58 protein-coding genes (1 of these 58 running past the window's edge) are annotated in these 57,671 nt (G+C 45.6%); 21 read left to right on the top strand and 37 right to left on the bottom strand.

Going from position 1 to position 57,671, the window contains the following annotated elements:
• From rsmG to ACQEXU_RS17665, 12 genes are all read right to left on the bottom strand, one after another.
• Positions 1–493 carry the 5' portion of a 16S rRNA (guanine(527)-N(7))-methyltransferase RsmG gene (gene rsmG, locus ACQEXU_RS17720; protein WP_427011780.1) on the bottom strand. It extends 140 nt beyond the left edge of the window, so the window shows 493 of its 633 coding nt (coding positions 1–493); it begins with the start codon at positions 491–493; its stop codon lies off the left edge, out of view.
• Entirely contained in the window at positions 494–2,389 is a 1,896-nt protein-coding gene (gene mnmG, locus ACQEXU_RS17715; protein WP_427011779.1) for a tRNA uridine-5-carboxymethylaminomethyl(34) synthesis enzyme MnmG, read from the bottom strand.
• 465 nt (positions 2,390–2,854) lie between these two features.
• Positions 2,855–3,289, bottom strand: coding sequence for an FMN-binding protein MioC (gene mioC / locus ACQEXU_RS17710; RefSeq protein WP_367987696.1), 435 nt, complete (start codon positions 3,287–3,289; stop codon positions 2,855–2,857).
• Between the two features lie 102 nt (positions 3,290–3,391).
• A complete protein-coding gene (mnmE, locus tag ACQEXU_RS17705; protein ID WP_427011778.1) occupies positions 3,392–4,753 on the bottom strand; it encodes a tRNA uridine-5-carboxymethylaminomethyl(34) synthesis GTPase MnmE in 1,362 nt (453 codons plus the stop codon).
• A 119-nt stretch (positions 4,754–4,872) separates the two neighbouring features.
• Positions 4,873–6,492: a membrane protein insertase YidC gene (gene yidC / locus ACQEXU_RS17700; protein ID WP_427011777.1), complete on the bottom strand. Its 1,620-nt coding sequence runs from the start codon at positions 6,490–6,492 to the stop codon at positions 4,873–4,875.
• 2 nt (positions 6,493–6,494) lie between these two features.
• Positions 6,495–6,752 carry a membrane protein insertion efficiency factor YidD gene (gene yidD / locus ACQEXU_RS17695; RefSeq protein ID WP_367987699.1) on the bottom strand — a complete coding sequence of 86 codons (258 nt, stop codon included), beginning with the start codon at positions 6,750–6,752 and terminating at the stop codon, positions 6,495–6,497.
• Complete coding sequence (gene rnpA / locus ACQEXU_RS17690; protein WP_367987701.1) at positions 6,719–7,042, bottom strand: ribonuclease P protein component; 324 nt, start codon at positions 7,040–7,042, stop codon at positions 6,719–6,721. Before rnpA ends, yidD begins: the two co-directional genes overlap by 34 nt.
• A gap of 46 nt (positions 7,043–7,088) precedes the next feature.
• Positions 7,089–7,223 carry a 50S ribosomal protein L34 gene (gene rpmH, locus ACQEXU_RS17685; RefSeq protein WP_006880025.1) on the bottom strand — a complete coding sequence of 45 codons (135 nt, stop codon included), beginning with the start codon at positions 7,221–7,223 and terminating at the stop codon, positions 7,089–7,091.
• A gap of 228 nt (positions 7,224–7,451) precedes the next feature.
• Entirely contained in the window at positions 7,452–8,189 is a 738-nt protein-coding gene (locus ACQEXU_RS17680; protein WP_367987703.1) for an amino acid ABC transporter ATP-binding protein, read from the bottom strand.
• A complete protein-coding gene (locus tag ACQEXU_RS17675) occupies positions 8,186–8,857 on the bottom strand; it encodes an amino acid ABC transporter permease (RefSeq protein ID WP_427011776.1) in 672 nt (223 codons plus the stop codon). The genes ACQEXU_RS17680 and ACQEXU_RS17675 overlap by 4 nt, the downstream gene beginning before the upstream one ends.
• 73 nt (positions 8,858–8,930) lie before the next feature.
• A complete protein-coding gene (locus ACQEXU_RS17670) occupies positions 8,931–9,677 on the bottom strand; it encodes an amino acid ABC transporter substrate-binding protein (protein WP_367987705.1) in 747 nt (248 codons plus the stop codon).
• A 281-nt stretch (positions 9,678–9,958) separates the two neighbouring features.
• A complete protein-coding gene (locus tag ACQEXU_RS17665) occupies positions 9,959–10,090 on the bottom strand; it encodes a hypothetical protein (RefSeq protein ID WP_427011793.1) in 132 nt (43 codons plus the stop codon).
• Between ACQEXU_RS17665 and dnaA the strand changes: the two genes are divergently transcribed.
• From dnaA to ACQEXU_RS17640, 5 genes are all read left to right on the top strand, one after another.
• A complete protein-coding gene (gene dnaA, locus ACQEXU_RS17660) occupies positions 10,062–11,468 on the top strand; it encodes a chromosomal replication initiator protein DnaA (RefSeq protein WP_367987706.1) in 1,407 nt (468 codons plus the stop codon). The two genes, ACQEXU_RS17665 and dnaA, sit on opposite strands and share 29 nt — an antisense overlap.
• A 70-nt stretch (positions 11,469–11,538) precedes the next feature.
• Complete coding sequence (dnaN, locus tag ACQEXU_RS17655; protein ID WP_427011775.1) at positions 11,539–12,639, top strand: DNA polymerase III subunit beta; 1,101 nt, start codon at positions 11,539–11,541, stop codon at positions 12,637–12,639.
• A gap of 1 nt (position 12,640) precedes the next feature.
• Positions 12,641–13,720, top strand: a complete 1,080-nt coding sequence (recF, locus tag ACQEXU_RS17650) for a DNA replication/repair protein RecF (protein ID WP_367987709.1) — start codon at positions 12,641–12,643, stop codon at positions 13,718–13,720.
• A gap of 14 nt (positions 13,721–13,734) precedes the next feature.
• Positions 13,735–16,152, top strand: a complete 2,418-nt coding sequence (gene gyrB, locus ACQEXU_RS17645; RefSeq protein WP_427011774.1) for a DNA topoisomerase (ATP-hydrolyzing) subunit B — start codon at positions 13,735–13,737, stop codon at positions 16,150–16,152.
• Between the two features lie 480 nt (positions 16,153–16,632).
• Entirely contained in the window at positions 16,633–17,067 is a 435-nt protein-coding gene (locus ACQEXU_RS17640) for an Hsp20 family protein (RefSeq protein ID WP_427011773.1), read from the top strand.
• A gap of 233 nt (positions 17,068–17,300) precedes the next feature.
• Here the strand turns inward: ACQEXU_RS17640 and ACQEXU_RS17635 are convergent, their stop codons facing one another.
• The 3 genes from ACQEXU_RS17635 to glyQ all read right to left on the bottom strand — a co-directional run bounded on the left by ACQEXU_RS17635 (position 17,301) and on the right by glyQ (position 21,771).
• The gene (locus ACQEXU_RS17635; RefSeq protein ID WP_427011772.1) at positions 17,301–18,554 is read right to left on the bottom strand and encodes a valine--pyruvate transaminase; all 1,254 of its coding nucleotides are present in this window, start codon (positions 18,552–18,554) and stop codon (positions 17,301–17,303) included.
• Between the two features lie 188 nt (positions 18,555–18,742).
• Positions 18,743–20,848 carry a glycine--tRNA ligase subunit beta gene (glyS, locus tag ACQEXU_RS17630; RefSeq protein WP_427011771.1) on the bottom strand — a complete coding sequence of 702 codons (2,106 nt, stop codon included), beginning with the start codon at positions 20,846–20,848 and terminating at the stop codon, positions 18,743–18,745.
• A 2-nt stretch (positions 20,849–20,850) separates the two neighbouring features.
• Positions 20,851–21,771 (bottom strand): glycine--tRNA ligase subunit alpha, encoded by a 921-nt coding sequence (gene glyQ, locus ACQEXU_RS17625; protein WP_038141346.1) that lies wholly within the window; start codon positions 21,769–21,771, stop codon positions 20,851–20,853.
• Positions 21,772–22,250: 479 nt separating this feature from the next.
• Between glyQ and ACQEXU_RS17620 the strand changes: the two genes are divergently transcribed.
• Positions 22,251–22,805: a TMEM165/GDT1 family protein gene (locus tag ACQEXU_RS17620; protein WP_427011791.1), complete on the top strand. Its 555-nt coding sequence runs from the start codon at positions 22,251–22,253 to the stop codon at positions 22,803–22,805.
• Between the two features lie 143 nt (positions 22,806–22,948).
• Entirely contained in the window at positions 22,949–23,209 is a 261-nt protein-coding gene (locus tag ACQEXU_RS17615; protein ID WP_367987714.1) for a hypothetical protein, read from the top strand.
• A 51-nt stretch (positions 23,210–23,260) separates the two neighbouring features.
• Here ACQEXU_RS17615 and tusA read toward each other — a convergent pair whose 3' ends face one another.
• Positions 23,261–23,509, bottom strand: a complete 249-nt coding sequence (gene tusA, locus ACQEXU_RS17610; RefSeq protein ID WP_367987715.1) for a sulfurtransferase TusA — start codon at positions 23,507–23,509, stop codon at positions 23,261–23,263.
• A 151-nt stretch (positions 23,510–23,660) separates the two neighbouring features.
• Here tusA and ACQEXU_RS17605 point away from each other — a divergent pair, with 151 nt between their 5' ends.
• Complete coding sequence (locus ACQEXU_RS17605) at positions 23,661–23,849, top strand: hypothetical protein (RefSeq protein ID WP_367987716.1); 189 nt, start codon at positions 23,661–23,663, stop codon at positions 23,847–23,849.
• Between the two features lie 163 nt (positions 23,850–24,012).
• A complete protein-coding gene (locus tag ACQEXU_RS17600; protein WP_427011770.1) occupies positions 24,013–24,954 on the top strand; it encodes a LysR family transcriptional regulator in 942 nt (313 codons plus the stop codon).
• Positions 24,955–25,027: 73 nt separating this feature from the next.
• Here the strand turns inward: ACQEXU_RS17600 and ACQEXU_RS17595 are convergent, their stop codons facing one another.
• The 7 genes from ACQEXU_RS17595 to ACQEXU_RS17565 all read right to left on the bottom strand — a co-directional run bounded on the left by ACQEXU_RS17595 (position 25,028) and on the right by ACQEXU_RS17565 (position 33,550).
• A complete protein-coding gene (locus ACQEXU_RS17595; protein WP_427011769.1) occupies positions 25,028–26,008 on the bottom strand; it encodes an MDR family oxidoreductase in 981 nt (326 codons plus the stop codon).
• 165 nt (positions 26,009–26,173) lie between these two features.
• Positions 26,174–27,703 (bottom strand): threonine ammonia-lyase, biosynthetic, encoded by a 1,530-nt coding sequence (ilvA, locus tag ACQEXU_RS17590; RefSeq protein ID WP_427011768.1) that lies wholly within the window; start codon positions 27,701–27,703, stop codon positions 26,174–26,176.
• Positions 27,704–27,706: 3 nt separating this feature from the next.
• On the bottom strand, positions 27,707–29,548 hold the full coding sequence (gene ilvD, locus ACQEXU_RS17585; RefSeq protein WP_427011767.1) for a dihydroxy-acid dehydratase: 1,842 nt from the start codon (positions 29,546–29,548) through the stop codon (positions 27,707–27,709).
• Between the two features lie 12 nt (positions 29,549–29,560).
• Entirely contained in the window at positions 29,561–30,508 is a 948-nt protein-coding gene (gene ilvE, locus ACQEXU_RS17580) for a branched-chain-amino-acid transaminase (protein WP_427011766.1), read from the bottom strand.
• Between the two features lie 12 nt (positions 30,509–30,520).
• Entirely contained in the window at positions 30,521–30,805 is a 285-nt protein-coding gene (gene ilvM / locus ACQEXU_RS17575) for an acetolactate synthase 2 small subunit (protein WP_427011765.1), read from the bottom strand.
• A gap of 1 nt (position 30,806) precedes the next feature.
• Positions 30,807–32,453 (bottom strand): acetolactate synthase 2 catalytic subunit, encoded by a 1,647-nt coding sequence (ilvG, locus tag ACQEXU_RS17570; RefSeq protein ID WP_427011764.1) that lies wholly within the window; start codon positions 32,451–32,453, stop codon positions 30,807–30,809.
• A gap of 701 nt (positions 32,454–33,154) precedes the next feature.
• Positions 33,155–33,550 carry a hypothetical protein gene (locus ACQEXU_RS17565; RefSeq protein WP_427011763.1) on the bottom strand — a complete coding sequence of 132 codons (396 nt, stop codon included), beginning with the start codon at positions 33,548–33,550 and terminating at the stop codon, positions 33,155–33,157.
• A 441-nt stretch (positions 33,551–33,991) separates the two neighbouring features.
• Between ACQEXU_RS17565 and ACQEXU_RS17560 the strand changes: the two genes are divergently transcribed.
• Both ACQEXU_RS17560 and ACQEXU_RS17555 read left to right on the top strand, forming a co-directional pair.
• Positions 33,992–35,515: a YifB family Mg chelatase-like AAA ATPase gene (locus ACQEXU_RS17560; protein WP_427011762.1), complete on the top strand. Its 1,524-nt coding sequence runs from the start codon at positions 33,992–33,994 to the stop codon at positions 35,513–35,515.
• Between the two features lie 177 nt (positions 35,516–35,692).
• Positions 35,693–36,574 carry an acyltransferase gene (locus tag ACQEXU_RS17555; protein WP_427011761.1) on the top strand — a complete coding sequence of 294 codons (882 nt, stop codon included), beginning with the start codon at positions 35,693–35,695 and terminating at the stop codon, positions 36,572–36,574.
• Positions 36,575–36,605: 31 nt separating this feature from the next.
• Here the strand turns inward: ACQEXU_RS17555 and ACQEXU_RS17550 are convergent, their stop codons facing one another.
• The 5 genes from ACQEXU_RS17550 to ACQEXU_RS17530 all read right to left on the bottom strand — a co-directional run bounded on the left by ACQEXU_RS17550 (position 36,606) and on the right by ACQEXU_RS17530 (position 40,615).
• Entirely contained in the window at positions 36,606–37,208 is a 603-nt protein-coding gene (locus ACQEXU_RS17550; protein WP_427011760.1) for a thiol:disulfide interchange protein DsbA/DsbL, read from the bottom strand.
• A 54-nt stretch (positions 37,209–37,262) separates the two neighbouring features.
• A complete protein-coding gene (locus ACQEXU_RS17545; protein ID WP_427011790.1) occupies positions 37,263–38,249 on the bottom strand; it encodes a serine/threonine protein kinase in 987 nt (328 codons plus the stop codon).
• Positions 38,250–38,306: 57 nt separating this feature from the next.
• The gene (gene ccoG / locus ACQEXU_RS17540; protein ID WP_427011759.1) at positions 38,307–39,725 is read right to left on the bottom strand and encodes a cytochrome c oxidase accessory protein CcoG; all 1,419 of its coding nucleotides are present in this window, start codon (positions 39,723–39,725) and stop codon (positions 38,307–38,309) included.
• Positions 39,726–39,977: 252 nt separating this feature from the next.
• A complete protein-coding gene (locus ACQEXU_RS17535; RefSeq protein WP_367987731.1) occupies positions 39,978–40,244 on the bottom strand; it encodes a YihD family protein in 267 nt (88 codons plus the stop codon).
• 95 nt (positions 40,245–40,339) lie between these two features.
• Entirely contained in the window at positions 40,340–40,615 is a 276-nt protein-coding gene (locus ACQEXU_RS17530) for a hypothetical protein (protein WP_427011792.1), read from the bottom strand.
• Between the two features lie 212 nt (positions 40,616–40,827).
• Here ACQEXU_RS17530 and ACQEXU_RS17525 point away from each other — a divergent pair, with 212 nt between their 5' ends.
• Both ACQEXU_RS17525 and trhA read left to right on the top strand, forming a co-directional pair.
• Positions 40,828–41,622, top strand: a complete 795-nt coding sequence (locus ACQEXU_RS17525) for a sporulation protein (protein ID WP_367987732.1) — start codon at positions 40,828–40,830, stop codon at positions 41,620–41,622.
• Positions 41,623–41,714: 92 nt separating this feature from the next.
• Positions 41,715–42,368 (top strand): PAQR family membrane homeostasis protein TrhA, encoded by a 654-nt coding sequence (gene trhA / locus ACQEXU_RS17520; protein ID WP_427011758.1) that lies wholly within the window; start codon positions 41,715–41,717, stop codon positions 42,366–42,368.
• Here the strand turns inward: trhA and ACQEXU_RS17515 are convergent.
• From ACQEXU_RS17515 to def, 6 genes are all read right to left on the bottom strand, one after another.
• Positions 42,365–42,916 carry a DUF3157 family protein gene (locus ACQEXU_RS17515; protein WP_427011757.1) on the bottom strand — a complete coding sequence of 184 codons (552 nt, stop codon included), beginning with the start codon at positions 42,914–42,916 and terminating at the stop codon, positions 42,365–42,367. The two genes, trhA and ACQEXU_RS17515, sit on opposite strands and share 4 nt — an antisense overlap.
• 11 nt (positions 42,917–42,927) lie before the next feature.
• Positions 42,928–44,373, bottom strand: a complete 1,446-nt coding sequence (locus ACQEXU_RS17510; RefSeq protein ID WP_367987735.1) for a TrkH family potassium uptake protein — start codon at positions 44,371–44,373, stop codon at positions 42,928–42,930.
• Between the two features lie 17 nt (positions 44,374–44,390).
• Positions 44,391–45,767 carry a Trk system potassium transporter TrkA gene (gene trkA, locus ACQEXU_RS17505; RefSeq protein WP_367987736.1) on the bottom strand — a complete coding sequence of 459 codons (1,377 nt, stop codon included), beginning with the start codon at positions 45,765–45,767 and terminating at the stop codon, positions 44,391–44,393.
• A gap of 78 nt (positions 45,768–45,845) precedes the next feature.
• Positions 45,846–47,123: a 16S rRNA (cytosine(967)-C(5))-methyltransferase RsmB gene (rsmB, locus tag ACQEXU_RS17500; RefSeq protein WP_427011756.1), complete on the bottom strand. Its 1,278-nt coding sequence runs from the start codon at positions 47,121–47,123 to the stop codon at positions 45,846–45,848.
• 60 nt (positions 47,124–47,183) lie between these two features.
• Positions 47,184–48,146 carry a methionyl-tRNA formyltransferase gene (gene fmt / locus ACQEXU_RS17495; RefSeq protein ID WP_427011755.1) on the bottom strand — a complete coding sequence of 321 codons (963 nt, stop codon included), beginning with the start codon at positions 48,144–48,146 and terminating at the stop codon, positions 47,184–47,186.
• A 26-nt stretch (positions 48,147–48,172) separates the two neighbouring features.
• On the bottom strand, positions 48,173–48,694 hold the full coding sequence (def, locus tag ACQEXU_RS17490; protein WP_427011754.1) for a peptide deformylase: 522 nt from the start codon (positions 48,692–48,694) through the stop codon (positions 48,173–48,175).
• Between the two features lie 182 nt (positions 48,695–48,876).
• Here def and ACQEXU_RS17485 point away from each other — a divergent pair, with 182 nt between their 5' ends.
• Genes ACQEXU_RS17485 through ACQEXU_RS17470 form a run of 4 tightly spaced genes read left to right on the top strand, consistent with a single transcriptional unit; the run spans position 48,877 to position 52,163 of the window.
• Positions 48,877–49,980 carry a LysM peptidoglycan-binding domain-containing protein gene (locus tag ACQEXU_RS17485; RefSeq protein WP_427011753.1) on the top strand — a complete coding sequence of 368 codons (1,104 nt, stop codon included), beginning with the start codon at positions 48,877–48,879 and terminating at the stop codon, positions 49,978–49,980.
• Between the two features lie 4 nt (positions 49,981–49,984).
• Positions 49,985–51,106, top strand: coding sequence for a DNA-processing protein DprA (dprA, locus tag ACQEXU_RS17480; RefSeq protein ID WP_427011789.1), 1,122 nt, complete (start codon positions 49,985–49,987; stop codon positions 51,104–51,106).
• Positions 51,103–51,579 (top strand): DUF494 family protein, encoded by a 477-nt coding sequence (locus ACQEXU_RS17475; protein WP_427011752.1) that lies wholly within the window; start codon positions 51,103–51,105, stop codon positions 51,577–51,579. Before dprA ends, ACQEXU_RS17475 begins: the two co-directional genes overlap by 4 nt.
• Positions 51,580–51,593: 14 nt before the next feature.
• Positions 51,594–52,163 (top strand): topoisomerase DNA-binding C4 zinc finger domain-containing protein, encoded by a 570-nt coding sequence (locus tag ACQEXU_RS17470; RefSeq protein ID WP_427011751.1) that lies wholly within the window; start codon positions 51,594–51,596, stop codon positions 52,161–52,163.
• A 69-nt stretch (positions 52,164–52,232) separates the two neighbouring features.
• Here the strand turns inward: ACQEXU_RS17470 and ACQEXU_RS17465 are convergent, their stop codons facing one another.
• Both ACQEXU_RS17465 and purE read right to left on the bottom strand, forming a co-directional pair.
• Positions 52,233–53,366, bottom strand: a complete 1,134-nt coding sequence (locus ACQEXU_RS17465; RefSeq protein WP_427011750.1) for a 5-(carboxyamino)imidazole ribonucleotide synthase — start codon at positions 53,364–53,366, stop codon at positions 52,233–52,235.
• Between the two features lie 4 nt (positions 53,367–53,370).
• On the bottom strand, positions 53,371–53,856 hold the full coding sequence (gene purE / locus ACQEXU_RS17460; RefSeq protein ID WP_367987743.1) for a 5-(carboxyamino)imidazole ribonucleotide mutase: 486 nt from the start codon (positions 53,854–53,856) through the stop codon (positions 53,371–53,373).
• A gap of 201 nt (positions 53,857–54,057) precedes the next feature.
• On the opposite strand from purE, the gene ACQEXU_RS17455 reads away from it, so the two are divergent.
• The 4 genes from ACQEXU_RS17455 to ACQEXU_RS17440 all read left to right on the top strand — a co-directional run bounded on the left by ACQEXU_RS17455 (position 54,058) and on the right by ACQEXU_RS17440 (position 56,738).
• Complete coding sequence (locus ACQEXU_RS17455; protein ID WP_367987744.1) at positions 54,058–54,615, top strand: L-threonylcarbamoyladenylate synthase; 558 nt, start codon at positions 54,058–54,060, stop codon at positions 54,613–54,615.
• Positions 54,616–54,641: 26 nt separating this feature from the next.
• On the top strand, positions 54,642–55,559 hold the full coding sequence (gene hemF / locus ACQEXU_RS17450) for an oxygen-dependent coproporphyrinogen oxidase (RefSeq protein ID WP_427011749.1): 918 nt from the start codon (positions 54,642–54,644) through the stop codon (positions 55,557–55,559).
• A gap of 77 nt (positions 55,560–55,636) precedes the next feature.
• Positions 55,637–56,470 (top strand): shikimate dehydrogenase, encoded by an 834-nt coding sequence (gene aroE, locus ACQEXU_RS17445; RefSeq protein ID WP_427011748.1) that lies wholly within the window; start codon positions 55,637–55,639, stop codon positions 56,468–56,470.
• A 1-nt stretch (position 56,471) separates the two neighbouring features.
• Positions 56,472–56,738 carry a DUF1488 domain-containing protein gene (locus tag ACQEXU_RS17440; protein WP_427011747.1) on the top strand — a complete coding sequence of 89 codons (267 nt, stop codon included), beginning with the start codon at positions 56,472–56,474 and terminating at the stop codon, positions 56,736–56,738.
• Here ACQEXU_RS17440 and ACQEXU_RS17435 read toward each other — a convergent pair.
• A complete protein-coding gene (locus ACQEXU_RS17435; protein WP_427011746.1) occupies positions 56,731–57,279 on the bottom strand; it encodes a gamma carbonic anhydrase family protein in 549 nt (182 codons plus the stop codon). The genes ACQEXU_RS17440 and ACQEXU_RS17435 overlap by 8 nt on opposite strands.
• Positions 57,280–57,671 lie beyond the last annotated feature (392 nt).

Raw genomic sequence — 57,671 nt, 5'->3', positions numbered from 1 at the left:
AAAGACCAGACTGTTCCTTTGGCAAATGATGGCACCAATTCACCATATCTACCATAGATGCAAACGCGCGACTTAGTACACCATCAAATTTGTCTTGAGGCTGATACTCTTCGACTCGACTTTGAATCGGGATCACATTTTCAATATTCAATTCATGCAGAACTTGTTTAATAAATCGAATACGTTTGCCCAAACTATCAAGTAAGACGAACTGTTTTTCAGGATTCATGATCGCAAGGGGAATCCCAGGTAAACCAGGACCAGTCCCTACATCGATAAAACGTTGCCCATCAAGATGTGTGCTAACAATAATACTATCAAGAATATGCTTAACTAACATTTCCTGCGGATCGCGCACCGAGGTCAGGTTATAAGCTTTGTTCCACTTATCCAGCAGTTCAACGTACCCTACCAATTTTTCACGTTGCACCTGTGAGACCTCAAGGCCTGTTTGAACAAGAAGTGAGTCAAGTTTGGCTTTTAGTGCACTCATTTATGCTTCCTCACCCTTTTTTAGCATACCTTGCTTTTTGAGGTATACGAGCAAAATGGATATTGCAGCTGGTGTCACCCCTGAAATTCGAGAAGCGATACCAATGGTTTCTGGCTTGGCATTGTTTAGCTTGAGCACCACCTCATTGGATAACCCCTTCACATCACTGTAATCAAGCTCAAGCGGTAATTTGGTGTTCTCATGGCGCAGAGACTTTTCAATCTCATCTTGTTGACGCTTGATATAACCTTCATATTTCACTTGGATTTCAACTTGTTCAGTTGCTTGAGGATCATCTAAGGCTGGCGCAAAAGTATCTAACTGAGTCAGTAGATCGTATGTCATTTCTGGACGACGAAGAAGATCTTCACCGCTTGCTTCACGCGCGATTGGTGTTTTTAACCGTTGGTTTAGCTGCTCAACGCCAACTGAAGTTGGATTTATCCAAGTTTCTTTCAAACGTTGACGTTCTGTTTCCATGTTTTCGATCTTTTGGTTAAAGCGAGCCCAACGGCGATCATCAATTAATCCTAACTCACGCCCTTGCTCCGTTAAACGCAAGTCGGCATTGTCTTCACGCAGCAGCAAGCGGTACTCCGCACGAGAAGTAAACATGCGGTATGGCTCTTTTGTCCCCATGGTCGACAAATCATCAATCAATACACCCATGTAAGCTTGATCACGGCGTGGACTCCAACCTTCTTTGCCTTGGCTGTGCAAGCTTGCGTTCAGACCGGCCATTAGACCTTGTGCTGCCGCTTCTTCATAACCGGTTGTACCGTTGATCTGGCCAGCAAAGAACAGACCATTAATGAATTTCGTCTCATAGGTTTGCTTCAAATCACGTGGGTCAAAGAAATCGTACTCAATTGCATAACCAGGACGAACGATGTGTGCGTTCTCAAAACCTTTCATTGAACGAACAATTTGTACTTGTACGTCAAACGGCAAGCTGGTGGATATACCATTCGGGTATAGCTCGTGCGTTGTAAGACCTTCAGGCTCAATGAAGATTTGGTGACTGTTTTTATCAGCAAAGCGCATCACTTTGTCTTCGATAGACGGGCAGTAACGCGGACCAATCCCCTCGATCACCCCTGCATACATTGGGCTGCGATCTAGATTGTTGCGGATCACCTCATGAGTTTGCTCATTGGTGTGTGTAATAAAACATGGGATTTGACGCGGCTGATGCTCACGTTTGCCCATAAATGAAAATACTGGTGTTGGGTTGTCACCGTGTTGTGCTTCCAACACTGAGAAATCCACGCTGCGTGCATCGATACGTGGTGGTGTACCCGTTTTCAGACGATCGACACGGAACGGCAGTTCACGTAATCGATCCGCCAATGCGATCGATGGAGGATCTCCCGCGCGGCCACCAGAAGAGCTTTCCATACCTATGTGGATCTTACCGCCAAGGAAAGTACCTACGGTTAATACCACTGATTTGGCGTGGAACTTAAGTCCCATTTGCGTGACGACGCCAAGTACACGATCTTGTTCAACAATTAGATCATCCACTGATTGCTGGAATAAAGTTAGATTTGGTGTGTTCTCTAATGCTGAGCGTACGTATGCCTTGTACAGAGCACGATCCGCCTGAGCACGAGTGGCTCGAACTGCTGGGCCTTTCGAAGCATTTAATGTTCGAAATTGAATACCGGCGTGATCAATGGCATCAGCCATTAGACCGCCCAATGCATCTACTTCTTTGACCAGATGTCCTTTGCCTATTCCCCCAATCGCAGGGTTGCAAGACATCTGCCCTAAAGTATCAATGTTATGCGTCAATAACAGAGTTTTTTGCCCTGTACGTGCAGACGCTAAAGCGGCTTCCGTTCCTGCATGACCGCCACCAACAACAATGACGTCAAAAGTTTCGTGATAAAGCATGAACTGACCTCAGGTACTCAATCGAAATAATGGACAGATAAAAAGAGCGCTATTCTACCTTCTTTCCGCTACTGAGAAAATCGCTTTTCAAGCTTTTTACTTAAAGGGCTGAGAAGTAAATATATATAAGATCTATATAGAGATCTTTTATTGGATCTATTATTAGGATCGTCGAACTCTGTGGATAAGTGGAAAATGATCAACAAGATCATGGATCTTAATAAGATCACATTGTGTGATCTAACGTTGATCTAACGGAGGATTAGCTGGGATCAAAATGGCTACTTATGCACAGGTAGGAAAAGTGATCTTACTTATTATATGGATAACTATAGGTTGATCACTAGATATCTCTATATTTATCCACAAACCAAGTGCTCAAATAAGCAGCAGTCAGTTAGTGTTAATTGGGAATTAGTTACTCACAGTGAAAAGAAAAGCGGCGATTTGCCGCTTTTTAAAGAGTTAGAATTTTGAGATGTGCTCTAAGAGCCAGTGTTCTGCTGCGTCTTCTGGTACGGGATGAGCTAAGACATCAATCGTTAGACATTCTGTTAGAGGCGTTGCTCCAATATCTTGAAGTAATTGGTGAGCATGAAGGCCTGCGGCACAAAACGTGTCATAGCTTGAATCGCCAATGGCGACCACAGCGTATTTTACTTGGGTCATATTTGGTGGTGTATTTTGTAGCGCTTGAACGAAAGGCTGAATGTTATCGGGGTAATCACCTGCACCATGAGTCGAGGTGACGATCAACCATGTCCCCTGAGGCGGAATTTCACTAAGATCAGGTTGATTGTGAATGGTGGTTTGCAAGCTTTTCTCTGTAAGTAGATCGTTGAGGTGATCTCCTACATACTCGGCACCACCTAGCGTACTGCCCGTGATAATGTGGATCATGTCTGTTCCTTTATTGAGTCATACTAACGCCATGGCTAGCGCTATGCGTTAGTAGAAAAAGAAACGCGGTGCTAATTCTATGATTAACACCGCGCGTTTTGATTATTTACCGATACAGAATGAGGAAAATATGCGGCCGAGTAGGTCATCAGAACTAAACTCGCCGGTAATCTCGTTCAAGTGTTGCTGGGTAATACGCAACTCTTCTGCCAAGATCTCACCAGCCATAAAACCTTCAAGCTGTTCTTGTCCAATTTGAAGATGTTGAGCGGCTCGCTCTAGTGCATCTAGGTGGCGACGACGTGCCATAAAGCCCCCTTCGCTGTTTCCAGAAAAACCCATACACTCTTTCAAGTGATTTCGTAGTGCGTCTACACCGGCCCCTGTTTTTGCAGATAGGCGAATTAGGGTTGGATCGTTGACATGACAGATCCCCATTTCTTCATCGGTTTGATCGGCTTTATTGCGGATCACTGTCATGCCGATATTACTTGGTAAGCGATCAACAAAGTCAGGCCAAATATCTTTTGGATCGGTGGCGTCAGTCGTGGTGCCATCGACCATAAATAGTACTCGGTCTGCTTGCGCAATTTCATCCCACGCACGTTCAATGCCGATTTTTTCCACTTCATCAGAAGCATCACGTAGACCTGCGGTATCAATGATGTGCAGTGGCATACCATCGATGTGGATATGCTCACGTAGAACATCACGTGTCGTTCCTGCAATATCGGTCACAATGGCTGACTCTTTACCTGATAGAGCATTGAGTAGACTCGATTTCCCCGCATTTGGACGACCAGCAATCACCACTTTCATCCCTTCACGCATAATCGCGCCTTGGTTGGCTTCTTGGCGTACAGCCGCGAGATTGTCGATGATCGCTTGTAGATCGGTTGACACTTTACCGTCAGCTAGGAAATCGATTTCTTCTTCAGGAAAGTCAATGGCAGCTTCGACATAGATACGTAAGTGGATCAGCGATTCCACCAACGTTTGAATACGTCTTGAAAATTGACCCTGTAGTGATTGCAGCGCTGATTTAGCCGCTTCTTCTGAAGTGGCATCAATGAGATCTGCAATCGCTTCTGCTTGGGTCAGATCCATTTTGTCATTTAAAAATGCGCGCTCTGAAAACTCACCAGGTCGAGCGGCACGCACACCGTCAATACCCAAGATACGCTTAATCAGCATATCCATAACGACTGGACCGCCATGGCCTTGGAGTTCGAGTACATCTTCCCCTGTGAATGAATGTGGGTTAGGGAAGTAAAGTGCGATCCCTTGATCCAGTTCATTACCATTTAAGGCTTTGAATGGCAGATATTCTGCGTAACGAGGTTTGAGGCTTTTACCTGTTACCTCTAATGCAACTTGAGCTGCCAGTGGGCCAGAAACACGGATAATACCGACACCGCCACGACCCGGAGCGGTAGCCTGAGCAACAATGGTATCTGTTGTCATATGAGTGCCTTTCAAGCTTTGGCCAAGTGGTTTGGCCTTTATAAATTCCAATTAGCTGAATTGTAATCAGCTCAAATAAAAAAGGCGACCTTTTGGCCGCCTTTCTTGATGATTCACTCTTACTTGGAGTGCAAACCTTTTTTCTCGAGCGCTTTGTAAATCAAAGTCTGTTGGATCAAGGTTACGATGTTCGATACCAACCAGTATAGAACCAGACCTGAAGGGAAGAACAGGAAGAAGAAAGTAAACATAACCGGCATAAAGGTCATGATCTTCTGTTGCATTGGATCCGTTACGGTTGTTGGGCTCATCTTCTGAATTAGGAACATGGATGCACCCATCAGTAGTGGCAAGATGTAGTAAGGGTCTTGTGCTGATAAGTCATGAATCCAACCAAAGAATGGTGAGTGACGCAGCTCAACCGACTCCATCAGTGCCCAGTATAGGGCGATGAAAATAGGCATCTGTAGAACAAGTGGTAGACAGCCACCCAGTGGGTTTACTTTCTCTTTCTTGTACAGTTCCATCATCTCTTGGCTCATGCGCTGACGGTCATCACCGATGCGCTCACGCATAGCTTGCAGCTTAGGCTGTAGCATGCGCATTTTGGCCATTGAGGTGTACTGTGCTTTTGTTAGTGGGTACATTGCACCACGAACGATAAAGGTTAAGCAGATGATTGCTACACCCCAGTTGCTAACAAAGCTCTGAATGAATGACAGCAGTGAATGAAGAGGTTTAGCGATAAACCACAACCAACCGTAGTCCACTACAAGGTCTAGGTTTGGTGCAACTTCAGCCATTTGATCTTGCAGTTTAGGGCCGACCCAAAGCGTTGCTTTGAAGTCTGCGCTATCGCCACTTGCAATGGTTTTGTTTGGCATACGCACGCCGATATCGCCAAGATTGCCGATAACGCGAGTATATAGGTTAGCACCTGGTTCGTTACGTGGGATCCAAGCTGACGCAAAGTAGTGCTGGATCATCGCTGCCCAACCTTGGCCGTTTGCAAGATTCAAAGAAAGGTTGCGATCTTGCATATCGTCGAAGCTGTATTTTTTGTAACGCGTATCTTCTGTTGAGTACGCACCACCTCGGTAAGTTGGCATCGTAATGCTACCACCTGCATCCATTAGGTTTTGACGCAAGTGCGCGTACATACCGAAGGTTGCATTGTTACCGGAGTTGTTTGCTACTTTGTATTCCACATCAATCGCGTAGCTGCCACGTTTAACAATGAATGTTTTAGTGTACTCAAGGCCATTCGCTGAATAAGTCATTGGAATACGCAGTTCATCTTGGCCGTCAGCTAGCGTAAAGCTGTCAGCATTGACTGCGTAAGCTGGGCGATTTGAGCTGCTTAGGTCGATACCTTGAGGGCCAACTAAACCACTTTGAGCAATAAACTGATGACCTTTTTCGTTTTTCAGTAATACGAATGGGTCTTCAGAGTTTAGCTCTGCTGAATATTGGTTTAGGTCTGCATGAACGACGTCACCGCCTACCGTGTCAATAGACAGAGTTAATACATCCGTTGTGACGGTAATAGTTTTAGCAGAAGCTTGCTGGGCTGGTGCTGGGTCTAATTCATCAGCAAAAGATGGTGCAGGTAGAGTACTGCTTGATTGTGCCTGCTCAACCGGCTGAGGCGCAGGGTTCTTAGCTACTTGCCATTGTTGAAACAACAAGAAAGAAACCAGTGCTAGCGCGATTAACAGGATATTACGTTGAGAATCCATCGTTATTTATCTCTGTCTTGTTTTTGGACTGGTGGAACGGGGTCAAAGCCCCCTTCATTCAAAGGGTGGCATTTTAATAGACGTTTGCCTGATAACCAACATCCTTTTACAAAACCGTGAGCTTTCAACGCTTCTATTGCGTAAGTGGAGCAGGTTGGAGTAAAACGACAACGTGGTCCTATTAGAGGACTAATAATCCATTGATAGAGTCGGACAAGTCCGATTGCTAACCACGAGAAGGGCGAGACAGGCGTTGCCATAATTTATCAAACAACTTGAACATTTCGTCATTGCTTAGATCTTGCGCGCTTTTTTTGGCAATCACAACAAAATCTTTGTTTGGAAGTTGATGTTGTTTGTTACGAAAACTTTCACGAGCGAGACGCTTGAAACGATTGCGACCAACGGCAGTTTTAATCTGCTTTTTGGGTACCGCTAAACCAAGTCTTGGATGAGACAGGCTATTGTTACGAGCAATAATGGTGAAATGAGGTGAGCCAGCTCGATGAGCTTGCTGGAAGACGTTTTGATAATGCTCGGGAGTTAACAAGCGTAACTCCCGATTGAACGCGTACGTATTCAAAATAAACTAGTGATTATTTTGATAGGCGCGCACGGCCTTTTGCACGACGTGCATTAATTACTTTACGACCGTTCTTAGTTGCCATGCGAGCACGGAAACCGTGAGTACGCTTGCGCTTTAGAACTGAAGGTTGAAAAGTGCGTTTCATGATAATTACCTTTACTGATCAGTAGTTTTAGGTTCTTAGTTAACCCGGCGTGGGCATTTCGTCTTCTTTATATATAAAGAGGACAACCGACGCCTCTCAACAAAGAGGCGGAATTGTAATCACAGTCACATAAAGTGTCAATCTTTGTGCGACAGCTAAATTCCGGCCGGGCGATTATACGTAGTGTGAGTAAAATCTCAAGGATCGATCGATCCTTATGGTGGATCTTTACTCCATTCCTACCTGACGTAAGAATTTTTGTAAGCGAGGATCCTGTGGATTACCAAAGATATCCTGTGGAGATCCCTGCTCAACAATATTGCCTTCAGCCATGAAGATCACGCGATCTGCCACTTCTCGCGCGAATTGCATTTCATGAGTGACCACCAGCATAGTCTGGTGCTTTGTCGCTAACTCCTTCATTAATTGAAGAACTTCACCAACCCACTCAGGGTCAAGTGCAGATGTTGGTTCATCAAATAACAATAATTCGGGTTGAAGTGCCATCGCTCGGCCGATGCCCACACGTTGTTGCTGCCCACCAGAGAGTGCCGCTGGATAACTATCGCCTTTGTCGCTTAAACCAATATCATCCAAGATTTGCTGAGCACGTTTTAATGCCTCTTCTTTATTCCAACCGCGGACGGTGATCAGACCTTCGGCAATATTCTGACGAGCGGTCATATGAGCAAATAGGGCGTAGTTTTGAAATACAAAGCCTGTTTTACGTCGAAGAGCTAAGATCTCTGCTTTATTGTGTTTTTGACAATCAACCGTGACGTCATCAATCGTAATTTGGCCTTGATCCGCTTGTTCAAGAAAATTGACGCAGCGTAGCAACGTCGATTTACCAGTACCACTGGAGCCGATAATAACGATGATTTCACCTTGTTTGATGTCGATATCGATTCCCTTTAGAACTTCGGTATCGCCAAAGCGTTTATGAATATTAGAGAGTTTGATCATCGTACATACGCCTTATTCAGTTTTGCTTCCGCCCAGATTTGTACTCGGGTGAGTATGACAACTACGCCCCAATAGATCAGTGCTACCGCTAGGAATGCTTCAAAGAAACGAAAGCTTGATGATGCTTCCATCTGGGCTTTGGCCATGATCTCTGCAACACCCAGCGTAAAGGCGAGTGATGTTGATTTGATCATGTCGATAAAATAGTTCATCAATGAAGGCAGCGCGACACGGGTTGCTTGTGGCAAAATGATACGACGCATAGCCTGAGAGGTGGTCATACCCACAGACAAGCTCGCTTCCATTTGGCTACGATCGATACCTATGATGGCTGCACGGATGCTTTCTGCCATGTATGCGGCAAAATGCAAAGTGAGGCCGATTACCGCAGCACTGAATGCGTTAAGGCCAACCATAAATGGAAAAATTTGCGGTAAGCCATAATAAAGCAGGAACAGCTGCACCAATAACGGTGTACCACGAAAGAAGCTGATGTAGAGTTGGCTGAGCTGATCAAGCACAGGGACACGGAAAACGCGGATGTTAGCGATGATCACCGCAAGAGCGAGGGAGAACAATAATCCCCATACGGCCATTTCCATCGTGGTGCCGAGATATTTGAGTAATATCGGCATCAGTTCCAGCATGTAGTTAAAATCAAATCCCATAACTTACCTTTGAGAGAAAAGAAAAGGTGGAACTGAATTCCACCTTTGTATTGTTCGAACTAAAAAAGTTGGCTTATTTGGTGATATCAGCACCAAACCATTTTTCAGAAATTTTCGCTAGCGTACCGTCTGCACGCATTGCTGCCAACGCTTTGTTTACTTCGCCTTGTAGCTTTTTGCCATTTTCGTTATCTACAAATGGCCAAGCATTTTGAATCGTTTCAAATGGTTCACCTGCAAGTTGCAGTGGTAGACCGGTTTTCTTGATAAGTTCCAATGCTGAAAGGCGATCCATGACAAATGCATCGGCACGACCGAGCGCAACATCATGTTCGATACCTGTGTCGTAGGTTTTGATGTTGATCTTGCCATCTTTATCGTAATCACGTAGCAGCTGCTCAAAGTTTGAGCCCAGGTTTACGGCTACCGTTTTTCCTGTGAGATCGTCGATACCTTGGATCGCATCATTTCCTTTACGCACTGTGATCTGTGCGCCGTCAACCACGTACGGATCGGCAAACAAATATTTTGCTTTACGTGCATCTGTCATGGTGATCTGATTTGAAATGGTGTCAATACGGCCAGTTTCTAATAAACCAAATAGGCCTGAAAAGTTTGCTGTGACATATTCAACTTTGTAATCGTTACGTTTGCCAATTTCATCCCAAAGGTCAACTTCAAAGCCTTGTAGCTTATCTTGCTTCACAAAAGTGAACGGGAAGTAGCGTCCAGACATACCCACTTTTACTTCAGTGGCAGCTTGAACCGTTGCGGCAGATAGTGCGATTGCTGCAATTGCAGCTTTAATCCAGTTTTTCATAGTACAGCTCCTTAATATTATGGAGAGAAATACTACTGTGATTCAGCTCACTTAGATAAATAACCAAGTGCAATATCCTAGTCCACTGAGTAATAAGTTAATAAGGACTGGGGATAACGCGTGAATATCTCTCAAATAATAGAGACGACTTAAGACAATTCACAGAGTTATCACCAAAACAAAGATCCCGTAAAAATAGCCTAAATGTGGATCAATATGTGGGTAAAAATGGGGCATGATGTGGGGATCCCCCCTTATTCATCGAAAAAATTGTGAATAACTTAGATCTTATTCACTGGATCGTCGATCATTTGCTGGCGATCTTGGTTATCAACAGGTAAAATTGCCAATCTTTTCAGATCATTTACTTTGAGTGGGGGCACCGTGTCATCTTCGCTTTGGTTGCAATGCATGCAACGGCTTCAAGAAGAGCTACCAGCTACAGAATTCAGTATGTGGGTTCGTCCGTTACAAGCGGAGCTCAATGACAATACTCTCACTTTATTTGCACCCAACCGTTTTGTTCTAGATTGGGTTCGCGATAAGTACCTCAATAGCATCAATCGTCTATTGCAGGAATATTGTGGTAACGATATTCCAAGCTTGCGTTTTGAAGTGGGCAGCCGTCCGGTTTCTGCGCCAAAACCAGCACCAACACGTACACCTGCCGATGTTGCAGCAGAGTCTTCTGCTCCAGCACAACTGCAAGCACGTAAACCTGTACATAAAACTTGGGATGATGATGCCCAAGCTGTCGCAGATATTAACCATCGTTCAAATGTGAACCCTAAACACAAATTCAATAACTTTGTTGAAGGTAAATCGAACCAGTTGGGCTTAGCCGCAGCACGCCAAGTGTCTGATAATCCTGGTGCTGCGTATAACCCTCTATTTCTATACGGTGGTACAGGTTTAGGTAAAACGCACCTATTGCATGCGGTGGGCAATGCCATTGTGGATAACAAGCCGAATGCAAAAGTGGTGTACATGCACTCGGAGCGTTTCGTGCAAGACATGGTGAAAGCGCTGCAAAATAATGCTATTGAAGAATTCAAACGTTACTACCGCAGTGTGGATGCACTGCTTATCGATGACATCCAATTCTTTGCCAATAAAGAACGCTCGCAAGAAGAATTCTTCCATACCTTCAACGCACTGCTTGAAGGTAACCAGCAGATCATCTTAACCTCTGACCGTTATCCAAAAGAGATCAGCGGGGTAGAGGATCGCCTTAAATCACGTTTTGGTTGGGGGTTGACGGTTGCGATTGAGCCACCTGAACTTGAGACTCGTGTCGCGATCTTGATGAAGAAAGCCGAAGATCACCAAATTCATCTGGCCGATGAAGTGGCCTTCTTTATTGCGAAGCGTCTGCGTTCTAACGTTCGTGAGCTTGAAGGTGCTTTGAACCGAGTGATTGCTAACGCGAACTTTACCGGCCGTCCAATCACGATTGATTTTGTCCGTGAAGCGCTGCGCGATCTGCTGGCTCTACAAGAAAAGCTGGTCACCATCGACAATATTCAAAAGACGGTCGCTGAGTACTACAAGATTAAAGTGGCTGATTTGCTGTCAAAACGCCGTTCGCGTTCTGTGGCGCGTCCTCGCCAACTTGCAATGGCGTTGGCGAAAGAGCTGACTAACCACAGCTTGCCGGAAATCGGTGACGCCTTTGGTGGTCGTGATCATACAACGGTACTGCATGCGTGTCGCAAGATTGAGCAGTTACGCGAAGAAAGCCACGATATAAAAGAAGATTACTCGAACCTGATTCGGACTCTGTCTTCTTAATTACCAAAATACCGAGTATTCTTAGTTTCAGTTAACACGATAAAACCGCAAACACCGTTAAGAGCATTATATGAAATTTACCATTGAACGTAGCCACCTGCTGAAACCACTTCAACAAGTGTCAGGTGCGTTAGGTGGTCGTCCGACTCTGCCTATTTTAGGTAACTTGCTACTGAAAGTTGAAGATAACGTATTGTCTATGACCGCAACCGATCTAGAAGTGGAATTGATCAGTCGTGTGACGTTAGAAGGTGAATTTGAAGCGGGCAGTGTTACTGTTCCATCACGTAAGTTTCTCGATATCTGTCGCGGTTTACCCGATGATTCTGTGATCACATTTGTTTTGGAAGGCGACCGCGTTCAAGTACGTTCTGGTCGCAGTCGTTTTTCGTTATCCACACTTCCTGCCAATGATTTTCCAAACATCGAAGATTGGAAGAGTGAAGTGGAAGTCTCTTTAACGCAGGCCGAATTACGTACATTAATTGAAAAGACTCAATTTTCAATGGCGAACCAAGATGTTCGTTATTACCTTAACGGCATGCTGTTTGAAATTGATGGCACAACACTGCGCAGTGTTGCGACCGATGGTCACCGTATGGCGGTTTCGCAAACAGCATTAAGCGCCGACTTTGCTCAGCAACAAATTATTGTGCCGCGTAAGGGGGTTCAAGAGTTAGTGAAGCTATTGGATGCACCCGAGCAGCCTGTGGTATTGCAAATTGGTAGCTCAAACGTCCGTGCTGAAGTGAACAACTTTGTCTTCACATCTAAGTTAGTTGACGGCCGCTTCCCTGATTATCGCCGTGTTCTGCCACAGACTACGACGAAAACATTGCTTGCTAACTGTGATGAGTTACGTCAAGCCTTCTCTCGTGCTGCCATTCTTTCTAACGAAAAATTCCGTGGCGTTCGCGTCAATCTTGCGGGTAGTGAAATGCGCATTACTGCCAATAACCCTGAGCAAGAAGAAGCAGAAGAAATGCTGGACGTAACCTTTGAAGGGGACGCGATTGAAATTGGTTTTAATGTCAGTTATGTCTTGGATGTGCTGAACACTTTACGCTGTGATAATGTTCGGGTCTCGATGTCTGACGCCAACGCCAGTGCGTTGATAGAAAACGCCGATGACGATAGTGCCATGTACGTGGTTATGCCAATTCGATTATAGAATGCCTCTATCCCGCCTTATTATTCAGCAATTTCGAAACATTAAAGCCTGTGATATTGACCTATCAGCAGGCTTTAACTTTCTTATTGGCCCTAATGGAAGTGGCAAAACCAGTGTGTTGGAAGCCATTTATTTGCTCGGTCATGGTCGTTCTTTTAAAAGTACGCTAACTGGCCGCGTGATCCAAAATGAGTGTGATGAACTGTTTGTTCACGGTCGTTTTTTGACCTCGGATCAATTTGAGCTACCAATTGGCATTAATAAGCAGCGTGATGGCTCAACAGAGGTTAAAATAGGCGGTCAGTCCGGGCAAAAATTAGCCCAATTAGCGCAAGTGCTGCCATTGCAGTTGATTCATCCTGAAGGGTTTGATCTACTAACGGATGGGCCGAAACATCGCCGTGCATTTATTGACTGGGGCGTGTTTCATACTGAGTCTGCATTTTATGATGCATGGGGGCGGTTTAAGCGTTTAAACAAACAACGTAATGCGTTGTTGAAGACCGCCACCAGCTATCGGGAACTCAGTTACTGGGATCAAGAAATGGCGCGCTTAGCAGAGAATATCAGTCAATGGCGCGCTCACTATATTGAGCAGATGAAAGACGTTGCACAGGTGATTTGCCAAGCGTTTCTGCCAGAGTTTGATATCCAATTAAAGTATTACCGAGGATGGGACAAAGATACGCCGTATCAGGAACTCCTTGAAAAGAATTTTGAACGCGATCAGGCGCTTGGTTACACCTTTAGTGGGCCAAATAAGGCTGATCTGCGGATTAAAGTGAATGGAACGCCGGTTGAGGATGTTTTATCACGAGGTCAGTTGAAGTTAATGGTGTGTGCACTTCGAGTGGCACAAGGACAACATCTGACAACAATGACAGGTAAGCAATGCATCTATTTGATTGATGACTTTGCCTCAGAATTAGATAGCCAACGTCGCAAGCGTCTTGCTGATTGCTTGAAAGAGACGGGGGCTCAAGTTTTTGTAAGTTCTATTACCGAAAGCCAAATTGTCGATATGTTGGACGAGCATGGCAAAGTGTTCCATGTGGAACATGGCGCAATAGAGCAAGGATAAAAAGAGAGAAACTCATGTCTGAAAATTACGATTCATCGAGTATTAAGGTACTGAAGGGTCTGGATGCGGTACGTAAGCGTCCAGGTATGTACATCGGCGACACTGACGATGGCACCGGTTTGCACCACATGGTTTTTGAGGTCGTAGATAACTCAATTGATGAAGCGTTAGCGGGTCACTGTAAAGACATCATTGTGACAATTCATGAGGACAACTCAGTTTCTGTTAGCGATGATGGCCGTGGTATCCCAACGGAAATGCACCCTGAAGAGAAAGTATCAGCTGCAGAAGTTATCATGACGGTACTTCACGCAGGTGGTAAGTTCGATGACAACTCATACAAGGTGTCGGGTGGTCTACACGGTGTAGGTGTTTCGGTAGTAAACGCACTATCAGAGAAAGTGACGCTAACGATTCACCGTGGTGGTCATATCCATACTCAAACGTATCACCATGGTGAGCCTCAAGCGCCACTAGCGGTTGTAGGTGATACCGACAAAACGGGTACGCAAATCCGTTTCTGGCCAAGTGCAGAAACTTTCTCAAATACTGAGTTCCACTACGATATTCTAGCAAAACGTCTACGTGAGCTATCATTCCTAAACTCTGGTGTTTCTATCAAGCTTAAAGATGAGCGTGAAGAAGACAAGAGTGACCACTTCATGTTTGAAGGTGGTATCCAAGCGTTCGTTGATCACCTAAACACCAACAAAACGCCTATCATCGAGAAAATTTTCCACTTCGATTTCGAACGTGAAGACGGTATTTCAGTTGAAGTTGCGATGCAGTGGAACGATGGTTTCCAAGAAAACATCTACTGTTTCACTAACAACATCCCTCAACGAGATGGTGGTACTCACCTTGCTGGTTTCCGTGCAGCCCTAACTCGTACCCTGAACTCATTCATGGACAAAGAAGGCTTCTCAAAGAAAGCGAAAACAGCAACTTCAGGTGATGATGCACGTGAAGGTCTAACTGCAGTTGTTTCGGTGAAAGTGCCAGATCCTAAGTTCTCAAGCCAAACCAAAGATAAGTTGGTTTCTTCAGAAGTGAAGTCTGCGGTTGAATCAGCAATGGGTGAAAAACTGTCTGAGTTCCTAGTTGAGAACCCTGCAGAAGCTAAGATGGTGTGTTCTAAGATCATCGATGCAGCACGTGCTCGTGAAGCGGCGCGTAAAGCTCGTGAAATGACTCGTCGTAAAGGTGCATTAGACCTAGCTGGCCTACCAGGCAAACTGGCTGACTGTCAGGAAAAAGACCCAGCACTCTCTGAACTTTACATAGTGGAGGGTGACTCGGCAGGCGGCTCCGCAAAACAAGGCCGTAACCGTAAAAATCAGGCTATCCTACCGCTTAAAGGTAAGATCCTGAACGTTGAAAAAGCGCGTTTCGACAAGATGCTGTCTTCTCAAGAAGTAGCAACGCTTATCACGGCACTTGGCTGTGGTATCGGTCGTGACGAGTACAACCCGGACAAATTGCGTTACCACAACATCATCATCATGACCGATGCCGATGTCGATGGGTCGCACATCCGTACGCTACTATTGACCTTCTTCTACCGTCAAATGCCTGAGCTTATTGAGCGTGGCTACGTGTACATTGCTCAGCCACCACTTTACAAAGTGAAGAAAGGCAAACAAGAGCAGTACATCAAAGATGAAGATGCAATGAACCAATACCAAGTAGCATTGGCTCTGGATAATGCATCTCTGCATGTAAACGCAGAAGCACCTGCACTATCGGGTGAAGCGCTAGAGAAACTGGTTCAACAGTACAACGCAGGTATTAAGCTGGTGGATCGTATGAGCCGCCGTTACCCACGTGCGTTAGTACATGAGCTTATCTACACGCCGCGTCTAACCGCAGAGCAGTGTCATGATGCAGCAGCAGTAGAAGCTTGGACTAAGCAACTTGTTGAGCAGCTTAATGCCAAAGAAGTGGGAGCAAGCCAATACAGCTTTGAAGTAGAGCAGCATGAAGAGCTAGGTTTAAATCTACCTAAGATCGTGGTTCGTACGCACGGTGTGACTCATGAACACGCACTGAGTATTGACCTCATCAACTCGAAAGAATACGGCAAGCTAGCGTCTCTTTCTGAAGCATTAGAAGGCCTGATTGAAGAGGGTGCTTACATCAAACGTGGTGAGCGTACTCAGCCTGTATCAAGCTTTGTTGACGCACTAGAATGGCTAATTAAAGAGTCACGTCGTGGTCTAAGCCTACAGCGCTACAAAGGTCTAGGTGAGATGAACCCAGATCAGCTATGGGAAACGACGATGGACCCAGAAACGCGCCGCATGATGCAAGTAACGATCGAAGATGCAGTAGGTGCTGACCAACTGTTCACGACACTAATGGGTGACCAAGTTGAACCTCGTCGTAACTTCATTGAAGAGAATGCACTGAAGGTAGCTAACCTAGACGTTTAGATTGTTTTCTCTTCGCTGGATGAACTGATTTCTATGTCGAAGGTGCTCATTTATGCTTATAAACTCCGCGCCTTCTCCTTGAACTAAGCTCATCCAGCTTCGATAAAAATAATCTAAAAATTTTAAAAGACTGTCAGAAATGACGGTCTTTTTTGTTTTTAAGTATTTGAAAAATATTGAATTAGAAAAATATTTGGAAATAATCCCTTGAAACTCATTTGTGCTATCCACATATCTATTGTTGAAGAGGAAAGCTGTCTTGCTCAAGAGAGAAGAAACAGAGCCTCTGGAACCGCTGATAAGGTATCGCTCAAGAGAGGATGACCTTAGAAGTACACAATTGAATCGATTTATTACTATGTCCCAGAGCTAACAGAGCCCGAGGAGTAGAGGATAAATCCCTTAGTCGGCAACGATCTATACAAGGTAGATCCGCGCAAACTCACGACTAAGACTATTGCTTACTAAAAGGATAGCATTATGAGAACTGTAGATTTCACTCCACTTTACCGCAACGCAATTGGCTTCGATCGTCTATTCAACATGATGGAAGCAAACACTTCGAAGAATACCTCTGGCGGTTACCCTCCGTACAACATCGAGCAAAAAGACGAGAACAACTACCGTATCACTATGGCAGTTGCTGGCTTTGCTGAAGAGCAACTGGAGCTGACTCAAAAAGAAAATATGTTGATTGTTAAAGGTGAGCGTAAGGCCGAAGAAGGCAAAAACTACGTCTACCAAGGTATCGCAGAGCGTGATTTCGAACGTAAATTCCAGCTAGCAGACTACGTAAAAGTCGTAGGTGCAAGCATGGAAAACGGTCTACTACATATTGACCTAGAGCGTGAAATCCCAGAAGCGATGCAGCCACGCAAGATTGCGATTAATGGCAAAAACCTGATTGAAGGTTAACTCGTCATATTTGAAGCCACAGCGTTGTTGACTGCATAAATTCCCCCTAATCACATAGGTTCCTATGCTCATAGGGCTGAATTTCTTTGTCGCCTAGCTGTAACTCCAACTATTTAGAGTTAATGGCAATATATTCGGGAAGAAGAGTGAAAGAGCACCATCTAGGTGCTCTTTTTTATTGGATTATTTACGGTGTCATTCCATAGAGGGAGGAACGACCGAGTAGGGAATATCTATTTACTTTCGCGGTAAGCCTTCTCGATTTCTTCAGTAATAATCTTAATGCCTTTTTGCATCATCTCATCGTCCTGCACGTAGTTCATGCGTAGGCATTGATGTGCATGAGCCCAATCATCCTCTTGACCTATAAAGAAGTATTCTCCCGGTACAATTAACACGCCACGTGCTTTCAATCGTTTGTAGAGTTCCATAGTGGTGATTGGCAATTCATCAAACCATAGCCACAAGAAAATGGCCCCTTCTGGCTTATGGATTCGGAATCGAGAGTCTTTAATGGCTTCTTGTAGCAATTCAACCGCCCTTAGAGATTTCTTTTGATAAAACGGTTTGATGGTATTTTCACTGAGCTTTAATAGATCGCCTTTTTCAATCATATGATTAGCTAATGCTGGGCCAACGCTACCCGGCGCTAAGCTGATGATGCCATTCATGTTAGTCAGTGCTTGGGTAATGGCTTCATTGGCAATAATAATACCGCAGCGCACTCCAGGCAGACCAAGCTTAGATAAGCTCATACACAAGATGGTATTTTCATTCCAGAATGGCTTCACATCTTCAAAGATGATGTTGGGGAAAGGCACACCGTAAGCGTTATCGATGATTAAAGGAACGTTGTTTTCACGGGCTAATTTGTCCAACTTTTGGATTTCATCATCGGTCAGTACATTACCGGTTGGATTGGTTGGTCGAGAAGCACAGATTGCCGCAACAGAGTCATCGACTGTTAGCTGCTCAAAATCGACATGGTATTTAAACAGACCGTTATCTAACAGCTCGATTTCTGGACGGTAGGAAACAAACACGTTTTCATCGATCCCAGCGTCACCATAGCCGATGTATTCAGGGGCCAATGGCAACAAAATTTTCTTGTGTGAGCCATCCGGTTGAGTACCAGCGAATAGGTTAAATAAGTAAAAGAAACCACTCTGGCTGCCATTAGTTAAACTGATGTTTTTTTCGCTGATATTCCAGCCATAGGTTTCTTTGAGTAGCTTAGCAAGTGCTTTTACAAAGACATCTTTTCCTTGCGGGCCATCATAGTTGGCAAGTGCAGCAATCAGTTCGCCACTGGCGAACATATCTTCACTGGCTTGGTGAAAGTAGTCGAGCATGGCAGGAATGGCGGCTGGATTACCGCCACCGAGCATAATGGCGCCTGGTGTGCGTAAACCATCGTTTAAGTCGTCCATTAACTGTGTGATACCTGAATACTGATTAAATTTTTCACCAAACTTAGAAAACTGCATTACTTCTTTACCTAATTCATTATTGTCATTGCTTTATTTGTGCAAGGTCGGAGTTAGGCCGACCAAAGAGTAATCCTTGAACATACCCGATTGACTTTACGAGTCAAAGCACATTTTAAGATTAGCAAGAAAAACAAAGCCCAACTCCGAGGAGTTGGGCTTTTATTCGGTGAATTAACCTGAAGATTTTATTTCTGAAGTAGAGAAATATCTGCAATTTGTAGGAACAAGTTACGCAGGTTGTTCAGTAGCGTTAGACGGTTCTTCTTCAGAGCTTCGTCGTCTGCCATTACCATTACGTTATCGAAGAAGGCATCAACAGGCTCACGTAGACCCGCTAGCTTGCTTAGTGCTTCTTGGTAGTTACCTGTAGCGAATGCTGGCTCTAGAGCCTCTGTCATCACTTCAACGCTTTCTGCTAGTGCTTTCTCTGCGTCTTCTTGTAGAAGAGCTAGGTCGATGTCTGCTGCTAGTTCGCCGTCGAACTTCGCTAGGATGTTACCTACACGCTTGTTCGCAGCAGCCAGTGCTTCAGCGGCTTCTAGTTCGCGGAAGTGAGATACCGCTTTCACACGCTGGTCGAAGTCTGCTGGTTTGGTTGGACGGTTAGCCAGTACAGCTTGGATGATATCCACGCTGAAGCCTTGGTCTTTGTACCATGCATTGAAACGACCAAGCATGAATTCGATAACGTCGTCTGCAACATTTGTATTTGTTAGTGCAATTACCTGCTTCTTAGTACCATCTTGCTTTGTCTCAAATTTAGGGAATAGAGACGCTGCTTTCGCGATTAGGTCAGTTAGGTCTAGGTTGTAGCCGTTTTCTACGATGATACGTAGTACACCTAGAGATGCACGACGTAGTGCGAATGGGTCAGAACCTTTAGGCGCTTGGCCAATACCGAAGATACCAACGATAGTATCTAGCTTGTCTGCCATTGCTACTGCAGATGAGATACCTGTGCTCGGTAGGTCGTCACCAGCGAAACGAGGCATGTACTGCTCGTAAAGTGCTAGTGCCACTTGCTCATCTTCACCATCGTGAGTCGCGTAGTGCATACCCATGACACCTTGAGTATCGGTAAATTCGAATACCATAGAGGTCATTAGGTCACACTTCGCCAGTAGACCAGCACGCTTCGATTTTTCAACGTCAGCATCGATCTGCTCAGCGATGTAGCCAGCAAGCTCAGTAATACGGTCAGTCTTGTCTTTGATCGTACCAAGCTGCTTCTGGAAGATAGCTTGCTCTAGCTCAGGTAGACGGTCGATTAGAGGACGCTTACGGTCAGTGTTGAAGAAGAATTCTGCATCCGCAAGACGTGGACGTACAACCTTCTCGTTACCTTCGATTACGTAGCGAGGTTCTTTTGATTCGATGTTTGAAACGAAGATGAAGTTAGGTAGTAGCTTCTTGTTGTCATCGTAAACAGGGAAGTACTTCTGGTCACCTTTCATAGTGTAAACCAAAGCTTCAGAAGGCACTTTTAGGAACTCTTCTTCAAACTTCGCTGTTAGCACGACTGGCCACTCAACCAGAGAAGTCACTTCTTCTACTAGGTCATCTTCTAGATCCGCTGTGCCGCCAACCGCTGCTGCAGCTTTTTGCGAGTCAGCAAGGATGATCGCTTTACGCGCTTCGTAATCTGCCATTACTTTACCGCGCTCTTCTAGGATCGCTGGGTATTGCTCTGCAGATTCGATAGTGAACTCTTGCTCACCCATGAAGCGGTGACCACGGATAGTGCGGTCTGATGCTACGCCTAAGATCTCACCTTCGATAAGGTCAGAGCCCATAAGCATAGTTAGCGTTTTAACTGGGCGGATAAACTGAGTGGTCTTGTTACCCCAACGCATTGGCTTAGCGATAGGCAGGTTACCCAGTGCTTTTGCTGCTAGGTCTACAACGATTTCAGACGTTGCTTGGCCTTTCACTTCTTGTTTGAAAAGAAGCCATTCGCCTTTGTCTGTGACTAGACGGTCAGCTTGCTCAACCGTGATGCCGTTACCACGCGCCCAGCCTTGAGCCGCTTTAGTTGCGTTACCATCAGCATCGAATGCAACAGATACGGCAGGACCACGCTTCTCAACGACTTTGTCTGCTTGGCCTTCAGCTAGCGCTGAAACCTTAAGTGCTAGACGACGAGGAGCCGCGTACCATTTTACGCCTTCATGTGCTAGGTCTGCGCCTTTTAGTTCAGCTTCGAAGTTTGCTGCGAACGCTTCCGCTAGCGTGCGAAGTTGCGTTGGTGGTAGCTCTTCAGTACCCAGTTCAATTAGAAATTCTTTAGCCATGATTACTTCTCCTCTTCCTTACGGCACATTGGGAAGCCAAGCGCTTCACGTGATGCGTAGTATGCTTCTGCAACAGACTTAGTCAGGTTGCGAATTCGAAGGATGTAACGTTGGCGCTCTGTTACAGAGATAGCTTTACGTGCGTCTAACAGGTTGAAAGCGTGTGCCGCTTTCAGGATGCGCTCGTAAGCTGGTAGAGGTAGGGGTTTCTCTAGCTCTAGGAGTTCTTTTGATTCTTTTTCACACTGGTCGAAGAAGCTGAATAGGAAATCAACGTCAGCGTGCTCAAAGTTGTAAGTTGATTGCTCAACTTCGTTTTGGTGGAAGATATCACCATAAGTTACGTTAGAGCCGTCTGGTGCTACGTTCCATACTAGGTCGTAAACTGAGTCTACTTCTTGGATGTACATTGCCAGACGTTCGATACCGTAAGTGATCTCACCAGTGACTGGCTTACACTCAAGACCGCCAACTTGCTGGAAGTAAGTAAACTGAGTTACTTCCATGCCGTTTAGCCAAACTTCCCAGCCTAGACCCCATGCGCCTAGTGTTGGGTTTTCCCAGTTGTCTTCTACGAAACGGATGTCGTGTACAAGTGGGTCAATACCAAGTACTTCTAGAGAACCTAGGTACAACTCTTGAATATTGTCTGGTGATGGTTTTAGCGCTACTTGGAATTGGTAGTAGTGCTGGAGACGGTTCGGGTTTTCACCGTAACGACCATCGGTAGGACGACGTGAAGGTTGTACGTAAGCTGTAGACATTGGCTCTGGGCCAAGCGCTCGTAGGCAAGTCATTGGATGAGAGGTACCCGCACCCACTTCCATATCTAGCGGTTGAACAATGGTACAACCATTTTGAGCCCAATAATCCTGCAGCGCGAGGATCATTCCCTGGAAGGTTTTGATATCGTATTTTTGCATAAGTCAGGTTCGCGCGATTCTCTTATTACTTGTGAATTTGTCTCTTTTGCTGGGTTTTCTACCCTCAACAATGGCGATTCAAAGTAATTACGGTTGAATAAAATAACAATCAAGTATACCCAGATATTGTTAATGGGAGTAGGGGTAATCTTGCTTAATTCATAGTCAAAAATACCTTTTAGTGGAATTTATCGCGTTTATTGTTTCAATTTCTCTTAAAAGGGAGTTTTTGATGAATTTCTGACTTGAGCTTTGGCATTAGCCTCATTAGAATTTCGTCATCTTTGGGGAGTAGCTTACTAAATCGACAGCGTGTTGATTTGGTTCGTTCGTCAACATAATTGGTGCAAAATCACCATGGCGCTCGAGACGCATTGCCAGATGCGTTTAGCAAGACCTTAGATAAACATCACGAACCGGGGTGGGGCGTGAGGTTTGTCTTAGGTAAAAATAATTATCCCTGCCCCTTTGAGCATGTCGTGAGCGTTTTAGCTATTTCAATCACAACGGTAGCATTAGCAGAAATTGGCGATAAGACCCAATTGCTTTCGCTGTTGTTGGCAAGTCGTTACCGAAAACCAATACCTATTATCATCGCTATATTTTTGGCCACAGTGCTAAATCATGCTTTAGCCGCATGGCTTGGTGTAGTGGTTGCGGATTATTTATCTCCAGAAGTGCTTAAGTGGGTTGTGGTGGTGAGTTTTCTAGCCATGGCGGGGTGGGTGCTTATCCCTGATAAGTTAGATGACGATGAAACCATCTCAAATCGAGGTCCTTTCATCGCCAGTTTTATTGCATTCTTTATTGCGGAAATAGGTGATAAAACCCAAATAGCGACCTCTATTTTAGGTGCTCAGTACTCAGAAGCTTTGCTGTGGGTGACTCTCGGAACAACGATTGGTATGCTGGTGGCCAATGTCCCTGTGGTATTGATCGGGAAATTATCGGCAGACAAATTACCGTTAGCGATGATCAGAAAAATCACTGCAATATTGTTCCTTTTGTTGGCATTTGGCGCGGCTCTTTTTTGAGGATTATTGAACAATAAATTGCAGTGAAGCTGCGTTGGATCAAACTGTTAGCCAAATTCACTCTAATGCGTGACCAGTGACATATTAGTGTCATAATTGTCATGCTACCTTAATAATGTGAATGATAGCGAGAGGGCAAATTTATGCTTACACGTTATATGGGAATGTCCCCTAAAAAGCAGAGCTATTTGTTTACTTTTGGTCTGGCGCTTTGCCTCTTAGCAATGGCGCTAACGGATATGTGGTTACCGATTGTGGCTGGCTCGTTTATTTTGACTGGATTGACCGTAGAATCATGGATTCGGGTAGCGCATATTATCCCAATGCATGAAGAAATGCGGGCAATGCAGAAGCAGATCCAGAAACTGCAATCGGAAGTTCGCACTTTAGAATATGACGAATAACAAAACGGCAGCCCTTGAGCTGCCGTTTCTTTTCTTTGCTAACCGTATTGGTTATTCCATCCCTTTTTTGATCAAGTACTGATATGGCAGCGTGTCGATTTGCGCTGCAATCAACTGATGATCCATAAAACGACAGAAACTCGGAATATCTCGGGTAGTTGATGGATCATCCGCCTTAACCAATAACACATCACCATCATTCATTGTACGAATCGTCTTCCTGACCATCATCACTGGTTCTGGGCAGCGTAGCCCTTCTGCTTCAAGAGTATGGGTGGCTAATTCAGGATTAAAGCTCATGGTGTTATCTCGTGACCCTACAGGTCAAATGTGACTGCTAAAGAGGGTAGATGATAACGGTGGAGAAAAAATATTCAATAACCACTTGGCAAAGTGATCAATTTGTTTTAACTTAGTTAACAAGTTGGTAACAAATAAAAGAGGTGCGCTTATGTTAACAGCTCTAGATAGACTGACCATCTACTCTGTACTGTGTTTTATTTCGTTTTGTGCACTGGTATTACGTTCATCAACTGAAGCTTCGTTGCTGCCCCTCATAGGAGTTTGTGCAACGATAGTAGGGATTTGGCTCGAGATGCACCTATGGCGAGGTTCATCTGAAGAGCATGAAAAAGGATAGATAGCGTGTCGCTCATTCGCGTTATTTTTTTCACTTGTAACTACGCCAGATTACATTCCGACACTATCCCCAGTTTTCTTGGGCTTCCCCGCTGAAAGGCGGGATTTTTTTTGCCTACGAGTTACAATCACATCATGCCATCCTATTAACTAAGTGATCCTTTGTGGAATTAGAAGACATTTATCGCCGAGATCTCAATCTTCTTGTTGCTTTACGAGTATTGATTGAAGAAAGCAGTGTCAGTAAGGCAGCAAACCGCCTTAACCTCAGTCAATCAGCTATGAGCCGAGTATTAGGAAGACTAAGAGAATTATTAGGTGACCCGCTCTTCACTCGTCAAGGGCAACACTTAATTCCGACAGAAAAAGCACTTGAGATTGATCGTTCGCTTGGTGAGCCTCTTGAATCTTTACGCCAGCTGCTTTCACCCGTTGAGTTTGAACCTAAGAGCTGTGAGCAGACTTTTAGCATTGCAACGACCGACTATGCGATGCAGACAATTCTGCCTTTCGCTTTGCCACGCATTTATCAAGAAGCGCCTCATGTGTCATTTAACTTTTTACCACTGCAGCATGATCGTCTATCCGATCAACTGACTTATGAAGGGGCTGATTTAGCAATTTGTCGCCCGACAGGGCCGGTTGAGCCGCTGCGTAGTGAAGTGCTAGGTCGTGTAGGGGTGCTGTGCCTGCTCTCCAAACAACATCCATTAGCCGACAAAGAGATGAGCTTAGATGATTACCTCAGTCATCCACATGCAATGATTGCCATCAGTGATGGGGTTAAGGCGTTGATTGAACAAGCGTTAATGGATCAGCCCAAACGTAAAATGGTATTACGTGCTTATCACTTAGAAGCGGCGCTGGCGATCGTCGATACCTTGCCAATTATCATTACGGTGCCAGCCGATTTAGCGTATTTGGTTGCCGATCGCTATGACTTGGTGGTGAAGCCATTACCATTCCAGTTCACTCCATTTGAATACTCTATGATTTGGCATGCACGCTGTGAACACTCTCCCGCTCAAGAATGGTTGCGTGCAGTAGTGCGCGAAGAATGTAGCCGCCTGATTGCCAAGCGAATAGAAGACATGGGGTTGGACTAATTTTTCCGAAAATCGAAATAACAAAAAGCCGGGCAATGACCCGGCTTTGTTTATTCTATTGAGTTGTTAGCACTTATAGCTTGATAACCACGCGACCGGTTACTTGGCCGTTTGTGATGTCTTCAGCGTATTTTGGTGCTTCTGCTAGCTCTACCTCAGTACAAGCTTGTTCGAAGTAGCTGTCTGGTAGTAGTTCAACCAATTTTTCCCATGCTGCAGTACGTTTTTCAAATGGGCATGAAACAGAATCCACACCTTGTAAACGAACGTTACGCAGAATGAATGGCATCACTGTGGTTGGTAGGTCAAAGCCACCAGCAAGACCACAAGCTGCGACTGCACTGTTGTAATCCATTTGCGCCAATACTTTTGACAATACTTTGCTGCCGACGGTATCAACTGCACCAGCCCATACTTGCTTTTCAAGTGGACGCGCTGGCTCTTCAAATTCAACACGGTCGATGATGCGGCTAGCGCCTAGCTTTTCTAGTAGCGGGCCGTTTTGTTCAACACGGCCTGTTACAGCTGCCACTTTATAACCTAGTTGAGCCAGAAGTGTTACCGCAACTGAACCTACACCGCCACTCGCGCCAGTAACGAGGATTTCACCCGCTTCAGGTTTGATATCTGCATCAAGAAGAGCTTGTACACAAAGCATTGCTGTAAAGCCAGCCGTACCGACCATCATTGCCTTCTTGCTGTCGATCCCGTTTGGTAGTGGTACTAACCAATCCGCTTTTAGACGAGCACGTTGTGCCATGCCACCCCAATGGTTCTCACCCACACCCCAACCAGTAAGGACGACTTTATCGCCAGCTTGGTAGCGAGCATCTTCAGAACTCACCACAGTACCTGCTAGATCGATACCCGGTACCATCGGGAAGTTACGGATGATTTTTCCTTTACCTGTGATAGCAAGGCCATCTTTGTAATTGAGAGATGAATAATCCACATCAATCAACACGTCACCTTCAGGTAATTGCGCTTCTTCGATTTGTTCGATGGTCGCAATGGTACGTTTTTCTTCTTGGTTTAAGATCAGAGCGTTAAACATAACAGGTCTCCGCTGCTGGGCAGCAAACATTTAAAAACTGACAATGAGTGTAGTCTGAAATTTGGTATGACTAAAATGAAACTTTAGCATTATATGTATGCATAAGGCGCATTAACCAGACGATGATTCAATAAAAAAGCCAGTCGGATGACTGGCTTTATCGATTCAAGAAAGGAAAAACTTATAAGACGGATTGTCGGTTTCATCCTTGCACTGGTAACCCAGCTCACGTAAGTGCGCGGAAAACTGTGACAGATCCGACTCATCTAACTCAAAACCACACAGTACGCGGCCGTAGTCGGCACCATGATTACGATAGTTAAATAAGCTGATATTCCAGTGTGTGCCTAACGTACTTAGGAATTTCACCAGAGCGCCGGGGTACTCTGGAAACTCAAAGCTGTATAACCTTTCTTTGAGTGGTTTGGATGGTTTACCACCAATCATGTAACGAATATGAAGTTTCGCCATTTCATCATCGGAGAGGTCGACAACTGGGTAGCCACCTTCGCGCAGATCATGAATGATGTTATCCAGCTCTTCTTGACCACCTTGCAGACGCACACCGACAAAAATATTCGCCAGTGCGTCATCGTTATAACGGTAGTTAAACTCGGTTACTGCTCGGCCACCGATCAAGTTGCAAAACTCAAAGAACGCGCCCTGACGCTCAGGAATGGTTACGGCTAATAGACCTTCACGTTTCTCACCCAGTTCGCAACGCTCAGAGACATAACGCAGACCATGGAAGTTGGTGTTTGCACCGGATAAAACCGTACCCAAGTTTTTACCTTTAAGCTCATTTTGTTCGGCAAATTTCTTAAGGCCAGCAAGTGCAAGCGCACCAGAAGGCTCGGCAATTGCACGTGTGTCCTCAAAGATGTCTTTGACCGCAGCGCAGATTTCATCGCTTGAGACTGAGATATGGCCATCAATGTATTTCTGACATAGACGGAATGTCTCTTCACCAATGCGCTTAACCGCAACACCATCAGCAAACATACTGACCTGATCGAGAACAACTGGCTCGCCTGCATCGAGTGCAGCTTTTAGACAGGCTGAATCTTCAGGCTCTACCGCAATCACTTTGATTTCAGGCATCAACTGTTTCACTAGTACTGCAACACCCGCCGCAAGACCGCCGCCGCCGACAGGAACAAAGATATAATCAAGATGACCGTTTTGCTGCAGCATCTCCATACCAATCGTGCCTTGGCCAGCAATGACCAACGGATGGTCAAACGGAGGAACAAAGGTATAGCCATGCTCTGCCGACAAACGTTCAGCTTCCGCTTTCGCTTCATCAAAATTGCTACCGTGCAGAACCACATTACCACCAAAGCTGCGTACTGCATCGACTTTGATGTCTGGCGTGGTTTTTGGCATCACGATGGTGGTTTTAATGCCCAGCTTAGTACCAGAAAGCGCCATGCCTTGAGCGTGGTTACCTGCGGATGCTGCAATCACACCTGCGGCTTTTTGCGCTTCAGATAGGCTTGCCACCATATTGTAGGCACCGCGCAGCTTGAACGAGTGCACAGGTTGGCGGTCTTCACGTTTGATTTGTACATTGTTGCCAATGCGAGCTGCTAAGCGAGGCATCTCCTGAAGTGGCGTTACCGTTGCCACTTCGTAGACTGGAGCTCTTAAGATCTGGCGCAGATAATCTGCGCCAGTTTGCGATGTCAGAGTCATAAGCTAGCCCTCTAGCTTAGATTTGTCTCGTACTGCACCTTTGTCAGCACTGGTTGCCATACTTGCGTACGCTTTGAGTGCAAATGAAACTTCACGTTGGCGGTCTACTGGTTTCCAGCCTAACTCGTCTTGTTTCGCACGGCGCTCTGCAAGCTCTTGTTCAGAAACTTCGAGAGAAATTGAACGGTTTGGAATATCAATTGCGATCATATCGCCTTGTTTAACCAGACCAATAGCACCGCCGTTTGCTGCCTCAGGAGAAGCGTGACCAATAGACAAGCCCGATGTACCACCAGAGAAACGGCCGTCAGTTAGAAGTGCACACTCTTTGCCTAAGCCCATAGATTTCAGGTAAGTGGTTGGGTAAAGCATCTCTTGCATACCCGGACCACCTTTAGGGCCTTCATAGCGGATAACCACTACGTCACCAGCTTTTACCTTGCCACCCAAGATGCCTTCAACGGCGTCTTCTTGGCTTTCGAATACCACGGCAGGGCCGGTGAACTTAAGAATGCTCTCATCAACGCCCGCTGTCTTAACGATACAGCCATCTAGTGCGATGTTACCTGACAGTACCGCTAGGCCACCTTCTTGGCTAAAGGCATTTTCCTTGGTGCGGATACAACCTTCCGCACGGTCATCATCAAGGCGATCCCAACGACAATCTTGTGAGAAAGCTTGAGTGGTACGGATACCAGCAGGACCGGCACGGTAGAATTTGAGTACGTCTTGGTCTTCGGTTTGGATGATGTCGTATTTCGCTAGCTGCTCTTTCATTGAAAGACCAAGTACCGTGCGAGCTTCATTATGAAGTAGACCTGCGCGGTCAAGTTCACCAAGGATAGCCATGACACCACCAGCGCGGTGTACGTCTTCCATGTGATATTTCTGAGTTGATGGTGCAACTTTACATAAGTGTGGCACTTGGCGAGACAGGCGATCGATATCTTCCATATCGAAATCGACTTCACCCTCTTGCGCTGCCGCTAGCAGGTGAAGGATGGTGTTGGTTGAACCACCCATGGCGATGTCTAACGCCATGGCGTTTTCAAATGCGTCAAACGTTGCGATGTTGCGTGGTAATGCAGACTCGTCATCTTGCTCGTAGTAACGACGGGTCAGTTCAACAATGCGTCGACCTGCATTGAGGAATAGCTGCTCACGGTCTGCGTGCGTTGCTAGCATTGAGCCGTTACCTGGCTGAGAAAGACCAAGTGCTTCCGTTAGGCAGTTCATTGAGTTTGCCGTGAACATACCTGAACATGAACCACAAGTTGGACATGCGCTACGTTCAATTTGCTCACTCTGTTCGTCTGACACTTTCGGGTCTGCGCCTTGGATCATCGCATCGACAAGGTCGAGTTTGATGATTTGATCAGAAAGCTTGGTTTTACCCGCTTCCATCGGACCGCCAGAGACAAAGATTACTGGGATGTTGAGGCGCATTGACGCCATCAGCATTCCCGGAGTGATTTTGTCACAGTTAGAGATACAAACCATGGCATCCGCGCAGTGTGCGTTTACCATGTACTCGACGGAGTCAGCGATCAGTTCGCGTGACGGTAGTGAGTAAAGCATGCCACCGTGACCCATTGCGATACCGTCATCGACCGCGATGGTGTTGAATTCTTTTGCGATACCGCCGGCTTTCTCAATTTCACCCGCAACCAGTTGGCCCATGTCTTTTAGATGCACGTGGCCCGGTACGAATTGCGTGAATGAGTTAACAACCGCGATGATTGGTTTACCGAAGTCTTCGTCTTTTACCCCAGTTGCGCGCCAAAGGGCACGAGCACCGGCCATGTTACGACCATGAGTGGTGGTTGCTGATCTATATTTAGGCATCTTACTACTTCCTTATTTTGCCGCGTCTTCTGGGTATACGTAGTCCAACCAACCCCACTTGTCTTCCGTGGTGCCGTTGAATAGACCAAAGTAAGCTTCTTGCAGTTCTTTAGTGATTGGGCCACGCTTGCCTGTGCCGACTTCAATCTTATCGATAGTTGCAACAGGAACGACTTCTGCTGCAGTACCTGTCATAAAGACTTCATCTGCTAGGTAAAGGGCTTCACGAGCAATGTTTGCTTCACGAACTTCATAACCGCGATCACGAGCAATCGTCATGATTGAGTCACGAGTGATGCCTGGTAGGATTGCGCTGGTTGCTGGTGGAGTGGTGATCACGCCATCTTTAATCACAAAGATGTTCTCACCCGCCCCTTCAGAAAGGTAACCGTCAACACTTAGTGCGATACCTTCATCGTAGCCGTGGCGACGAGCTTCACCACCGACTAGTAGCGAAGATAGGTAATTACCACCCGCTTTAGCTGCCGTAGGAATGGTGTTTGGTGCTGCGCGGTTCCAGCTTGAGATCATCGCATCAACGCCTTTCTCTAGTGCTTCTTCACCTAGGTAAGAGCCCCATGGGAATGCGGCGATGATGAGATCCATTTCTGTACCAACGGGAGGACATACGCCCAGACCTACATTACCCACAAAACCGAGTGGACGAATATAAGCGTTGTCGAGTTTGTTTTGGCGTAGTGTCTCACGTGTTGCTTCCATGATTTCTTCCACTGAGTATGGAATTGGGAAGCGGTAAATTTTTGCAGAGTCTTTTAGGCGTTTAGCGTGCTCTAAATGACGGAAAACAATCGGGCCTTTTGGGGTGTTATAGCAACGAACCCCTTCAAATACGGAAGTTCCATAGTGCATTGCATGAGTTAATACGTGAACGTTCGCTTCAGCCCATGGAACCATTTTTCCATTAAACCAGATAAAATCTGCAGTCGATTTTGTTGCCATTTATTGCCTTCCTTATGCACAAATCTTTTGTTGTAAATTGTTATTCGGTAGTTCGTCACTGGCTATTTGGGTGACTTCGACGGTACGCACATCCCATAGTTTTTCAATTTGTTTTGTGATGAATGAGATAGGGCGATCACTGTCGACGATAATTTCTACGCTAGCCACCTTACTTTCGTGGTTTTGCGTGGCAGCGACTTGTTTGATGATGAAGCCACGATGGCGGATCACACGAAGAACACGTTCTAACAGTACCGGTTTATCGTCGGCTTTGATGTCTAGTAGATATCTTTCCATTTTAGGTGTTCTCCAACATGTCCGTGTTTGATGCGCCGGGTGGTACCAGCGGCCATACATTTTCTTCTTCATCGATTAAAACATGAAGCAAGTAAGATGTTTTGCTTGCCAACATCTCTTTGAGGGCAGGTTCAACTTCTTCTTTCTTGGTGATGGTTTTACCAGGAATATCGAATGCTTTTGCCAACATGACGAAATCTGGGTTGTCATCGAGAATGGTTTCACTATGGCGGCCATCAAAAAAGAGTGATTGCCACTGGCGAACCATACCCAAACGTTGGTTATTCAATAAGACGATTTTTACCGGGATCTGACGACGTTTTAGAGTTCCCAGCTCTTGGACGTTCATCATAAACGAGCCATCACCTGATATAAGTATCGACTGATCTTGCGGTCGTGCAACAGCTGCGCCCATGGCGGCGGGCAGTCCAAAGCCCATAGTGCCCAAACCCGCAGAGGTGATGAAGTTTTGTGGTTCTCGAGGTTGAATGTGCTGGGCAGCCCACATTTGGTGTTGACCCACGTCGGTAGAGACGATTGCACTATCTGGCATCATGTCCGACAGCTGCTTAAGTAACAGCGGTGCGTAGATAAGATCACCCGGGTGATCATAACGCCACTTAAAACCACTGCGTAAGCTTTCACTGTGTTGTACCCATGGTGTGATATCTTGGCTCAGCTCTAGCTTTGGCAAGATATCGTTGATATTACCTCGAACGGGAGCGTTGGCCTGACGCAGCTTGTGGAATTCGGCAGCATCAATATCAACATGAATGACTTTTGCATGGGGAGCAAAGGTATCAAGTTTACCGGTGACTCGGTCATCAAAACGTGCACCGACAGCGATCAACAGATCACTTTCTTGCACCACTAGGTTGGCCGCTTTAGTGCCGTGCATACCAAGCATGCCTAAATAATGAGGATCATGACGCTCAATGGTTCCGAGACCTTTTAAAGTACTGACTGCTGGCATTGGGTTAAGGCGCAGAAACTCACGAACTGCATCAGTGGCTTTACCTAACTGAACACCACCGCCCACATACAACACCGGGCGAGTACTTTGGGACAGTAACGCTTGAGCTTTAGCGATATCTTCATCGCTAGCCACTGGTAAAGCTGGGGGAGTAAAGGGAGGAAGAATGGAAACTGGTGCTTCACCAAGCTGAACATCTTTGGCGATATCGACAACCACTGGACCGGGACGACCCGTTTTTGCCACTTCAAACGCTTCAGCTAAGGTTGGTGCTAATTCGTTGATATCAGTAACTAGGTAACTGTGTTTAGTACATGACAGAGACATACCAATCACATCCATCTCTTGAAACGCATCCGTTCCGATAAGCGAGCTTGCGACCTGACCGGTGATAGCGACAATAGGCACAGAATCGAGTAGGGCATCCGCTAGGCCCGTCACCAAGTTGGTTGCGCCTGGTCCCGACGTTGCCATACAGACGGCCACATCTTGAGTTGAGCGAGCCATACCAATAGCTGCCATCGCGGCACCTTGCTCATGGCGACATAAAATATGCTCAACCCCACCATCATATAAGGCATCGTAGATTGGCATGATCGCGCCACCCGGATAACCAAATACGGTTTTGATTCCCTGTTGCTGTAAGGCTGCAACGACTAACTGGGCTCCTGTCATTACTTGCCTCCTAGACTACTGTTGTAGTTCTGTTTTGTTGTTTTGCACGTCATGTGCGCTCCCATTCTTCCTGTCACTTGGGGTAATCACACCCAATGAGTCGTATTTTTAAGTCTGCTAGTTGTAAAAAACCCCCGGACTTTTCAGTGCGGGGGTTTTTTTTAATCTTGTGTTTACTTCTCGCCCACAAGCCCCCGCGCGGTGCCAATAATGACCACGATAATCAGGAGAAGCAGTGTGTTTAGGCGAGTGTTAACGTTCATCGTTATTCTTTAATGTTGTGTCGCGTAAATATGGTACGAAAATGTTTGCGTCTCTAGTGGTAACACAGAATTCCGTTAAATGACAAGCAAAAAGTCATTCTTTTTTCACATTCTTTCAGCAACTGCCTATGCCACATAACAACTTCAATATGTAATAGCGTGTTTTTAATCATTGCAATGCATATGAGCTGAAAACGAAACAAATAAGGTTGAAGGTAAATTGAGGCAAGAAAATGAGATTTCCTCATTTATTATCAGATAAATAAGTGAGCAGAGTTATTAACTAGAGTAAATAGAAACACTATTGATGTATTTGAGATGCTTATTGTTTTCTGCGTGGGTTATTTGAAAGAATTATAAAAAGTTATTCACTAATTCATTTTTATAGCGAAGAGAAAATAACGAGAAGGATAGCCTTCTCGCTACTTTTTACATCAATTATTTACATGACGCTGTAAAGCCATTGTTGATGCGATCTTGGCCTGTTGATTTCCCAGCTTCTAATAAATCTTTTTTCGCCTGTGAAAATAAAGTTTTTCCTGCAGAGGCTCTTGCAAGAATATTGGCCATTGTATTTACATTATCGGTATCACCGATAGAAGCATAATGAGCACCCAGTGCTAGTGCTGAAGCGCTAGCCATAAAGTCATTGTCGCTGTTTGCTTCTTGTTTTAGGTAAGCGATACCTGACATATCACAATGGTTCAATGCTTCATTTGCTTGAACAAACTTTTCACCAAGCACCATTTTTGCTGCAGACTCTTCAATGGTACTACAACCCATAAGTGCAGAAGCGGCAAGAATTGAAGCGACAAATACTTTAATGTTTTTCATATTATTTCCGTTTTATTAATTGATTAAATATAAAAATTAGATCAATTAAAATTGAGCTTAATTAAAAAAATACCTATATAAGATTCCATCCAAATTGGTATGCAGTCATTTCCTTTATTAATAAAAAAACAAATCCTCTCAAAACATTCAATAATGAAAATTGTTCTCAATTGCAATTCTTATTTTTGATGCATATTTTTAGAATATATCGTTAGCAGATTTTTACGTTTGAATTATAAATTGACGAATTGTTTATGGTTTGTTGGTTTTTTTGGCTTTTGTATTTTCGTTTTCAGAGGTCGTTTTCTGTGTTTTTGTCGGCTGTTCAGAAAATAACCATGCTTTTTCCATCTTATTTTTCTGGTTAGATCCGCTATACAACAACCTCTGAGTATGCGGAGTGATCACGCATTTAATACTGCTGTATGAATGGGGAATAGGATGGGATTAGCAATAGTGCATAGTCGTGCCAGTGTAGGTGTTGAGGCTCCAGAGGTGACGGTTGAAGTACATATTAGTAACGGCATGCCGGGGTTTACTTTGGTGGGGCTCCCGGAAACCACGGTGAAAGAGTCTCGCGATCGCGTGCGTAGTGCCATTATCAATTCCCGTTTTGAGTTTCCTGCTAAGCGGATCACGGTGAATTTAGCGCCTGCGGATTTACCAAAGGAAGGAGGACGTTTTGATTTGCCGATTGCGCTGGGTATTTTGGCAGCATCTGAGCAAATACCAACAACGAACTTACAAGGTAAAGAGTTTATTGGTGAGTTAGCTCTCTCTGGCGAATTGCGTCCCGTCAAGGGAGTATTGCCTGCAGCATTAGCGGCGATTCGAACTCAACGTAGTTTAGTGGTCCCCCATAATAATGGCGATCAGGCTGCACTAGTGGGGAAGGAATGCCACAAATCTGCACAAACATTGCTGGAGGTATGCAGTGATTTATGTGGTCAGCAGGCATTAGGTTTACACATCCAGCCTACTACAAAGGCCACTCCGCCATCGGGGCGAGACTTGCAAGACATCATTGGTCAGCAGCAAGGTAAACGTGCGCTAGAGATCGCAGCGGCGGGCAATCACAATCTGCTTTTTCTCGGTCCTCCCGGCACGGGTAAAACCATGTTAGCCTCAAGATTGTGCGACTTACTGCCTGAAATGAGTGATGATGAAGCGATGGAGACGGCGTCTGTTGCTTCGCTCACCCAACAAGAGATCCATGCGAACAACTGGAAACAACGACCGTTTCGATCGCCACATCATTCGAGCTCGATGGCGGCATTGGTGGGCGGTGGCACAATTCCTAGACCTGGTGAGATCTCTTTGGCACACAATGGCTTGCTGTTTCTTGATGAAATGCCTGAGTTTGAACGTAAAGTGCTTGATTCGTTGCGAGAGCCGCTGGAGTCCGGCGAGATCATTATCTCTCGAGCACAAGGAAAAACTCGTTTTCCTGCTCGTTTTCAGTTGATTGGCGCCTTAAACCCTAGCCCGACGGGTTACCATGAAGGCGCTCAAGCTCGGACAAATCCACAAACGATTTTGCGCTACTTAAGCCGTTTGTCTGGCCCGTTACTTGATCGGTTTGATATGTCTTTAGAAATCCCTGCATTACCGAAAGGCACTTTGGCAGAAGGTGGCGATCGCGGAGAAACTACACAAGCGGTGAAAGAGCGAGTGTTGATTGCGCGAGAGCAGATGTTAGCGCGTGCTGGTAAAGTTAATGCGTTGCTGGGAAGTCGCGAAATTGAGCATTATTGTCATCTAGAAAAAACCGATGCGCAGTTTTTAGAAACTGCTTTACATCGCTTAGGGCTTTCGATTCGTGCGTATCATCGGATCATCAAAGTGGCTCGAACTATTGCCGATTTAGCCGGCAGCGAAGCCATTCATCGAGAGCACTTAGCGGAAGCGCTTGGTTATCGTGCGATGGATCGCTTATTGAAACAGCTTACCGCACAAGCGGTATAAAAGGTGGATCACTAACCCGTGCAAATAGTTTAATAATCACCATCTGTAATGGAATGCTCTTGATAGATAGATCAAAGCAACAAATCTGACCATATCATCAAAGATTCCAAACTCTGGTGGGGTTTGTATAATTACACGCTGTTTTATTGATCATTAACGCGCGCTTTATTAAATTCTATGCTGTCTTATCTGTTACTTGTATTGAATGCGGCTCTGGTTATCCTTAACTCCGCGTTTTGTTCTCTCGCTATTTGTATCATTGCTTTATTTAAGCTGATATTGCCCGGACAACGATTAAAAGCCTATGCCACAGCGATGGCAAATAAAATGATGTGGGTGTGGGCAACCGTCAATGCTTGGATTTTAAAAGCTTCGAATCGTGTTGAATGGGATATTCAAGGGGTTGAAGGGCTTAAAAAAGACGCTTGGTATTTGATGATCTCTAATCACCTCAGCTGGACAGATATTGTTGTATTGTGCTGCGTGTTTAAAGACCGCATCCCCATGCCTAAGTTTTTTCTTAAACAGCAATTGTTGTATGTACCGTTTATCGGTATGGCTTGTTGGGCACTTGATATGCCCTTTATGCGCCGTTACTCGCGTGAGTACTTGTTGCGAAACCCGGCTAAACGGGGGCAAGATTTAGCAACAACGCGCCGTTCTTGTGCCAAATTCCGTAATACGCCTACAACGGTGGTAAATTATGTGGAAGGCACTCGCTTTACTGAGCAAAAGCAGGCGAAAAGTAAAGCGGGTTTTGAGTACTTGTTACAACCCAAGTCTGGGGGTATTGCTTATACATTGGCGGCAATGGGGGAGCAATTTGATCATATTATCGATGTCACTCTGGCTTATCCAAAAAACACAAACAAGCCGTTTAAAGATTTGTTGATGGGGAAAGTGACGAAAATAGTGGTGCATACTGAGTTGTTGCCTGTGGATGAGAAAGTCACTGGTGACTATTTCAATGATAAGAAATACAAACGTCAGTTTCAGCTATGGCTGACGGATGTGTGGCACAAGAAAGACCAAAAGTTAAAGCAGATTAATGAGCAATAAAAAAGGGAGCCAAGGCTCCCTTTTTGTTTGATTACTTTTGCGTGAGTAGGTAGTTAACCAGCTCAAAGTATTGATCCATTGAAAACCCACGTGGTGGTTGAACCAAAAACTTATTGTTCACGACAACGGCTGGTACGCCAGAGAGACCACTGTTTTGAAATTGCTTGTCAAAGCGACGAACCATGGAATCAACAGCAAAGCCTTTGAAAGCAGCGTCAAACTTCTTCGCATCCACGCCTTCATCTAAGAAGATTTGACGTAATTCTTCATCATTCTTTGGTGCTTTACGCATGTTGTGAATGCGGTTAAACATCACTGGCACCATTTTATCTTCTACTTTTAGTGCAACCATAGTGGCATAGGCTTTACTCATGGATAAACCCATATTCCCGCCCATGAATGACACGTGATTCTTTTGCAGCTTGACCCCTTCAGGCAGTTGTTTCTTCAACTGCTGGATCACTGGCTCGAAGGTATTACAGTGTGGGCAGTAGAATGAGAAAAACTCAGTTACTACTGGTTTTTTTGAGGCTTCAAGGTTAAGCACTTTGTAGTGCTCACCCGCTTTGAATTGAGCGGCATGAGCGCTAAGGCTCATCATGAGAGTTGCAAAGAGTGCAAACAGCTTTTTCATTATTTTCTCCATAATAGTTATTCTGGTCTGCTTCCTGGTTCAATGAGCCTCAGTTTACCATTGAGGCAGCAGTGACAATGGCGGTTCATCCAATGCCGCAATTTGTTCCTTAAAAGCCAACACCTGACTCTCCCAATATTTTGCATCAGCAAACCATGGAAAAGCGACAGGAAATGCAGGATCTTGCCAGCGTTTTGCTAGCCATGCCATGTAATGCACCATACGTAGACCACGCAATGGCTCAATTAGTTTCAACTCTGAGTGGTCAAAGTCACAAAACTCTTGGTAAGCTTCCAAAATAATGTCGAGTTGCGCCAGTTTGTCATGACGTTCACCATTAAGCAGCATCCACAAGTCTTGGACGGCAGGACCATTACGAGAATCATCCAAATCGACAAACATGGGACCATCGCGCCAAAGGATGTTGCCCGGGTGGCAGTCTCCATGGAGGCGAATGATCTGGCTGCTGTTTTGCCAGCGCTGCTCCAGTGCTTTGATCAGCAAATCCAAGTCATTGAAGAACGCATTTTCGAGATGCATCGGAATGAAACTTGATTGCTGTAAAATTTCTTTTGGCTGGTAGAGGTATTCGTGTAAACCAAGGGTTGGGCGATGTTGAAATTGGGTACGGCTGCTCACTTTATGGATGCGACCTAAGAAACGTCCAACGCCTTCTAACTGATCGAAATTATCCACCTCAAATTGACGTCCTCCCACGCTCGTAAAGAGGGCAAACCAGTAGCCTTGATAATGATGCAGGGTTTCGCCATTGATGCGCACGGGTGGGGCGACAGGGATTTCCGACTCGACCAACTCTAGCGTGAAGTCATGCTCTTCTTGAATTTGTGCTTGGCTCCAACGTTCAGGACGGTAGAACTTCACCACATAGCGTTGTCGCTCTTCGTCGGTGAACTGATAGACGCGGTTTTCATAGCTATTTAAAGGTAAAAAGCCAGACTCGGCACGGATACCGATACTCTCCAAGGCATACCACATGAAATCTGGAGTTAAAGCATCAAAGTTAAAAGCAGTATTTGGCATAAAAACAAAAAGGCCCATTGCTGAGCCTTTTCCATTAAGTTTGGGTAGTCGGCCAGGCTAGAGTTTTTTGATAAAACGGCTTTCTACTTCAATTGTAAAGTCTTCGCTGTCCGACAGTATAAACTGAATTGTCGAAATTGGTGAGTTGAGACTATCAGGAAGAACGCCAAGACTCATCGGCAGATTCAATACTTCACCCGGCTGCACTTGCACCGTTTGTTTGCCATACCAAGAAACATCACTCAAACCTGTTACATCTAACTGATATTGCTGGACTTGCTGAGTTTTATTGATGATTTTTAAGGTATAAGTATTCTCAACCTCGCCAGATGAATTGACTCGGAACAGCTGGTTGCGATCGCGCAGTACGCTGAGCCCTGCCGGGTCGACGCTGGCGATTTGGACGAAGAATAGGGCAAACATAACCAACAACACAGCGCCATAGCCGAGTAACTTCGGTCGCATGACCTTGGTATGGTGGCCAGATAAACGGTGCTCGGTGGTGTAGTTGATCAAACCTTTCTCATACCCCATGCGATCCATGGTGTTATTGCACGCATCGATACAGGCGCCGCAATTTATACACTCATATTGCAGACCATCTCGGATATCGATACCGGTAGGGCACACTTGTACACATAAATCACAATCAATACAGTCTCCCAAGCCCATAGTTTTAGGATCGGCTTTACGCGAGCGTGGGCCGCGTGCCTCACCGCGTTTGGCGTCATAACCCACGATAAAGGTATCTTTATCGAACATGGCAGATTGAAAACGCGCGTAGGGACACATATGGATACAGACGATTGAGCGCATCCAGCCAGCATTGGCGTAAGTACAGCCAGCAAAAAACAGCACCCAAAATACTGGCCAGAAGCTTGCCTCGAAAGTGAAAAAATTCACCACTAGCGCTTTCATTGGCACAAAGTAGCCAACAAAGGTCAGGCCGGTGATTAATGCAATGGCTATCCAAGCTAAGTGCTTAGCCGTTTTTCTAAGGATGAGTTTAAATGTGGGTTTGGTGGAATCTTGCTTACGCCTTTTGTTGGCACTGCCTTCTAATTTTTCCTCGAACCAGATATACATAAAGGTCCAAACGGTTTGAGGACATAGATAACCACACCATACCCGACCTAAAAAGGTGGTAATGAAAAAGAGGCCAAAGGCCGCAATCATAAAGAGTAGTGCCAGCAGCGTAAGATCTTGTGGATAGAGGGTGGTACCGAAAAAGTTGAATTGCTGATGGCCGATATCGAGCAAAATTGCTTGCCTTTCACCATAGGGAATCCATGGGGTGAGTGCAAACAGCAGCAGTAAAAACCAGCCGCCATAGCGACGAAGTTTTTGAAAGGTTCCTTTACTTTCTCGAACATAGATGCGGTTACTCGGATTAAAACGGTCGCCTTTGCTTTTGTGAGCTTTGGGATTGAACGTTTTCGGAGTCACATCTTTGATGTCGATTTTATCCTGACTCATTGTGCTTCCTTCTTGGGCATGTGGTGTGATTTCTTTTGTTCACACTCTTTGCGACATTATTTAATAGTTTAGGAAAAGGTTGTGGCGAGCGATTATACAATTAATAACAATTTGATTTCTTTAACGCTATCAACCTTTAACAACAAAACAGAACTGCTGCTGTAATAAAACTTGGAATAGAGTTTTTATGGGATTTGAGAGGCGGGGAAATAAAAAGCGCGTCATAAGTGACGCGCTTAACTGAGAGGGGGCTTACTCGATGATGCCGCGCGCTCGAAGGATCGCGGTTTTGAAATCGTCTTCTTGGTCTTTTTTCAAACCAGGAATCATTTCATCTTTGCTGCTATTACGCATTTTTAGATGATAGATCAGAACGTCATCGGTTAAATCTTCTAGCTTACCGTCGTAACCCGCTTCATTTGCCAGCTTTACAATGAACTGCAGTAGGTTCATATCTTGATCTTTCTGCCATTCTGGCTCGAGCAGTTCGAGTAATTCCTCGATACGGTGACATTTCATGAGCTTTCTCCACAATAGTTATAATGATTTGCGGGTTAAGGTAACAAATCACCGCCGTGAAGGTAAGAAAAAAGCGCAGAGATCTGCGCTTTTAGTTATGCAGCTTTAACCACTTTGTCTTGCGTAGACGCCAAGATGACATCACGTTCAACTAAAGTCATTGCTGGAGCCACTTTTTTTGCGACTGGCGCTGCGGCAAAACCACTGCGACGACGCATTGCACTACGGTTTGTGTGCGAAAACCTGACTGCTGTTGGGCGCATTAAGTTACCTAACTTGTCAGGCATATCCATTGCCAATGTAATGGCCTGATCAATTATGAGTTGAGCTTCATCGCTGAAGGGTGGCTCTTCTGGCTCTCGCCAATCCAAAGTAATCAATCAGGATTGATGATATGCATGCATATCAAGGATAGATTAGCACCATATAAGAATTTGATCGATATATCGTCAGCTATATTGCTGTGTGGCAACTAAAATTGTGTGAGATAAGTGGTAGCCATGAGACAGAAAAGCAGATTAGCATAGAGAGATGAGTTGTATTGCTCTGGTGATATGAATGTCAGTTTACCAAGGAGGAGAGCATGTCGTTTTTTAAGAAAACCCTCGCCAGTTTCGGGATTGGTTCGGCAAAAGTAGATTCTGTGCTCCAGCAAGAAACCCTTTTTCCAGGCCAAAAGGTCGCACTCACTATTCATGTGTATGGTGGCTCGGATGAGCAAGACGTAGACAACATTGATGTCAAACTCTGTTGTCGTTATATCAAGGAAGTGCCGGCTAACAACAATGACAATGATCGTCATGGTCGAACAAAACGGGCACCACAAACGTATGTATTGGCCAGTTGGAAATTGCCTTATGCGTTTACCATCGGTGCAGGTGAAACCAGAGACTTTAACGTTGAACTGGATGTGCCATGGAATACGCCAGTGACGATCGGAGATGCCAAAGTTTGGCTCGAAACCGGTTTAGATATCGCTATGGCTATCGATCCAACAGACAAAGATATTCTCACGGTCAGACCTGATCCATTGATGGATGGGATTTTTACTGCATTAGAAGAGCAGGGGCTGCGGATCCGTCAAGTTGAGTGTGAAGCGGTGGATGGTTTTGAACTGCCCTTTGTTCAGGAATTTGAATTTGTACCGACCACAGGACCATATCATGGACGTTGGCGTGAGTTAGAAGTTGTTGCGTATCGGACGGAGCAAGAGCTAAAGCTATGGTTTGAAGTTGATCGTCATCGCGATGGTGCAAAAGGCATGCTGGCGAGTCTACTTGGCATTGGCCAACTCAAACGTGAATTGAGTATTCCATTGCATACGTCTGGAGAGAATGCGGGTCAGATGGTGCTGGATTACCTAGACTCTTCCACGTAACAAAAAGTTAAAATATTTTAGCTTACAAGTGTAAGCTAAAAATGCGATACTCTGGAGTAATTCCTCTAATTTTTGCTCCAGAGTGCTCGATTATGTCCTCATCTTCATCTGCTCCTTACAGTGTTAAAGAAGAGATTGCCAATGCCGTCACCCATGGCATCGGAATGATTTTTGGCATTGTTGGTTTAATCTTATTGCTGCTTAAGGCGGTTGAACACAACGCTGATGCACTCACCATTACCAGTATGAGCATTTATGGTGGCAGCATGATTGTGCTGTTTCTTGCCTCAACGCTCTACCACGCAATTCCTATCGAAAAAACAAAACGCGCGCTCAAGACCTTTGATCACTGCGCCATTTATTTATTAATCGCTGGCAGCTACACCCCTTTCTTGTTGGTGAGTTTGCGCACGCCATTGGCAATTGGTCTGATGATTGTGATTTGGGGTATTGCTTTAATCGGCATCATCATGAAAATCGCATTTGTTTATCGCTTCAAAAAGCTATCGTTGATGACGTATCTTTTGATGGGTTGGTTGTCGCTGATCGTGATTTATCAGCTGGCATTAAACCTTGATGTCGGCGGGCTCACGTTACTGGCGGCTGGTGGGATCACCTATTCGCTCGGAGTGGTGTTTTATGTGGCGAAGCGCATTCCCTTTAATCATGCAATTTGGCATGGCTTTGTACTCGCAGGATGCGCTTGCCATTTCTTGGCGATCTACTTTTATGTGGATCCAGTTTAACGGGTGATCACTTCGATAATGCGAGCCGACAGTTTAAATTGTTCGGCGTTTTTCACAGGCAGTTTGATCACTTGTCCTTGCTTCGACTGCTGCGGTCGAAGGTAGGTATCCGCCATTCGTTTGATGGATTTCCACACTGGTACCGTTTCGGTTGCCAGTGGATACCCATCGGCACTCATTAATGTCACTTCTACGGCAACGAAAATGACCGAAGAAGAGCTCTGATTCGTTAAAGACGTGGGGATGTGTAATTCTCCATCTTCATAGCGAGCCGCACCCAATAATACATCCACACCGGAATCAGACAGTTGCATGGTGTTTCTTTCGCTACCCACCGTCACTAGGGTGGTATTCGTTATGATGCTTACCGGTGGAATTGCTGCAACTTGGCTTGTCTCTTTTCCAGATGATGCCGATGCCGCGTGGATATATTGCCAAGTAAAGTCATCATTCAGTTGAACTTGGCGACCATCTGCCAAGGTGACAATTTGTGATGCTAAAACGCATTGACTGGCAAACCAAGTGCCGAGTATCAGCCATTTTTTCATTGTGATTTTCCTTATCTTCGCCAGAAAGCAGGGAAGAAGAGCACAAGTAATGTGAGAATTTCGAGCCTTCCCATTAACATTCCCAAGCTTAGCAGCCATTTTGCCGTATCGGGTAGCGGGGCAAAGTTGCCTGTTGGGCCAATCACGTCCCCCATGCCCGGTCCGACATTGGCGACAGCGGTAATGGCTCCAGAAATGCTGGTTACGGGATCCAGTCCAAGTGCACTCAGTCCACCCGCTAAAACGATGATGGTAATGAAGAAGGTGAGGCCAAAAGCGACCACGGATCGAACAATATCATCATTGACAGGGCGTTGATTGTAGCGCTGGACAAACACACCGGAAGGATGGATGAGCTTCATCATTTGTTTGTTCAATAGTGTCATCGCGATTTGGAAACGGAATACTTTGATACCACCCGATGTAGAGCCAGAACAGGCCCCTGCCATCATCAGAAACGCGAATAACGTCGTCGGTAATGCGCCCCAAGCGGTAAAATCTTCCAGACCAAAGCCTGTGGTCGTGACAACGGAAACAATATTAAACATTGAAACCCGCAGTGCATCCATCATGGCATAACCGTCTCGGATCACCAGCCATCCGGCTACGATCAAGCTTGAGCATAGAAATAGCCAAGTAAAACCACGTACTTGAGCATCACTGACTAAAACATTAAGTCGACGTTTATGCAGAGCGGCGACAAACAGTAAGAATGGTAAACCACCGAGGAACATAAACAGTGTTGCGACCCAATGGGCACCGTTAGAGAAATGGTTCATCGAACCATCTGACGTTGAATAACCGCCGGTCGACAGTGTGGTGAAAGAGTGGTTAATCGCTTCGAATAAGCTCATGCCCGTCAATAAGTAACCGAGTAAGCACAATAGCGTTAAGACCAAATACACAGCGACGATGTTTTTTGCGACGGTTTTCGCTCGTGGGCTGGATTTGTCTGACCAATCTGATGATTCGGTGTGGAACAGCTTCATACCACCAACGTTGAGCATCGGCAGTACCGCCACGGCCATAACAATAAATCCGACACCACCAAGCCATTGCAGGATAGAACGCCAAAGCAAAATGCTCGGCGCCATATTATCTAACCCGCTGAGTACCGTAGAGCCCGTTGTAGTGATGCCAGACATGGTTTCAAAGTAGGCATCGGTAAAGCTGATGTGATTAATAAACACAAAAGGCAAGGCAGCAAAGGCACTGGCAATGGTCCAAACCAAACTGGTGATCAAGAACATATCACGCACACTTAGGCGAAAGTTCTCTGTTCGACCAAAGGTTAGACAACCGAAAGCCGCGATATGGGTGATCAGTATGGCTTTACCAAACTCTAAGAAGCCACTGGTGCCACTAAAAAATGCCACCAGTGTTGGGATGTACATAAATAGGGCTAGTTTGGAAAGCACTAACCCAATAACAAATAAGACAGGACGAAAGTTGACCATACGTCAACACCTTACAATTACAGGAAGAACGGACTAGGCTGGAACAGCGCCTCGACATCTGGGACATATTTCTTGTCCACAAGGAACATCACCACATGATCATCCTGTTCAATAATGGTGCGATCGTGAGCGATCAGTACTTCTTCGCCACGAACAATAGCGCCAATGGTGGTACCTGGCGGCAGTTTAATATCGCCAATGGCACGACCCACAACTTTGGAGGTGGTTTCATCACCGTGAGCAATGGCTTCAATCGCTTCTGCTGCGCCGCGGCGTAATGAAGATACATTGACGATGTCAGCACGGCGAACGTGGGTGAGCAGTGCCGAAATCGTGGCCTGTTGAGGAGAGATCGCCACATCAATTACGCCACCTTGCACTAAGTCGACATAGGCTCCGCGTTGGATCAATACCATGGCTTTCTTCGCGCCCATCCGTTTGGCGAGCATGGCTGACATGATGTTGGTTTCGTCTTCGTTAGTCAGCGCGATAAACACATCCACCTGATCGATGTTTTCTTCTGTCAGCAGTTCTTGGTCGGCAGCATCACCACAGAACACGATGGTATTTTCCAGCTCTTCAGAAAGTTTTTCGGCGCGCTGGTAGCTGCGTTCAATCAGCTTAACGCTGTAAGTTTGCTCTAAGCGTTTAGCAAGGCTGGCCCCGATGTTACCACCACCGACGATCATAATTCGGCGATAAGGGCGTTCTAGCCGTTGCAGCTCACTCATCACGGAGCGAATGTGGTTACTGGCCGCGACAAAGAACACTTCGTCATCGGCTTCAATCACTGTGGTGCCTTGAGGGCGAATCGGTCGACCTTGACGGAAGATAGCCGCTACGCGGGTATCAATATGTGGCATATGCTCACGCAGTGCAGAGAGCGCATTCCCTACAAGCGGTCCACCATAGTAGGCTTTTACAGCGACAAGGCTAACTTTTTGATCCGCAAAACTGACCACTTGCAATGCACCGGGGTACTGGATTAAGCGCTCAATATAGCTAGTTACAAGCTCTTCTGGTGCGATTAAGTGATCAACCGGTACGGCCCCAGATTGGAATAGGGCTTCTTTTTCGGTCAAATATTGTGGTGAGCGAATACGTGCAATGCGATTTGGAGTGTTAAACAAAGAGAAGGCGACCTGACACGCTGCCATGTTGGTTTCGTCCATGTTGGTCACGGCGACTAACATGTCGGCATCTTGTGCGCCTGCCTCGCGCAGCACATCTGGGTGGCTGGCGTAGCCGTTTACAACACGTAAATCATATTTATCTTGTAACTCGCGTAAGCGGTCACTGTCTTTATCCACTATGGTGATGTCGTTGTTTTCGCCAACGAGGTTCTCAGCCAGTGTACCACCGACCTGACCTGCACCAAGAATGATGATTTTCATACTGTTTTCTCTATGTTTACCACTGTTTATTCCCCAGAAAACATGGGGAGGCACTCAGAGTGAGCGCCAATGTTTGGTTTACTGCTTGCGCAGTACCGCGTAGTAGAAGCCATCCATATCGTCTTCACCCGGTAGGATTTGTCGTCCTGGGTTTTCGCGCTCGGACCCTTGAAGCTGAGCTTCTGGGGTACGCTCTAGGAATGCTTTAACCTGATCGCGGTTTTCCTGTGGTGTGATGGAGCATGTTGCGTAAACCAATGTACCGCCGGGTTTTAGCTGTTGCCACATCGCATCTAAAATTTCACTTTGCAATTCGGCCAGCGCTTTAATGTCTTCTGCTCTGCGTAGCCACTTGATGTCTGGGTGACGACGGATCACACCAGTCGCTGAGCAAGGCGCATCCAGTAGAATGCGATCAAATTGCTCCCCTTGCCACCAATCTTTTGGTTTACGTGCGTCACCGCAAATTACCTGCGCTGTTAGGTTTAAGCGCTGCAAGTTGTCGTGCACCCGTTTCAAACGGTTTTCATCACAATCAATCGCAACAACTTGAGCATTTTGGGTTCGCTCTAATATGTGAGCCGTCTTGCCCCCCGGTGCGGCGCAGCAATCAAGAATAAGTTCGCCATCTTGTGGCTTTAGGTAGTCAATCGACAGTTGTGCCGCCGAGTCTTGTACTGATACCCACCCTTTTTCAAAACCCGGTAGGTTGTACACGTCACATGGTGTGGCTAACTTGATGGCGTCTTCAGCTTGTGAGTGCGTGGTGTGCTCAATGCTTGCATTGTTGAGGAGTTGAGCATACTCATCACGTGTATGGTGCTGGTGGTTTACGCGCAGCCACATTGGCGCTTTGTTGTTATTGGCTTCAACAATGTTTTCCCACTGCTCTGGATAGGCTTGTTTGAGCAGCTTAAGTAGCCAGCCTGGGTGACCGTATTTGCCTGCATCATGGCTAACCGCAAATGCGTCCAACTCTTCTTGGCTGCGTTGATAGTTGCGTAGCACGGCGTTGATCAAACCACGTAATCGAGGCCCTTTCAGTGCCTTAGTTCCCTCAACAGTTTCCCCTACGGCCGCATGCGCTGGAATACGCATAAAGCTGAGTTGATAAATTCCCACTAAGATCAGGTGATGGAAAACGCGTTGTTTGCCTTTGAGTGGCTTATCCATCAATTGACCGGCGATAGACTCTAAACGAGGTAGGTAGCGTAGTGCGCCGTAGCAAATCTCTTGCAGCAGTGCATGATCGCGGGGTTTGATGTGTTGTTGAGCCGCAGGAAGAGCGTTGGAAAGTGACTGACCTTTATCGACAACCTGAAAAAGGACATTGGCCGCAGCAGCGCGAACATTCATAAGATCACCATAAAAATATGAGGGCATCTCTGCCCTCTAAAAGTTCTGATAAATTAAGGATTATTCGGATTCAATGGAGCTAAGTACGCTGCCAACTTCAAACCAGTTAGCGCGTGCATTGAGAATATCCTGTACTGGCATGGCTTTTTTGCCCGGCACTTGTAATTGCTCTAGCACTAAAACACCTTTACCCGTTGCGACATAGATACCGCTTTTATCCGCTTGGATAATGGTACCAGCAGGTTTTGTGCTGTCTTGCTCAGCTACATGGCTTTGCCAGACTTTAATGCTGTTCTCTGCCGCCTCAAAGTGGCTCATCGGCCATGGGTTAAAGGCGCGAATGCAGCGTTCTATATGTTCTGCGTCATCGTGCCAGTTGATGCGTGCTTCTTCTTTGCTTAGCTTTTTCGCGTAGTTCGCCAGCTCATCATTCTGCTTTTCAGGAACGGCTTTACCTTCCGTGATATCTGCTAAACATTCGACTAATGCATCTGGGCCAAGCTCAGCCAATTTCTCATACATGGTTGCGCTCGTGTCGGTGGCTTCGATAGGCAAGGTTGCAATCTTAAGCATATCGCCAGTATCTAGACCAATATCCATCTGCATGATGGTGACGCCTGTCTCTTTATCTCCCGCCCAAATTGAGCGTTGAATCGGCGCTGCACCACGCCAACGAGGTAAAATAGAACCATGAACGTTGATACAACCAAGCTTTGGTGTATCGAGTACCGCTTGAGGAAGCAATAGGCCGTAAGCCACAACAACCATAAGATCTGCATTGAGGTCAGCAAGCGCTTGCTTTGCTTCATCTGATTTGAAGTTTTCTGGTTGGTAAACCGGAATATTATGCTCAAGGGCAATGTTCTTCACTGGGCTTGCCGTCAGTTTTTTACCACGACCTGCAGGGCGATCTGGCTGTGTGTAAACAGCAATAACTTCATGCTCCGAAGACAACAACGCCGCCAAATGACGGGCGGCGAAATCCGGAGTACCAGCAAAAACAATTTTTAATGGTTTGCTCAAGGTACATTCCTTTTGTGAGTTAGCGGTTAAGCTCTGTTTGCGTTTTTCTCGTTGTAGCGCTTAATTTTGGCTAGCTTGTCTTGAATGCGCTTACGCTTCAGAGGCGAAAGGTAATCGACAAAAAGTTTGCCTTCTAAATGGTCAAGCTCATGCTGCACACAAATCGCTAATAGATCGTCAGCATCAAAGGTGTACTCTTTGCCATCGCGATCTAGGGCTTTAACGCTTACTTCCGCTGCGCGAGGAACCAGCGCTCTAGCTCCTGGGACAGAAAGACAGCCTTCTTCAATGCCATCTTCACCGCGTTTTTCCGTGATCTCTGGGTTGATCAGAACTCGTGGTTCATCACGGGTTTCAGAAATGTCGATCACGACAATACGTTGGTGAATATCAACCTGAGTTGCTGCTAGGCCAATACCTTCTTCGTCGTACATGGTTTCTAGCATGTCATCGACGATTTTTTGGATCTCTGGAGTCACGGCTTCTACTGGCTTTGCCACGGTACGAAGACGATCATCTGGGAATGTTAATACTTGTAATACAGACATATACACTCGAAATGTTGAACTGTGCCGAATCAGGATAAACCTCGTTGGCTCAATTCTAGACATTTTACAACCCAAATGACAGCATCATTACGTTTTTTGAACAGGTTTCTCTTTCTTTGCCCGGGTTTGGGCTGAGACCTTTTTACTCACAATGTAGTTAAGCTAGCCAAGGATTTGCAGGTATGTCTCGTATTTTGAGTTATTCCGCCAGTACATTACTTTCATTAGTTATGTCCGCCTCAGTATTTGCAGGCGAAAGTGAAGCACCTCTAACCGTCAAGGAGGATGCCCCTAAAACCTATACCGTGATTAAAGGGGACACGCTGTGGGATATTTCGGCGATGTATCTTGATAGCCCTTGGCTCTGGCCTCGCTTGTGGCAAGTTAACCCGGATATCGACAATCCACATTTGATCTATCCCGGAGATAAGCTGAGTTTGATTTGGCGTAATGGCCAGCCTGTCTTGAGCTTAAAGTCGATGGTGAAGCTAAGCCCCAAAGTTCGTGTTTTGGAAAAAGAGGCGGTACCGACGCTTAATAAAGGTCTTGTACTTCCTTATCTCGAATCGGATCGTTTGATCGACAAAGCTGAGCTGGATAAAAGCGAACGCGTTTTGGGTTCAAGTAAAGGTAAAAAATATCTAACGCAACAAGAGCTGCTATACATCAGTGGTAGTCATACACATACAGAATGGAGCATTTATCGTCCGGTTGCAGAGTTTGAGCGCGGTGAGCAGGTGATGATCGCGTTAAAGCGAGTCGCCAGTGCCAAATTGGTCGAATCGGGCGAGGGGATGACAGGCTTGTCTGTACTCAATCAGGTGCAGGAAGTTCAGGTGGATGATATTGCGCTGCCTGATGTGGGTATTGAAATCCTCAATCTTTCAACCACGTTTTACCCAGTACCATCACCTGAGAACAGTGTGGCCCATATCCTAGGGTCTCTGGATGGTAGCCAGTATGTGGGCCAGAATCAGGTTGTTGTGATCGATCGTGGTGAAGAAGATGACTTGCGTCAAGGCAGTATGTTTGAGCTGTATGAGATCGGTAGTCATGTGGTTGGTAAAAAGCATCAGTCACAACAACTGAGTCAAGCAAGTGATGACAAGCTAAAACTACCAGATACCAAAGTGGGTAACTTGATGGTGATCCGCCCATATCTACATTTCAGTTTGGCACTGGTGACGCAGAGTACCCAACCGATTGGTAAAGCAACCGAGGCTCGTGCTCCAATCATCGAAGCAGAGACTGTTGCAGTGGAGCCTGTCGCTGAAAGTGCCAATTAATGCTATGAATCAGCAGGAGTTGAGCGCTTGGTTAACCTTGCATTTTACCCCGGGACTTGGGCCTAAAACGATAAGCAAACTGCGCAGCGCCAATCCATTAACAAAAATCGTGGCTTCTAATGCCACGATTTTGCGTTCTATGGGATTAAAAGAGAAGCAGATCGCATTCATCCATACTCAAGCTGATGCGCTGGTGACATCAGCATTGCAATGGTTGGATGCTATGCCAGATCGCCACATCATCACACTTGAATCACCAGAATATCCACCGCTACTAAAACAAATTCCTGCTGCGCCACCAGTGTTGTTCGTTCAAGGACAAATAGAGTGTTTAATCCAGCCTCAAATTGGTATTGTCGGTAGCCGTAATGCCAGTATTGATGGTCAGCAAGCGGCAACCCACTTTGCTGGAGAATTGGTTGAACAAAATATGATTGTGACCAGCGGTCTGGCGCTTGGGATTGATGGCTTTGCTCATGACGGTGCATTGCGGCGCCAAGGTAAGACGATTGCTGTATTGGGATCTGGCCTTAATCATATTTATCCGGCACGACATAAAAAACTTGCACAGCGTATTTTAGAAAACGGTGCGTTGATTTCTGAATTTCATCCAGATACTAAGCCAAGACCAGAGAACTTTCCGCGCCGAAATCGCATCATTAGTGGCTTGTCGATGGGTGTGCTGGTGGTAGAAGCGGCAGAAAAAAGTGGCTCGTTAATTACAGCGCGCTATGCCGCAGAGCAAAGCCGAGAAGTGTTTGTGGTACCCGGGTCTATTCACAATGTGATGAGCCGAGGTAGTAACCTATTGATAAAACAAGGTGCTTGCCTCGTTCAGAATATTGAAGATATTTTAAATGAAATTGATCACCTGTTAGAGTGGTCTAAATCAGTAACAGTGCCAATTCAAGCTTCACTTTTTGAACAAATTGATAGCAAAGAAGAATTGCCATTTCCTCAGCTGTTAGCTAACGTAGGAAGTAAGGCTACACCAGTTGATATTCTTGCAAGCAGGACCCATATACCTGTTCAAGAAGTCATGATGCAGCTCTTAGAGTTAGAGCTCTTAGGGCATGTTGTTGCAGTTTCAGGTGGCTATATTCGAAAGGGGAGGGGCGAGCTATGATGATGGATATTCTTATGTATCTGTTCGAGACTTACATCCATAGCGATGCGGATTTACAGGTAAATCAGGACGAGCTCGAAGAAGAGCTACAACGTGCTGGTTTTCACCAACAAGACATTTATAAAGCCCTGATCTGGCTTGAAGAGCTAGCTGCGTTGCAGCAAAGTGATGAGCATTCGGCAATTTCTGTCAGCAGTGCAGCGTCAACTCGAATTTATACGAATCGAGAGCGTGAACGCTTGGATATAGAATGCCGTGGCTTTCTAATGTTCCTTGAGCAGGTCAATGTACTTACCACAGAAACTCGAGAAATGGTCATTGATCGAGTCATGGGGTTAGAAACTGATGAATTTGAATTGGATGATCTAAAGTGGATTGTTCTGATGGTGCTGTTCAATGTGCCGGGGAATGAAAACGCTTATACGCTAATGGAAGAGCTGCTGTACACCAAAGAGCAAGGTATCTTGCATTAAGCTGATTTTCCATTATGAGCCATAAAATCGATAACACCTTGTTCAGTGCTCACGAACATGCACTAGAACATGAGCCTTGTCCATCTTGTGGCGGAGAGCTTACTCTTCGCCATGGTAAACACGGTCCTTTTCTGGGCTGTAATCAATACCCTACCTGTGAGTACATACGTCCTTTACATCAAAATGATGGACATATTGTTAAGGAGCTTGGGGTTGCCTGTCCGGAGTGTCAGCATGAACTCGTGTTGCGCCAAGGCCGATATGGCATGTTTGTAGGGTGCAGCAATTACCCTGACTGCCATCATATTGAATCCCTCAACCAGCCCGAACCAGAGCTGTCGGCTCAAGAAAGCCATATGTGTCCTGAGTGTGGTAAAGGTCATTTAGTTGAACGTAAGACACGTTTTGGAAAAGTGTTTTACGCTTGTGATAACTACCCAAAATGCAAGTTTGCGGTGAACTTGCCCCCAGTAAAAGGCCACTGTGAAGTATGTGGCTTCCCTTTGCTGGTTGAGAAGAAGCTAGCAAGCGGTGTTAAGCTGCAATGTGCTAAGCGTAAATGTCAGCACACTCAGCATTCGTAACTCGATTAAAAAAGAAAAGGTCGCATTATGCGACCTTTTCTTCTTTTCTTTTAGTTATATTGACAGAGGTTAGACTCGCCAGCGTTTAGCAAACTCATGCACTGCTGGGTAGGCCGTATCATCTAGCATGTCTGCAAGAGCACATAACTTGCGATTTAGCTCACCAGAATAGTCACCACATACGTTAATGTGTCCCATCTTACGACCGACCCGTTTTTCTTTACCATACCAATGAACGTGTACTCCAGGCTGGTGGTATACCGCTTCTGGTAACGCATCTTCGCCAAGGATATTGATCATCGACGTTTCACGGATCAGCTTTGTGCTGCCTAAAGGCATGCCACACACAGCGCGTAGGTGGTTCTCAAACTGACAGGTTTCTGCCCCTTGTTGTGTCCAATGACCTGAATTGTGTACGCGTGGTGCAATTTCATTCACTAGCAAAGAACCGTCTACATCAAAGAATTCTAATGCCAGTACGCCCACATAATTTAAACTCTCAGCAACAGCAGTAAACATTTGTTGCGCTTGAGCCTGTAGCTCAGGTGCGTCGATGGCCGTTGACAGACTCAATACCCCATTTGTATGGATATTTTCCGCCAGTGGATAGACTTCAATGGCTCCATCTTTACCTCGCGCCCCCACCAAAGAGACTTCTCGACTAAATGGAACAAACTCTTCAGCAACAATTGCCTGGGTCGGTGTCGCCGCGATACATTCCGCGATTTCCATCCAGATAGCATCGGTTTGGGTAGCATCTTTTAAACGCCATTGGCCTTTACCATCGTAACCACCCAAAGCGCTTTTGAGTACCATAGGCATACCCACATGCTCAATTGCACGATCAAAGTCTTCGCGTGTTTGGATGACATAGTATTGGGCATTACGCACATGTGCGTGATCAAGGAGTGCTTTTTCTAAACGGCGGTCGCCGCCAGCTTTAATTGCTTCTGTGCTGGGTAAAAACTTACCACTCGCTTCACAAACACCAAGTACATCATGTGGGATATGTTCAAATTCAGCGGTGATCACATCCACTTGTTTAATGGCGTTTTCTAGGCTGTGGCCAAGTACATGCTGAGTAAGTGGGTGAACTACATGACCGCTTGTGACATCGTAAGCGGAAATTTGAATATTGAGTGGAGCTCCTGCCAATGACATCATTCGAGCGAGTTGACCAGCACCTAAAACCAGTACATGCATGGGATTAATCCTCGGCTGGGTTTGGATTGGCAAGTACGGTCTCCGTTTGCTCACTTCGGAAAGCTTCAACTTTAGCCATAATAGCCTCATCATGAGTGCCGAGAATTTGCGCCGCTAAGATCCCGGCGTTTGCAGCACCAGCTTCACCAATGGCAAGTGTTCCAACAGCAATGCCTTTTGGCATTTGTACGATTGAAAGTAGAGAATCCATGCCTTTTAAAGCCCGTGATTGGACGGGAACGCCAAGTACGGGAATACTCGTGAATGCAGCAGCCATACCCGGTAGATGAGCGGCACCGCCAGCGCCAGCAATAATGACTTTAATACCACGCTCTTTAGCGCTGGAAGCATAATCGGCAAGAAGTTGAGGAGTACGGTGTGCAGAAACTACTTTTGTTTCGTAAGGTACGCCAAATTGATCTAGCATGTCAGCGGCCAGCTTCATGGTTGGCCAGTCAGATTTTGAACCCATGATGATACCAACTTTCATCTCAAACTCCTTCAAGCTACAAAATTGGGTGAGCAGATAAATTTTGTGGGCATTATACGGGGTTTTTAGTCTTAAGCAAACGTTTGCGCGCTTGGTCTAATTTAGGTTGATACATTTTATAAACAAATAGATTTAGTCTCTTTGGTTGATTATTTGTAAACTTAACAACATAACAGCGAATAAAGACATAGGAAGTACTTGGTGGATAACTTTGAACAAGCACTCAACGCACTCCAACAAGGAGAAGTAATCGCCTACCCGACAGAAGGGGTATTTGGGGTAGGGTGTGATCCGGACAACCCTGAAGCCATCCAAAAATTGCTGACTCTTAAGCAGCGTCCAGTAGAAAAAGGTCTCATTTTGATTGCTGCCAGCTACGAGCAGCTATTGCCATATATTGATGAAACCCAGTTGACCGCTGAGCAGCTAAGCACCGTGCAAGCTACGTGGCCTGGCCCTGTGACTTGGATTATGCCATGTAGTGATAAGGTATCTCATTGGGTTTCTGGGCAATTTGATTCAATTGCAGTGCGCGTAACGGATCATCCTTTGGTGCAAAAAATGTGTAATGCGTTTGGAAAGCCGCTAACCTCTACCAGTGCCAATCTTACTGGGCAACCTCCTTGTATGACGACAGAAGAAGTTGAATTGCAATTAGGTGAGCGACTTGTGGCGATCTTACATGGTGAAACCAGTGGTCGTAACAAACCCAGTGAAATTCGCGACGCCAAAACATCCCAAATATTAAGACAGGGTTAACTCTGCATTTTTAAGGTAAGGAAAGCATGTCAACAATCGATAAACACGCCGTAAAACAGTTTCTAATGGAGCTCCAAGACACCATTTGCCATCAATTGGAGCAAGAGGATGGCCAAGCGGAGTTTATCGAAGATGCTTGGCATCGAGAGCCGGGAGATAAGCTAGGAGGAGGCGGTCGATCTCGTGTTATGCGTGAAGGTGCCGTTTTTGAGCAAGGTGGTGTGAACTTTTCTCATGTGGTTGGAAAAGAAATGCCAGCTTCAGCGACAGCGCATCGTCCTGAGTTGGCTGGGCGCCGTTTCGAGGCGATGGGGGTTTCCTTAGTCATGCACCCCAAAAATCCTTATGTGCCCACTTCTCACGCTAACGTGCGTTTCTTCATTGCCGAAAAAGAAGGCGAGGCACCAATTTGGTGGTTTGGTGGTGGGTTTGACCTAACGCCATTCTACCCCTTTGAAGAAGACTGCCAATTCTGGCATAACACTGCAAAAGAGCTGTGTGAACCATTTGGGCATGATGTTTACTCTGAACACAAGGCTTGGTGTGATAAGTACTTTTACTTACCACACCGTGAAGAAACACGAGGTGTCGGTGGTCTATTTTTTGATGATCTGAATCAATGGCCATTCGACAAGTGTTTTGAATATATAAAAGCCGTTGGTCATGGCTACACCGCAGCTTACCTGCCAATCGTTGACCGCCGTAAAGAGACACCCTATGGAGAACGTGAGCGCCAGTTCCAGCTGTATCGGCGAGGCCGCTATGTGGAGTTTAATTTAGTCTATGATCGCGGAACGCTATTTGGTTTGCAAAGTGGTGGACGAACAGAATCCATCTTGATGTCGATGCCGCCTTTAGCTCGATGGGAATATGGTTATCAAGTTGAATCAGGTTCCGCTGAAGCTGAGCTTTACGAGCATTACCTCAGACCACGAGATTGGTAACACTTTCCTCCTGATATGAAATAGTGATAGGGTCAACTAAGTTAAGTTGACCCTTTTGCATTTTGGTAGGTAAGGATATGACACAGCAAGTAGACCGTTATGCCGTTTTTGGTAATCCGATTGGACACAGTAAATCGCCTTTTATTCATACGTTATTTGCTCGTCAAACAAATCAACCATTGATCTACAGTGCTGAGTTGGCGCCTGTTGGTGAGTTTTCCAGTGCTGCTAAAATGTTTTTTGCTACGGGCGGTAAAGGTTGCAACGTTACCGTACCATTCAAAGAAGAAGCGTATCAGTTTGCAACCCGTCTGACAGAACGTGCTCAGCTTGCGGGCGCGGTGAATACACTCAAGAAGCTAGATGATGGTGACATCATTGGTGATAACACCGATGGGGAAGGGTTGGTTCAAGATTTACTACAACATCAAGTTCCCCTTGAAGGCGCACGAATATTACTGATCGGTGCAGGCGGCGCGGCAAGAGGTGTTATCAAACCATTAATCGATCAAAAACCATCTCAAATTATAATCACCAACCGCACACTTGCTAAAGCGCAGCAACTTGCAGAGTTATTCTCCCCTTTCGGGAAAATAGAGGCTGTAGCGATGGAAGACATTACAGACAGCTTTGATGTAGTGATTAACTCGACGTCTGCAAGTTTAAGTGGTGATGTACCAGCGATCTCCAACCACATATTCGCTACACATACCTATGCCTACGACATGATGTATGGTTCTGGTCAAACTGTCTTTAATCAATGGGCTTTGGAGAGCGGCGCAGGAGCGGCTTATGATGGTCTTGGCATGCTAGTTGGTCAAGCGGCAGAAAGCTTTATGTTGTGGCGAGGATTAAGGCCAGGTACAAAACAAGTTTTACGAGAATTGCGTAAGAACTTAGAAGGTATTTAACGTGAATCAGTCAATCTTATTTCCTGACATTCAATCATGGGATGCGGAGCTACGGACAATCCGATTTCCTGCTCAATACAGTGGTGCGCTTATAGAGTGCATACTCACAAGCGCAGAGCTGGAAAAAATAGCGGGTACAAAAATAGAGGGGGAACAGCAAGCCCTTGAGATTTTCAACCAAAACCGTTTTGAGATTGAGGAGCTTGCCGAAACACTGATCGAAGAAGAAGTATTTACACCGGAAGGTGTTATTGAGGTGGTTAGTTAAGCTCTTTTACTTGGTTTAAATAATCATCTTTATTTTGTACATAATTGTCGGCAGACTTTTGTAAGAAAGCTCGTTCTTTGTCAGTTAAAAGGCGAGCTTTCTTTACCGGACTACCTACATAAAGGTAGCCACTCTCTAAGACCTTACCCGGTGGAACCAAACTTCCAGCACCAACCATCACATCTTGTTCGATAATTACAGCATCCAAAACAATTGCCCCCATTCCCACTAGAACTCGATCTTTGATGATGCAGCCATGCAGCATGACTTTATGACCAACAGTAACGTCATTACCAATAATCAATGGATAACCATTAGGGTTCTCCTTATTTTTATGAGTAACGTGTAAGACACTGCCATCTTGAATATTAGTGCGTTTACCAATGTGGATGTGGTTAACATCACCTCTTGCCACGACTAAAGGCCAAATACTGGAATCATCCCCGATTTTAATGTCACCCACTAACATCGCGCTACTGTCTATATATACGCGTTGGCCGATTTGCGGTTGGATACCTTTGTAACTGCGTAGTGAGCTCATTTTTTATCCTTTATTAGTAGTGTTCTAGCCTATTACGACATAGAAAAGTAATGAAAATAGGTACTTTTGAATAGAAAATACTCAAACAGCAAAAAAATCAAAAAAAACTGCAAAAAGGGCTTGCCAATGTGATGGTGATCTCTATAATGCCCCCTCGCTGACACGGCAACGCTTCGAAAGAAACGAAAGCCAAGCCAGCAGGTCAATTAGCCAAGCGGAAACGCCTTGAAAAAAGTTTGAAAAAAGTGGTTGACACTAAACTTTATCTCGCTAGAATGACCGCCTCTTCCGAAGTGATGTGAGTCACAAAGAAGAAAAGCTCTTTAACAATATAAACCTATCAATCTGTGTGGGCACTCGTTGATGATAATCCAATTAGAAGCTTCGGCTTC

The sequence above is a fragment of the Vibrio sp. TRT 21S02 genome, from assembly GCF_050113675.1.
Taxonomy (GTDB): Bacteria; Pseudomonadota; Gammaproteobacteria; order Enterobacterales; family Vibrionaceae; genus Vibrio.
Note: the sequence above shows the minus strand (reverse complement) of the source record. Positions and strands in the feature narration are given on the sequence as shown.

Coding starts and splice junctions, on each gene's coding strand:
- mnmG (WP_427011779.1), bottom strand. CDS start 2,389: ATGCTTTATCACGAAACTTTTGACGTCATTGTTGTTGGTGGCGGTCAT.
- mioC (WP_367987696.1), bottom strand. CDS start 3,289: ATGATCCACATTATCACGGGCAGTACGCTAGGTGGTGCCGAGTATGTA.
- mnmE (WP_427011778.1), bottom strand. CDS start 4,753: ATGACAACAGATACCATTGTTGCTCAGGCTACCGCTCCGGGTCGTGGC.
- yidC (WP_427011777.1), bottom strand. CDS start 6,492: ATGGATTCTCAACGTAATATCCTGTTAATCGCGCTAGCACTGGTTTCT.
- yidD (WP_367987699.1), bottom strand. CDS start 6,752: ATGGCAACGCCTGTCTCGCCCTTCTCGTGGTTAGCAATCGGACTTGTC.
- rpmH (WP_006880025.1), bottom strand. CDS start 7,223: ATGAAACGCACTTTTCAACCTTCAGTTCTAAAGCGCAAGCGTACTCAC.
- ACQEXU_RS17680 (WP_367987703.1), bottom strand. CDS start 8,189: ATGATCAAACTCTCTAATATTCATAAACGCTTTGGCGATACCGAAGTT.
- ACQEXU_RS17675 (WP_427011776.1), bottom strand. CDS start 8,857: ATGGGATTTGATTTTAACTACATGCTGGAACTGATGCCGATATTACTC.
- ACQEXU_RS17670 (WP_367987705.1), bottom strand. CDS start 9,677: ATGAAAAACTGGATTAAAGCTGCAATTGCAGCAATCGCACTATCTGCC.
- ACQEXU_RS17665 (WP_427011793.1), bottom strand. CDS start 10,090: ATGCATTGCAACCAAAGCGAAGATGACACGGTGCCCCCACTCAAAGTA.
- dnaN (WP_427011775.1), top strand. CDS start 11,539: ATGAAATTTACCATTGAACGTAGCCACCTGCTGAAACCACTTCAACAA.
- recF (WP_367987709.1), top strand. CDS start 12,641: ATGCCTCTATCCCGCCTTATTATTCAGCAATTTCGAAACATTAAAGCC.
- gyrB (WP_427011774.1), top strand. CDS start 13,735: ATGTCTGAAAATTACGATTCATCGAGTATTAAGGTACTGAAGGGTCTG.
- ACQEXU_RS17640 (WP_427011773.1), top strand. CDS start 16,633: ATGAGAACTGTAGATTTCACTCCACTTTACCGCAACGCAATTGGCTTC.
- ACQEXU_RS17635 (WP_427011772.1), bottom strand. CDS start 18,554: ATGCAGTTTTCTAAGTTTGGTGAAAAATTTAATCAGTATTCAGGTATC.
- glyS (WP_427011771.1), bottom strand. CDS start 20,848: ATGGCTAAAGAATTTCTAATTGAACTGGGTACTGAAGAGCTACCACCA.
- glyQ (WP_038141346.1), bottom strand. CDS start 21,771: ATGCAAAAATACGATATCAAAACCTTCCAGGGAATGATCCTCGCGCTG.
- ACQEXU_RS17615 (WP_367987714.1), top strand. CDS start 22,949: ATGCTTACACGTTATATGGGAATGTCCCCTAAAAAGCAGAGCTATTTG.
- tusA (WP_367987715.1), bottom strand. CDS start 23,509: ATGAGCTTTAATCCTGAATTAGCCACCCATACTCTTGAAGCAGAAGGG.
- ACQEXU_RS17605 (WP_367987716.1), top strand. CDS start 23,661: ATGTTAACAGCTCTAGATAGACTGACCATCTACTCTGTACTGTGTTTT.
- ACQEXU_RS17595 (WP_427011769.1), bottom strand. CDS start 26,008: ATGTTTAACGCTCTGATCTTAAACCAAGAAGAAAAACGTACCATTGCG.
- ilvA (WP_427011768.1), bottom strand. CDS start 27,703: ATGACTCTGACATCGCAAACTGGCGCAGATTATCTGCGCCAGATCTTA.
- ilvD (WP_427011767.1), bottom strand. CDS start 29,548: ATGCCTAAATATAGATCAGCAACCACCACTCATGGTCGTAACATGGCC.
- ilvE (WP_427011766.1), bottom strand. CDS start 30,508: ATGGCAACAAAATCGACTGCAGATTTTATCTGGTTTAATGGAAAAATG.
- ilvM (WP_427011765.1), bottom strand. CDS start 30,805: ATGGAAAGATATCTACTAGACATCAAAGCCGACGATAAACCGGTACTG.
- ilvG (WP_427011764.1), bottom strand. CDS start 32,453: ATGACAGGAGCCCAGTTAGTCGTTGCAGCCTTACAGCAACAGGGAATC.
- ACQEXU_RS17565 (WP_427011763.1), bottom strand. CDS start 33,550: ATGAAAAACATTAAAGTATTTGTCGCTTCAATTCTTGCCGCTTCTGCA.
- ACQEXU_RS17560 (WP_427011762.1), top strand. CDS start 33,992: ATGGGATTAGCAATAGTGCATAGTCGTGCCAGTGTAGGTGTTGAGGCT.
- ACQEXU_RS17555 (WP_427011761.1), top strand. CDS start 35,693: ATGCTGTCTTATCTGTTACTTGTATTGAATGCGGCTCTGGTTATCCTT.
- ACQEXU_RS17550 (WP_427011760.1), bottom strand. CDS start 37,208: ATGAAAAAGCTGTTTGCACTCTTTGCAACTCTCATGATGAGCCTTAGC.
- ACQEXU_RS17545 (WP_427011790.1), bottom strand. CDS start 38,249: ATGCCAAATACTGCTTTTAACTTTGATGCTTTAACTCCAGATTTCATG.
- ccoG (WP_427011759.1), bottom strand. CDS start 39,725: ATGAGTCAGGATAAAATCGACATCAAAGATGTGACTCCGAAAACGTTC.
- ACQEXU_RS17535 (WP_367987731.1), bottom strand. CDS start 40,244: ATGAAATGTCACCGTATCGAGGAATTACTCGAACTGCTCGAGCCAGAA.
- ACQEXU_RS17525 (WP_367987732.1), top strand. CDS start 40,828: ATGTCGTTTTTTAAGAAAACCCTCGCCAGTTTCGGGATTGGTTCGGCA.
- trhA (WP_427011758.1), top strand. CDS start 41,715: ATGTCCTCATCTTCATCTGCTCCTTACAGTGTTAAAGAAGAGATTGCC.
- ACQEXU_RS17515 (WP_427011757.1), bottom strand. CDS start 42,916: ATGAAAAAATGGCTGATACTCGGCACTTGGTTTGCCAGTCAATGCGTT.
- ACQEXU_RS17510 (WP_367987735.1), bottom strand. CDS start 44,373: ATGGTCAACTTTCGTCCTGTCTTATTTGTTATTGGGTTAGTGCTTTCC.
- trkA (WP_367987736.1), bottom strand. CDS start 45,767: ATGAAAATCATCATTCTTGGTGCAGGTCAGGTCGGTGGTACACTGGCT.
- rsmB (WP_427011756.1), bottom strand. CDS start 47,123: ATGAATGTTCGCGCTGCTGCGGCCAATGTCCTTTTTCAGGTTGTCGAT.
- def (WP_427011754.1), bottom strand. CDS start 48,694: ATGTCTGTATTACAAGTATTAACATTCCCAGATGATCGTCTTCGTACC.
- ACQEXU_RS17485 (WP_427011753.1), top strand. CDS start 48,877: ATGTCTCGTATTTTGAGTTATTCCGCCAGTACATTACTTTCATTAGTT.
- dprA (WP_427011789.1), top strand. CDS start 49,985: ATGAATCAGCAGGAGTTGAGCGCTTGGTTAACCTTGCATTTTACCCCG.
- ACQEXU_RS17475 (WP_427011752.1), top strand. CDS start 51,103: ATGATGATGGATATTCTTATGTATCTGTTCGAGACTTACATCCATAGC.
- ACQEXU_RS17470 (WP_427011751.1), top strand. CDS start 51,594: ATGAGCCATAAAATCGATAACACCTTGTTCAGTGCTCACGAACATGCA.
- ACQEXU_RS17465 (WP_427011750.1), bottom strand. CDS start 53,366: ATGCATGTACTGGTTTTAGGTGCTGGTCAACTCGCTCGAATGATGTCA.
- purE (WP_367987743.1), bottom strand. CDS start 53,856: ATGAAAGTTGGTATCATCATGGGTTCAAAATCTGACTGGCCAACCATG.
- hemF (WP_427011749.1), top strand. CDS start 54,642: ATGTCAACAATCGATAAACACGCCGTAAAACAGTTTCTAATGGAGCTC.
- aroE (WP_427011748.1), top strand. CDS start 55,637: ATGACACAGCAAGTAGACCGTTATGCCGTTTTTGGTAATCCGATTGGA.
- ACQEXU_RS17435 (WP_427011746.1), bottom strand. CDS start 57,279: ATGAGCTCACTACGCAGTTACAAAGGTATCCAACCGCAAATCGGCCAA.